This is a genomic window from Halosimplex rubrum (assembly GCF_013415885.1).
Taxonomy (GTDB): Archaea; Halobacteriota; Halobacteria; order Halobacteriales; family Haloarculaceae; genus Halosimplex; species Halosimplex rubrum.
Map to the genome: position 1 here is coordinate 4,345,883 of NZ_CP058910.1, position 57,671 is coordinate 4,403,553.

Here is a 57,671-nt window from a genome sequence, read left to right on the forward strand (position 1 = left end):
ACGGTCAGGCAGACCGCCGAGTCGGCACCGGTCTTCCCGGCGAGCGCGTCGAGCTGTCCCAGCTGGGCCGAGTCGACGGCTCGCTCGCCGGCGACCCAGACGATCTCGCCGCGCACCTCGCCGTCGTCCCGCCGTTTCGCGAAGACGAAGACGTGCGAGCCGTGCTCTTTGACGCTCGTCCGGAACCCCGCTTCGGTCCACGCCTCGGCGACGAGGGCCGCGAGGTCCGCGTCGTCGACGCCCGTCAGGTCAGCGGGGTCGACGGGGTACTCATCAGCGAGTCCCTCGCCGGACTCGTCGGGCGGGTCGGGGTCAGCGGCCATTCGTGCTGGCGGCCACTCGTTCGCGGGTCGGTTCGTCGACGACGGTGTAGCTGTTCTCGGCAGCCACGTCGTCGAGTCGCTCGACGAAGTCCTCGAAGTCGGCGGCCAGGCGGTCCTCGGCGAAGTACACCGAGTGTTTCGCGCCGAGCGTGACGAGCAGCTCCGTCGAGGACTCGGCGGCAGAGACCGCGGGCTCGTGGTGGACGACGCCCTCGCCGGGGGGTTCGCCGTCGTGGACCGCCGCCGTCGGCGTGTAGACGGTTCCCTCCTCGATGCAGTACAGTTCGGCCCACTGGCGGGTCCGGCGGACGTAGTCGTAGAGGAAGGCGACCGCACCGACCAGCAACAGCGGCACGCCGGCGACCTGCGGGCCGGTCACGAGGAGCGAGACGCCGACGGCGACCAGCGACAGGCTGGCCGTCGTGAGGTTGAGGACCTCTGCCATCGGCGAGTCGTCGGGCAGCGGACTCAGCGACGACTCGAACGGTCGCTTGCGGACCTTGAAGCCGCCCTTCGAGAGGTACACTTCCTCGTCGAAGGCGGCCGCGGAGCCGCCCCGGCCGGGCGAGGTGTCGCTGGTCGGAACGTAGCCGAGGTCCTCCGTGATCTGTCGGAGGTGAACGTGAAAGGAGTGCAGCGAGAAGAGATCGGGGATCCGGACCGACACGCGGTGGGTGTAGTCGGCGGCGACCTCCTCGCCGTCGGTCCGCGAGGTCACCACGACCGCCAGCCCCAGCAGGATCGCACCGAACCACAGCAGCGACATCGCGCCGCCGGGGATCCCGCCGGTCTCCTCGGAGTTACCGGCCGTCAGCGAGACGAGCAGCGCGACCGTCCCGGCGACGGTCAGCGCGACGCCCAGCGACCGGCGCAGTCGGATCCAGTTGAGCCGTTTCCAGTTGGTCGCTTCGATGATCTCGTAGCGGTTCAGCGGGACGGTCCGCGACCCGCCCAGCACGCCGCCGACGCCGTCGCCGCGCCCGCCGAGCAGCCGCCCGACCGTCCCGCGGTCGATCAGGTAGAGGACGACCGCGAGGACGACCAGCGGGACCGAGAGGTCGATCAGCGCCGTCATCCAGTTCGGCCGCTCGGCGAACCGACTCGGCGGCGGCGGGAGTATCTGTCCCAACAGCCCGAACCCGATGCCCGCGAGCCCCGAGAGCACGGCGCCCGTTCGTGCGAGTCTCATCTCGGGTGGGCCACTCGCCTGTCAGTAGTTATAGCTGTCCGCGCAGATTTCAGATGTGATAGCTGTCCGCCGCGGGCGAACGCCCCGAGTTCGGCCGGGCGAACCCCCGGGCTCAGTCGTCGTCGGCGCGCGGGGCCTGCTCGGCCTCGCCGTCGGCGTCGGCGGTGACCACGCGGTCGCCCCGCGGCCCCTCTAGGTCCACGTCCGGGAGCAGGTCGCGGAGGTATTTCCCGGTGTAGGAGCCCTCGGTGCGGGCCACCTCCTCGGGAGTGCCCTCCGCGACGAGCTGGCCGCCCGCTTCGCCGCCCTCCGGCCCGAGGTCGACGATGTGGTCGGCGTTTTTGACGAGGTCGAGTTCGTGCTCGATGACGACCACGGTGTTGCCGTCGTCGGTCAGCCGGTGGAGCACGTCGATGAGCTTGCGCTCGTCGTGGGGGTGCAGTCCCGTAGTGGGCTCGTCGAGCAGGTAGAGCGTCTCGCCCGAGTCCTTCTTGCCGAGTTCCTCGGCGAGCTTGACGCGCTGGGCCTCCCCGCCCGACAGCGTCGTCGAGGGCTGTCCCAGTTGCATGTAATCCAGCCCCACGTCCGTCAGCAGTTTCAGCCGGCGGCGGATCTGGCTGTGGCCCTCGAAGAAGTCGTAGGCCTCGTCGATGCTCATGTCGAGCACGTCGGCGATGGTGGCGTCTTTGTAGGTCACGTCCAGCGTCTCGCGGTTGTAGCGGGCGCCGCCACACTCCTCACAGGGCACCTGCACGTCCGAGAGGAAGTTCATCTCGATCGTCACCGTTCCCTGGCCGCCGCACTCCTCGCAGCGGCCGCCCTTGACGTTGAACGAGAACCGTCCCTTCTCGTAGCCGCGCTGTTTGGCGAGGTTCGTCTCGGCGAACAGCTCGCGGATGTGGTCGAAGACGTTGGTGTAGGTCGCGGGATTGGAGCGCGGGGTCCGGCCGATGGGCGACTGGTCGATCAGCCGCACCGTTTCGATGGCGTCGAGGCCCGAGAGCCCGTCGTGCTCGCCGGGGTTCACGTCGGAGTTGCCGTGCATCTCGCGGGCGAGCGCCTTGTAGAGCACGTCGTGCATCAGCGTCGACTTGCCCGACCCGGAGACGCCGGTGATGGCGGTGAAGTTGCCCACCGGCAGGTCCACGTCGAGGTCTTTCAGGTTGTGCTGGCGGGCGCCCTCGATGGTGATGGCGCCGTCGGGGTCGCGGCGCTCCTCGGGAACCGGGATGGCGCGCTCGCCGGAGAGGTAGTCGCCGGTGATGCTCTCGTCGGTGTCGATAACCTCGTCGAAGTCGCCGTTGACGACGATCTCGCCGCCGCGCTTGCCGGGGCCGGGTCCCATGTCGATGATGGTGTCCGCGCGGCGCATCGTCTCGGTGTCGTGCTCGACGACGAGGAGGGTGTTGCCCAGGTCGCGCAGTTCGGCGAGGGTGTTCAGCAGGCGGTCGTTGTCGCGCTGGTGGAGGCCGATCGAGGGCTCGTCGAGGACGTACAACACGCCGACGAGGCCGCTCCCGATCTGCGTCGCCAGGCGGATGCGCTGGCTCTCCCCGCCCGAGAGCGTGGCGGCCTCCCGGTCGAGAGTGAGGTAGTCCAGCCCGACCTCGCACATGAACCCGAGGCGGGCGCGGATCTCCTTGAGGATCTCCTCGGCGATCTTGGTGTCGCGGGGGCCGAGGTCGCGTTCGAGGTTCTCGAAGTGCTCCAAGGCGTCGCCGATCGACAGCTCGTTGACCTCGGTGATGGCGGTGCCGTCGACGAGGACGGCCCTCGATTCGGCCTTCAGGCGGGTGCCCTCGCAGGCGGGGCAGGTGGTCGTCGCCATGTACTCCTCGATGTGCTCGCGGGCGCGGTCGGAGTCGGTCTCGACGTGGCGGCGCTCCAGATTGGGGATGACCCCCTCGAAGCGCTCGGTCTTCTCGCGGGTGCCGTTCTTGGTGCGCCACTCGAAGTGGACCCGCGAGTCCGTCCCGTAGAGGAACTGGCGCCGGATCGACTCGTCCAGCTCCTCGAACGGCGTCGACAGCGAGACGCCGAAGTGCTCGGCGACGTTGTCCAGTTGCCGGGAGTAGTAGGTGCGGTCGTAGCTCCACGGCTCGAAGACGTGTTTCAGGGGTTTCGAGGGGTCCTGGATCACCAGGTCCTCGCTGACCTCCTTGGTCTCGCCGAGGCCCTCGCACTCGGGGCAGGCGCCGTAGGGGCTGTTGAAGGAGAACGACCGCGTCTCGATCTCGCTGATGTCGACGTTGCAGTGGGTGCAGGCCAGATCCTCGGAGAACTCGACGACGAGTCGGTCGTCCGCGACGGGGTCGCCGTCCTCGTCCGAATCGCCGTCCTCGTCGCCGAGGTCGCCGACGGAGCGGGTGGTCGAGCCGCCGAGTTCGACGCCCTCGGGCGGTTCGGGGACGGCGACCTTGATGATCCCGTCGCTCTCGTCGAGCGCCGTCTCGACGGAGTCGGTGATCCGCGAGCGCGAGTCGGGACTCGCCGTGATCCGGTCGACGACCACGTCGATGGTGTGGTCGTAGTTCTCGTCCAGGTCGGGGCGGTCCAGCGAGAGGTCGTGCTGTTCGCCGTCGACCTCGACGCGGGCGTACCCCTCGGCGACGAGTTCGTCGAAGAGATCCTCGAAGGCGCCCTTCTGGTCGCGGACGACCGGCGCGAGGATCTTCGCGCGGGTACCCTCCGGGAGTTCGAGCACGCGGTCGACCATGTGCTGGGCGGACTGCTCGCCGACCTCGCGTCCACACTCCGGGCAGTGAGGGACCCCGACACGGGCGTACAGCAGGCGGAGGTAGTCGTGGAGTTCCGTCACGGTGCCGACGGTCGAGCGGGGGTTGTTGGCGGCGTTCTTCTGGTCGATGGAGATCGCCGGCGACAGCCCCTCGACGTTCTCGACTTTCGGTTTGTCCATCTGGCCGAGGAAGTTCCGGGCGTAGGCCGACAGCGACTCGATGTATCGCCGTTGCCCCTCGGCGTAGACGGTGTCGAACGCGAGCGAGGACTTCCCCGACCCCGACAGCCCCGTGACGACCGTCAGCTCCTCCCGTGGGATCGTTACGTCGACGTCCTTGAGGTTGTGTTCCTCTGCCCCGCGGACCTCGATGACGTCTTTGCTCATCTATCCTTCGTCACGGCTCGGTGGTGTGAAACACTGTCGGTTTCCCGGTCGACCCGAACGGGGTCGTCAGTCCCCGGACTCGTCGCCCAGGTTCGCCCGGATCCGCGCGACGACGTGGTCGGCCTCGTCGTCGGTGAGACACATCGGACTCACAGTGAAGGTCCCTCGATCGACCCCGTCGGCGCCCACGAACACCCGAGGGTCCTCCCGTCTGAGTGCCAAGACGAGGTCGGCCGCCGAGGTGCCCGCTCCCTCGGGGTCCACGGCGACGGCGACCGTCGGCGCGACGGACTTCGCGCCGTCCTCGATCGTCGTCGAGAGGCCGTCGACGCCGCCGATGTCTCCGGCGATCCGCTCGGCGCGCTCGCGCCACTCCCGAGCGATCGCCTCGTGGTCCTCCGCCAGGAAGGCGTCCAGCGCGGCCAGCAGGCCGACGAGTTCCTCCTTGCCGACCTTGAGCGGGCGGCCGACGCCCTGCCGGGGGACGCCGTCGAACCGCTCCGTATCGAGCAGGCGCTCGGGCGGGTCCCAGACCGACGCGGTGGCGTGGGTGTCGAGGTGCTGAGCGGCGACCGACTCGACCAGGTCCGCGCGGCCGGCGAGGATACCCGTCGTCTGGGGGCCCCGGATCCCCTTGCCGCCGCTGAAGGCGACCAGATCGGCGCCCTGATCGGTGAACCACGAGAGGTTGGCGGCAGGCGGAAGTTCGGCCGCGGCGTCGACGATCACGGGCACATCGTGTTCGTGTGCGACATCGCAGACCTCGGCGAGCGGCGGCCCCTCGTAGGACTTGTAGACGTGGGCGACGGCGGCGGTGTCCTCGCCGATAGCGTCGGCGTACTCCCAGGGCTCGACGTTGCGGGCGCCGGTGCCGAGGGTCGCGTCGTTGGTCCCCACGTCGACGATCGTCGCGCCCGCCGTCCGGAGCGCGTGATCGTAGCCGGTGCGGTGGGTGCGAGGCATCACGATCTCGTCGGCGACGCCGTCGGTGTCGGGGAGACGGGCCATCGTTCCGGGCTCCGTGCCGGCGATACTGGCGGCCGCGGCCAGCAGCAGCGCGCCCGCCGCGCCGTTGGTGACGTAGCCGGCCTCGGCGCCCGTGACCTCGGCGATACGGTCGCTCGCAGCGGCCTGGAGGTCCGAGAGCCGGACGAACGACTCGGCGGCTCGGTCCATCGCCTCGCGCGCTTCGGGACGGATGCGGCTGCCGCCGATGCGCGTCTTCGTCCCCGCGGCGTTGACGACCGTCGGGACGCCCAGTTCCGCGTAGACGCCGTCCGATGACATGGCCCCACGTTGTGCGCTTCGGGGCATAAAGTGGCGGTATCGCGGACGTGGGGGCGCCGGAGCGGCCGGTCGATCAGTCGCCGCGTTCCCTGGCAGCCTGGACCTCGTCGAGGTACGCTCGCCACACCCGTTCGGGCTCCGCGCAGGCGATACTGGAGATGGACGCGCAGCCGTCGTATCCCCACGTGAACACGCTGTCGACGCCGCGGTCGACGGCTGTCCGCGTCGCCGTCCGGACCGCCTCGTCCGCGTCCGGCCCCAGGCGGAACCCCTGGATCCAGATCTGGCTCCGCAGCCCGTGGCGGCCGGCGAGGTCGACCACCTTCTCGGCGAAGTAGCCGACGAACGACGCCGGCGAGTCGGCGCCCTCGAAGACGCCCCAGTAGGGGTCGGTGGCGAGCACGTCGAGGTCGTCGCAGACGGCCAGGGTCTCCCAGTCGGTCAGGCCGTGTTCCGCGTCCTCGCTCGGGAGGAGACAGACGGCGTTCTCCGCGCCAGCCTCGGCGGTGATCGCCATCATCTCACGGAGAAAGTCCAGGAGCGAGTCGGCCTTGAACGCCCGCACGTCGTCGGTCTCCTCGGAGGGCATCTCGCGGCCGTATTCGGCCTCGAACGCCGCGCGACAGCGCTCGCAGCGACAGCCCCACGCGCCGTCCGGGAATTCGCGGTCGAACCACTCGGGGATGAACCAGTGTGGCTCGTCCCAGAACAGCACGTCCGCGCCGAGCCCCGCCGCCGAGCGCGTCCACTCGCGCATGTACTCCCGGAAATCGGGGTGGTTGAAACACGCCGCGGCGATCCGCTCGCCGTCGCTCGTGACCTGGCAGGCGTCGGGGTTCCGCCCGACGAACTCCGAGAGCGCCTCGCCGCCGAAGACGCGGCCGACGCTCCAGGGGTTGACGTAGGTCCGGAAGCCCCGGTCCGCGCTGGCGGCGACGATGTCGGCCATCGTCTCCTCGTAGTACATGCGGTCGCGCTCGCTGTAGGTGTGCAACACGGCGTTCAGTCCCTCGTCCGCGAAGCGGTCGAGGTCCCGCACCGCGTGGTCCCGGTTCCGCACACCGAAGTAGCTCGTTCCGTATTCCATGGTGGGGTCCCGACGCGCCAGAACGGTCGCCGTCGGATACGCGACGTAGGTCCTCCGCCACAAAAAACGCGAGTCCCCCGGTAGTTCTCTCCCCCTGGCGCGGCGACCGGTGGTCGAGACGGGGCGCAACGGTTTCGGTCGTCCGGGTCAGAGACGGGAGCGTGACCGACCCCAGCCTCCTCGTCGTCGGCGCCCACCCGGACGACTGCGCGATCAAGGCCGGCGGCATCGCCGCGGAGTACGTCGACGCCGGCCGCGACGTGACCTTCCTCTCGGTGACCGACGGGAGCGCGGGCCACCACGAGGACGACCGCGAGACCGTCGCCGCCCGCCGCAAGCGCGAGACCGAGGCCGTCGCCGAGACGCTCGGGATCGACTACGAGGTGTTCGACATCCCCGACGGCGAACTCGAACCGTCGCTCGAACACCGCCACCGGCTGACCCGGTTCGTCCGCGAGGTCGAACCCGACCTCGTCCTGGGCCCGCGACCGAACGACTACCACCCCGACCACCGCTACACCGCCGAACTACTGCGAGACACCGCATACATGCTGATCGTCCCGAACGTCTGTCCCGACACGCCGCCGCTGGACGACGACCCCGTCTTCGGCTACGTCGCCGACGGCTTCGGCAAGCCCGCGCCGTTCGAGCCCGACGTCGTGTTGGACGTATCCGACGCCGCCGAGCGGAAATTCGACGCGCTGGACTGCCACGAGTCGCAGATGTACGAGTGGCTCCCCTACACCTTCGGCGCCCTCGACGAGGTGCCCGACGGCGACGACGAACGCCGCGAGTGGCTCGCGACGGCGGGGATCGACCACTTCTCGGCGAACACCGAGGTGAACGTCGCCGACCGCTTCCGGACCGAACTGAGAGAGCGCTACGGCGACGACCGCGGTGCGGCCGTCGACCACGCCGAGGCGGTCGAAATCTCGGAGTACGGCGCGCCGCTGACCGACGACCGGCGCGAGGAACTGTTCTTCTTCTGACCGGCGCCGGGGGCGGCGGCCGCCGAGACGGGCCGAGACCGGTCTACTGACGCCGAGATTTAAATACCAGGGGTGGAACAGTTAGGGCGTACATGGCTGGGAGTTACGATATCACGGGGATCGAGCTGGGAGACGACAGCTACACCGTCGAACAGTCGCTGATACGGAACAAGTACAAGGCGATGGACGCGGCGGGCAACGTCGTCCTCCGGGGCAAACAGAAGATGCTGAAGATGAAAGAGGAGTTCCCGTTCACGGACGGGAACGACAACGAGGTGTTCACCGTCAAGGCCGGCGGCATCATCGACGTGGCCGGCAACTACGTCCTCTCGGACGCCCAGACGGGCGAGGACCTGGTCGTCCTCGACAACGACTACTCGCTGCTGCAGGACACCTGGAAGATCCGCGACGCCCGCGACGAGTCGAAACTCGCGGAGATCAACTCCCGCGGCGCGCTGGTGACGATGGCACGGAACCTCGTCCCCTTCGGCGGCTGGATCCCCCACAAGTACGAGATCACCGACCTCGACGGCAACCACGTCGGCTCAATCGACGGGCAGTTCTCGCTGAAGGACCGCTACGAGATCACCATCGACGACGCCAGCAGCGTCCCGAAAGAGCCCATCGTCGCCGCCGCGATGGTCATCGACGCGATCCAGGGGAACTGACGCCGCTCCCGTCGGGTTCGGGGTCCGCCGCGACCGGCCGGGCACGGCGGACGATGCCGTCGAGCGGCGCGACCGGCCGGGCACGGCGGACGATGCCGTCGAGCGGCGCGACCGGCCGGGCACGGCGGACGATGCCGTCGAGCGGCGCGACCGGACGACCGCTCGCCGATCCGCTTCCGTCGGGACTCACTCCGGGTCGGCGTCGTGCTTCCACTCGCGCTTCTGGCGGCGCTCGGCGACGTGGTGGCGGCCGTCGGCCAGGTCACCCCGGGCGCGGTCGGCCACCCCGCTCACGTCGGCCATGAAGTCCCGTTCGAACGACGCCAGCACGTCGTACGACCAGCGGTCCTCGTCGACGACGCCGCGGGGGAGATGACTGTCACGGATCTCGTCGGCGAGGTCCGTGTGGCCGCTCTCGCGGAGCAACGCCTCGGCCGATTCGAGGTGCTCCATCGCGTGGCCGGTGTTGTGGTGGAACGCGACGAGTTTCCCGTGTGCTCGCCGGAGCCACTCGACACCGAGTTCGACCTCGTGGAGCGCCTCGACTTCCCGTTCGGTCAGGTCGTCGCCCGGCCGTTCGTCGTCGGAGTCCATGCGAACGTCTAGCAACCGGGCGGAGAAAGGGCTGTCGCCGCCGTTCTCAGGCGTAGGCGGCGAACTCCTCGCCGAAGACGAGGAAGTACGCGACCCCGGCGATGCCCACGACGGTCGCGACGGAGAAGGCCAGTTCCGGACCGGCGGTCAGCGTCGCCAGCGGACCTGCGGGCAGGTCGACCGTCCAGGCGCTGTCGTAGAGATACCCCCCCAGGGCGGCGCTGGGGATCACGATGGCGTTCCGGAGGAGGTAGTACGCCCCGGTCACGCGGCCGCCGGCGTCGCGCTCGGCGGGCCCGACGATGAGCGCCTTGTGCGAGGGGAGCCCGGCGAACCGCAGTCCCGAAAAGGCGAACAGGACGGTGACGACCAGCGGGTCGGCCGGGGCGAAGATGAGCAGGGCCGGGAAGACGGCGTAGACGGCGAACCCGAGCGCGACGACGGGCTTGAGGCCGACGCGCTCGGCGGCGAGCGCCGCCGGTGCCATCGAGACGAGCGCGACGACCATCTCGACGCCCAGCAGGACGCCGAAGAACACGGCCGGACTGAGATAGAAGCCGGCGACGGTCGCGTCGAGTTCCCAGATGCGGGTGATCACGAGGATGAAGAAGCCGTACACCATGCCGTTGGCGAACCGCACCAGCGTGTCGGCGACCAGCAGCGGCCGGAGCGGGTCGGGCAACTCGGCGAGGTCGCTCCGGATCTGGGAGAGGCCTTCGAACTCCGTGCCGAACGAGTCGGCGTCGGCCTCGTAGCTGACGTGCTGGATCGCCGTGGCGACGACGCCGAAGACGACCGCGACGCCGAGGACGTACAGGAAACCGGGGAGGATGCTCGACTCGCTCCCCCCGCCGACGAGAAAGAGGAGGCCGGCGGCCAGCAGCGGACCGACCAGGAAAGCCGTCCGGCGGAACGTCTCCGTGCTGGCGAACCCGCGGGCCAGCCGGTCGTCGGGCACGCTCTGTTTGACGATAGCGAACGTCGCGCCCAGCCCGAACGACTTCCAGGCCTGGGCGAGCACGAGGCCGACGAAGATCCAGAGCCAGGGTTCGAGGACGACCGCGCCGAGGTCGATGGGACCGACGAGCGGCGCGACCAGCCAGAACAGGAACCCCAGCGTCGAGAGCAGGCCGAACAGCGTCAGGGCGTAGCGCGACCCGACGCGGTCGGAGAAGACGCCGCCGGCGTAGGGGTAGACCGCGCTGATGACGTTACCGAACGAGCCGTAGAGCCCGACGACGAAGGGGGAGGCGCCGAGGACGACCAGGTACTCCGAGAGGTAGCGGCCGGTCATCTGGAAGCCGAGGCTGAAGGCGAACATCGCCAGCGAGAGGACGAGCACGTCCCGCTCCAGCGAGACGAACTGCCGCACCGTCGACCGGACGCTCGGCGACTCCGTTGCCATGGTCGGGAGTTCACTCCCCCCGACCTAAACCTCGGCGACGCGGCGACGATTTCCGGTTTCACGCTCCCCTGCGGGACGGTCTCGACCGCTCGGCGATACAGTCGGCCGGGGGGCTTCGGTGGCGGTCCGGTGCCGGTCGCCGCGCCGTCCGGGTCCGACGGTCACTCGCCGCGGCGCCGTGCGGCCAGAGCGCCGACGAGGAGCGCGACGAGCGCGCCCGCGACGCCGAAGCCCGGCCCCAGTCCGCCGGCGGTTTCGGCCGGCGTTCCAGTGACCGTGGGCGAGGCGGTCGCCGTTCCCGTCGCGGTCGCGGTCGCCGCGCCGCCCGACCCGACGCCCTCGACGGTGACCGTCGCTTCGCGGCCGTCGGCTTCGGCCGCGATCGTGACGTTCCCGGGGCTCTCGACCGGGACGCTGATGACGCCGTCGCCGTCGGTCTCGCCGACGGTCGTGCCCGCTCGGTCCACCGATGCGTTGGGGACGGGGTTGCCGTACTCGTCGGTGACGGTCACCCGGACCGACTCGCCGACGACGACCCGATCGTTGTCGGCGCGGAGGCTGATAGCGGAGGTCCGCTGGATGGTCGCGTTCAGCGTGGTCTCGGACTCGCGGACGCGGAGCCGCTCGGTGACCGAGTCGTACCCGGGCTTGGTGACCGTGACCTCGTAGGCGCCGTTGACGGGGACGCTCACGCTGACGGTTCCGGTCCCCTGGGTGGTCACGTCGGCGACGCCCGGGACGGTGACGTTCGCGTTCGTCACCGCCCGCGGCGGGTCGAAGTGGTCGTCGCTGACCGCGAACGTGACCAGCACCGACTCCTGGCGGATCCCCATCCGTTCGCTGACCTCCCCGTCGACGGTCAGCGTCGTCCGGTTGCGCAGGTACCCCTCCTTGAACGTGACGAGCGTGTAGTTGCCCTGCTCGATCTCGGGCGTCGTGAGCCGGCCGTCCGCGGCCGTCCGCTCGTTGAGGACCGGCTGGCCGTCGTGGAACATGCGGACGATGGCGTTCCCGACCGGACCGCTCGCCCCCTCGACGGTGACCGTCGCCCGGCCGGCCTGGGCGACTTCGATCGTCACGTCGCCCTCGCTGGCGTTCTCGACGACGTAGGGCTGGTTTCGGACGTAGTGCGGGTGGTCGACCCGGATGGTCACGTCGGCGCCCTCGTCCACGTCGACGAACGCCTTGCCGTTGCCGGCGGTAGTGCGGTTGACCGGCCCCCCGTCGTCCCACGTGGCAATCAGCTCCGCGTCGCTCAGCGGGTTCCCCCCCTCGTCGACGACGGTGACGGTGAGTGTGACGCTGTCCGACGACTGCGCGCCGACTCCCCCGACGAACGACGCGCTGGCGACGAACACCGCGAACGCGATCGTAACTACCTTCGTGCGTCCCCGTGACATAGCTGGACCCTCGACTGGCCACCTCATATCTCTGTCGGCATTTCACCGTCGCCCCGTCCCGCGCATCCGCGGGCTCCCGACCCCCGGGCCGTCCAGCCCGCCGCGCCCGTTGGGCGGCGAAGCCGCGGTCGGCGACCGCCCTCGAAGTCCTCGGTCAGCGACCGCCGTCGAGGTCCTCGGTCAGCGACCGCCCTCGAAGTCCTCGGTCAGCGACCGCCGTCGAGGTCCTCGGTCAGCGACCGCCGTCGAGGTCCTCGGCCAGCGACTCGACCTCTTCGCGGCTCGCGGTCGTCATCGCGCCGGGGATCGTCCGCGCCAGCGTCGCGCTCGCCACGCCGTAGGTGAGCGCCTCGCTCGCGCCCGCACCCGAGAGCACCCGTTCGAGGAAGGCGCCGGTGAAGGCCTCGTGCTGGCCCGTCGGGTCGACCGCGTCGACCTCGATGCCGTCCTGCTCGTGGATCACGCCGTCGCTGCAGACCAGCGCCCCGCGTTCGCTCCGCGTGATCACGACCGTGTCGAACGACCGCTTGGAGGCGATGGCGTGGGCGAACTTCCGGGGTTCGTCGGTCCGGTCGAATATCGTCCGGGCCTGGTCTTCGTTGGCGATCAGCACGTCGACGGCGTCGAACACCCCGTCCATCGTCTCGCGGGCCGCCTCGACCGACCAGAGACCGGGCTGGAAGTCGAGATCCATCGCGACGAGGCCGTTGCCCGCCGCCCGGAGGACCGCCTCGGCGGTCTCGACGATATCGCCCGATAGCGAGAGCGTGCTCCCGGCGACGAAGGTGGCGTCGGCCCGCTGGATCCGGTCCATCGGCAACTCGCCGGGCGTCACCGAGGCCGCGGCGGCCCGGTCGCGGTCCTGCAACAGCCGGTCCGTCCGCGGGGTCGGCCCCTGTTCGGCGAACTGGAGTCCCTGCCGGCCCGCCTCGGCCCACGCGATCTCCGTGTCGACGCCGTGGGCGTGCAGCGTCCGCTCGACCCGCCGACCCAGCGGCGAGTCCGGCAGTTTCGACAGCCACGTCGCGTCGGTCCCCATCGCGCTCGCCGCCACCGCGACGTTGCTCTCCGTGCCCGATACCCGCATCCGCACGTCCTCGGCCGTCTCGAGTCGCTCCTCGCCGACCGGCGACAGCCGCAACGAGGTCTCACCGAACGTAACCAGCTCTGTCATACCCCTCCGATCGGTAGCATCCGGTTTAGTTCATTTGGCGTTCGATAGTCGCGGCCAGGTGTTCGTCCGAGGGGGGCCGCCCTCGCCACTGGTTCCCCCGGAGACGCGCTCTCAGTGCCGTCTGCCGCCGTGGCCGGGGTAATCCCGTTCGAAGCGGGCCTCGATCTCGTCGCGGTCGAACTCGACGACGACGGGGCGGCCGTGGGGGCAGGCCCACGGGTTCTCGCAGTCGTCGAGCCGAGCGAGGAGATCCGTCACCGACCCCTCCGTCAGCGAGGTGTTACCCGTGATCGAGGGGTAGCAGGCGAGGTCCGACAGCAGCTCGTCGGCGGCGGCCTCGACGGTCTCGGCGGCCGACCCCTCGCCGTCGACGAACGCTGCCAGCGCGTCGCGCAACAGGTCGGGATCGGCCGTGTCGGCCACCAGCGAGGGGACGGTTCGCACTTCGACCGCACGGTCGCCGACCCGTTCGGCGCGAAAGCCCAGCGTCGACAGCGCCTCGCCGTAGGTCTCGAACAGCTCGGCCTCGCGAGCCGTCAGCGAGAGTTCGACCGGCCGTGCGAGCGCCTGCGTCGTCGTCTCGCCGGCGAACTGCTCGCGCAGCCGCTCGTAGTTGATCCGCTCGTCGGCGGCGTGCTGGTCGACCATGACCAGCCCGTCGTCGGTCTCGGCGAGGACGTACGTCCCGTGGAGCTGGCCCAGCACCCGCATCGAGGGCAGGGCGTCGAACGCCCGCGACTCCGCCGCGGCGTCCTCGACCGGCTCGCCGTCGCCGAGCCGGGCCTGGTCGTGGCCGCCGCCGAACTTTCGAGCGCGGCCGTCCCGGTCGCCCGGCGCCGTCGCGTCGGCCGACGCCTCGCCACGGGTGGTCGGCTCCGGGGTCGATTCGGCGTCGGTGACCGGCCCCGGAGTCGAAGCGGCGTCGTCCGAGTCCGCGGCCGCTCCCCCGTTGTCCGGCCCAGCCCCCGCGCTCGCACCCGCGTCCGCAGTGGTCGTGCCCCCGCCGGTCGAGCCCTCGCCGTCTTGGGCGCCGGATTCCTTCGACGGGTCCCGGTCCGACGCCGGTGTCGAGCGGGGCGACGGCGCCGACGGGTCCGAGGAGAACGTCGGCCCCGTCGTCGAGGCGGTCGTCGAATCGACCGTCTCGTCGGAGCCCGGTTCGCGCGATCCGGCGGCCGTTCGGCCGTCGTCCGTCGATCCCGTCGCGTCCGACGATCCGGTCCCGGGAAGGGACTCGTCGGGGACCGCCGGCTCGTCTGTGGGGTCGCCGTCCGGTCCCTCGTCGGTTTCACCGCGTTCGGGCGCGATCTCGGCCTGTTCGGGCGCGGACTTGCCGCGGGGGGCACCGCTGCGGAGCAGCCCCTCGTCGAGCAGCGCCGACTCGACGGCAGTCTCGATCTGTTCGCGGACGCCTTCCTCGTCGGCGAAGCGGACCTCCAGTTTCCGGGGGTGGACGTTCACGTCCACGTCGCCGGCGGGCACGTCGAGAAAGAGGACGGCGAAGGGGAACCGATCCGGCGCGAGTTGGTGGCCGTAGGCGGAGACGACGGCGTCGCGGACGGCGCTCGCCGTCACGTACCGACCGTTGACGTACGTCGAGCAGTACTCGCGGGTGCTCCGGGTGGTCTCGGGGTGGCTCACCAGCCCGGACACGCCGTCGAGCGGGCCGTCGGGGAGGGTGCCGTCCTCGTCGCCGCCGTCCGCCTCGTACCCCGCCGAGACTTCGACCATCGACTCGGCCACGTCGCGGCCGTAGACGGCCATGACGGCCGCGCGGCGGTCGCCCTGGCCCGTCGTGGCGAACGTCTCGCGGCCGTCGTGCGTCAGCGAGACGGCGATCGACGGGTTGGCGAGCGCGTAGCTCGTGACGACCGTGTTGACGTGGGCGAACTCCGTGCCGTCCTGCTTGAGGTACTTCCGGCGGGCCGGGACGTTGAAAAAGAGGTCGTCGACCTCGATGGTGGTGCCCTCCGGGCAGCCGACGGGTTCGACGCTCGTCACCTCGCCGCCCTCGACGGTGAGTTTCGTGCCGCGGTGGCTGTCCACGTCGCGGTCGCTCCGGGGCCGGGTCGTGATCGTGAGCCGGGAGACGGCGCCGACGGCGTGCAGCGCCTCGCCGCGGAAGCCCAGGGTGCCGACGCCCGACTCGAGGTCGTCGATGTCGCGGATCTTCGAGGTAGTGTGTTCCTCGACGGCGCGGGTGACCTCCGCCTCGGTCATGCCGATCCCGTCGTCGGCGACGGTGACGCCGTCTTTGCCGCCGCGCTCGACGGTCACGTCGACGCGGGTGGCGTCGGCGTCGAGGCTGTTCTCGACGAGTTCCTTCACGACCGACGAGGGGCGTTCGACCACCTCGCCCGCGGCGATGCGCTCGACGGTCGCATCGTCGAGGCGGCGTATATCGACCATCACCACCCCGTCCGGGCGGCGTCCTCAAAACACTCCCGGAGCGGCGGCCGTGGGTGCGCCATCCGGGGTCGCACCGACTACCGACCCGGCAACCGAATCACTCCCCGTCGGGGCCTTCGGTCTCGGCGGTCCACTCGGCGGCCTGATGGTTCGCTACCGCGCGTTCGACGGCCGTCTCCAGGGACTTGAAGTGCATCTCCTCGACGGCGCCGTCGGGCGTGTACCAGCAGAAGTCGTCGTGTTCCTCGCCCAGGTCCACGTCGCGGCTGCGGGCCTGCACGCGGTACAGCACCGCGTACACCGGCTCGTCGCCGCTGCCCCAGATGTCGGTCACCGTCTTGACCGGCTCCTCGACGGTCGTGTGGAGTCCCACCCGCTCGTAGAGCGTCCGCCGGAGCGCCGCTTCCGGGTCCGCCTCCGCCTCGATCCGTCCCCCCGGAAACGTCCACGGACGCAGACCACTCGTCACGAGCAACACGTCACCGCGCGGGCCGAAGACGATCCCCCGCTGAGTCACGTGCCCCCTGAAGTACGACTCGCCCATGGTAGTGGGAATCTGGTCGTATCACCGTCAACGTTTCCCTCCGGACTATCGCCGCCACGAACCGTCTGCCGCGCTCACTGCCGTCGTCGGTACCGGACGGGCCCCCTTCGAAATACGATTACTATTCTTATATTTACGGGGAAAGATACCCGAACAGATAGTATCGTCGGTGGGTGGCCTCGCGGTGGCTGGGCGGTGACCAAAACCCATACGTCGGTCGGCCCGGAGAGTCGGCTATGGACGACGACGCCCCCCGGATGGACATCGGACTCGTCGGGCTCGGCGAGCACGGGGAGACCCACGCGGAGTTTCTGGAGGAGCTGAACCACACGGTCCACGCGGTGGACCTGGACCCGCGGGCGAAAGAGCGCTTTCGCGACCGCTACGACGCGACGATGTACGAGGGGCTGGACGAGCTGTACGCGGCGGGCATCGACGCCGCGATCATCTCGACGCCGAACAAGTTCCACGAGACGGCGGCGCTGAAGGCCTTCGAGGCCGGACTGGACGTGCTGATCGAGAAACCGCTGGCCCACGACCTGTCGAGCGCCGAGCGCATCGTCGAGCGCGCCGCGGAGACCGACAGCATCTGCATGTGCGGCTACTTCCACCGCTTTCGAAACCGCTGCCGGCTGGCGAAGGCCTACGTCGAGAGCGGGCGGCTGGGCGAGGTCACGCACGTCGACGCCCGCTACATGCGCAGGCGCGGCGTCCCCGGAATGGGCACGTGGTACACCTCTCGCGAGATCGCGGGCGGCGGCGCGCTCATCGACGTGGGGTCGTTCGTCGTCGACCTCGTGCTGGACTTCTACGACTGGCCGGAGCTGGAGGAGGTGATCGCGACCACCCGGTCGGACTTCGGCGACCGCGAGGACTACGCCTACCTCGAGATGTGGGGCGAGGACGACGAGGCGAAGATGTACGACGTCGAGGACTCGGTGACCGCCTTCTGCGAGTTCGAGGGCGGTCGAACCGCCCACCTCGAGGTCGCGTGGGCCGCAAACGCCCGTCGCCGGCACGAGTACAACATCCGCGGCACCGAGGCCGGGGTCTCGCTGGACATCACGACGCCCCTGGAGTCGGTCGACCCGTCGGGTCGCAACCACCGCGACTTCCGGCTGTACGAGGCCCGCAGCGACGTGGTCGACCACTACGTCGACAGCGAGCTCGTCCCGCCCGCGAACGACCCGTTTCGGGACGAACTCGCGACCTTCCTCGCGGCCGTCGAGACCGGCGAGTCGCCCGACCGCTGCACCGCCGAGGAGGCGCTGGCCGTCCAGCGCGTCGTCGACCGGATCTACGAGGCCGCCGACCGCGGGCGGGTCTGACCCGTCGGGCGGTCGGTCGTCCCGCAGCGACGACCGACCGCCAGCGGGACACGGTTAAGTGTCGACCGGGACAGTGAGGGACATGAACGACGGTGACACCGGGCGGGGCGGGGACCGGATCGCCTCGGTCGGGACGGCCTTTCGAATCCTCGAAGCGGTGCGGGAACGCGACAGCGTCGGCGTGACGGAACTCGCCGAGGCGCTCGACCTCCCGAAGAGCACCGTCCACCACTACCTCGCCACGCTGGCCGACGACGGCTACCTCGCCGCCGAGGACGGCCGCTACCGGCTCGGACTCGGGCTGTTCACGCTCGGCGCGACCGCGCGGACGGGCGAGCGGCTCTTCCACGTGGCCAAGCCGAACGTCGACCGACTGGCCGAGGCGACGGGCGAGCAGGCGCGGCTGATCGTCGTCCGCGACGGCCGCGCGATCACCCTCTACCAGGCGACCGGCGAGGCGGTCGACGACCCGCCGACCTACGCCGGCACCGTCGAAGACCTCCACTGCACGGCCGCGGGGAAGGCCTACCTCGCCGAACTGCCCGACGAGCGCCTCGAGGAGTTCCTCGCGGACGAGCCGCTGCCCCGACGGACCGCGAACACCATCACCGACCCCGACGAGCTGCGGGCCGCTCTCTCGACCATCCGCGACCGCGGCGTCGCGTTCGACGACGAGGAGCGCGACGAGGGCGTCCGCTGCGTCGCCTCGGCCGTCTCCGACCGCTCGGGCGAGTTGCTCGGCGCGATCAGCGTCTCCGCCCCCCTCGACCGCATGCCCGACGACCGGTTCCGCTCGGAGATCCCCTCGCGGCTCCACAACGTCGTCGGCGTCGTCGAGTTCAACACCACCTACTCCGAGTGGTCCGACGCCCTGTAGCCGCCCGCCTTCCGCCCGCGGCGGCCGACGGCCGACCGACGTCCGTATCCCAGATCCATCATATCTACAGGTATCACTGAGAAGTGTTAATTCTGCCCGAATCGAGCCGGCGACACCGCTCCGGGCCGAGCCGCCGCGGCGGCCTCGAAAGAGGGGAGAGACGCAAGTGTGGCAGGCGATCCGTGACGCATGGTTGTGCTTCCGAGCGACGTGTGGGGATGTCGTCCTACGGGAGACGTAGGAGTCGTTCGGTCTGACAGTGGTCGACTACGCGCCTGCCGTCGGATAGTCGAACCGGCCAGTACTTATATTTTTCCTAGGTTAGATTATATTTGGGCCGCACGCGGGATCGGGACCGGACATAGATAAGATATATTCCATAATTGTTTTGTATAGTGTTTACTATGTGCGTGGCGTATGGGTAGCGATCCCGAAGCCCGCGGGCGAGCGAGTAGCAACGGCAGCGAATCGAGCGGACTGTCGCGACGGCGATTCATGGCGCTACAGGCGGCGGTGGTGGCCGGTGCCGGAGCCGGGTCGGTCGCGAGCGCGTCCCCGACGGACGGCGAGGGAACCGACGCGAGCGTCGGCAACACCGTCTCCGTCGACCTCGACGACCGAACGGACGAGCCCGTCTCGGATGGGCTGTTCGGTCGGCTCTCCGAGCACTACGAGTCGGGGACCATCTACCCGGGAGTGTACTCCGAGCACGTCAAGAACCCGGCGTTCTACCCGCGGTCGTGGTCCGAGGACGACTACTTCGGCCCGCGAACCTTCTATCCGGCCGCGGACATCGAGCGCGCCGACGGCGTCCCGTTCCCCTGGGAGCCTGTCGGCGGCGACGGCGTCACCTTCGAACAACGCTCGGGCGGCGTCGCGGCCGTCGACACCACCGACTACCAGCGGGTCGCCCTCGACGGCGCGCGCGGTGGTATCTCGCAGAAGATCGTCCTGCCGGACTTCCGGACCCACGGCTACGACCTCTCGGTGTCGGTCCGCGGTGCCGGCCCCGAGACCGTCAGAGCCGCCCTCACCGCGCTCGACGGCGAGCAACTGGCCGCGACCGAGCTGGACGTGACCGAGGAGTGGACGCGCCACGAGGTCCACCTCGAACTGGACGACGACAGCGGCGACCAGTACGTCGCCGGCGGCACCGACGTGGACACCCCGTACGGCAAGTACGTCCTGGAGTTCACCGCGGAGGGCGAGGGTCGCGTCGACCTCGACTGGGTGAACCTCGCGGCCGACGACGCGGTCCGCGGGAAGTTCAACCCCAGCACGGTCGAGCTGATGCGCGAGCAGGACACGACCTGGCTGAAGTGGCCCGGCGGCAACTTCACCAGCCAGTACAACTGGCGCGACGGGGTCGGCCCGAAGTCGGAGCGGCCGGTCCGGTTCAACCACGCCTGGGGCGGCATCAACCCGAACTACTTCGGGACCGCCGAGTATCTCGAACTCTGCGAGGTGGCCGGCCTCACGCCGCGTCTCACGATCGGCTGGTGGGACAACCCGCCCGAGTGGGCCTCGGAGCGCCAGATCCTCCCCGAGGACGCCGCCGACTGGGTCGAGTACGTCAACGGCTCGACGGACACCGAGATGGGCGCCCTGCGGGCCGAACACGGCTACGAGGAACCCTGGGACGTGACCCACTGGGAGGTCGGCAACGAGGTGTGGGGGCCCTGGCAGCGCGGCTCGACCCAGAACCCCTCGGAGTACGCCAGCGGCTCCGACGCGCGCGTCGGGTTCACCACCTACTACGACGCGATGACCGACGTCGACGACGACATCGTGGTCTACGCCGACGCGATGGACCCGGGCTACGACGAGGCGAACACCCCCGACCCCGACGCGTGGAACGAGACCCTGTTCACCGAGGCGGGCGACCGCCTCGACGGCGTCGACCTGCACCGCTACAACTGGGGCATCGAGAACCAGGCGGACCGGGACGCCTGGTACGACCGCAACGGCGCCGACCCCATCGACTACAACGAGGTGCTCGTGATGTTCCCCACGCAGTTCGACCGGCTGATGGCGAATCTGAGCGACCGGGCGAGCGACGCGGGCATCGACGACTTCCGGGTCAACGTCGGCGAATACGGCCTGTTCCCGACCGTCGACGCGGGAGCGCCGTACCCCGGACCGGAGACGATGCCCGGCGGGTCGTACATCGCGGGGATGCTCAACGCCTTCATCCGCCGCAGCGACACGGTCAAGGAGGCCTCACAGACGTGGTGGCCGGTGCGGATGTTCCCGCCGGCCGACGAGGAGGCCCCGCCGGACCCGAACCCGCTCGCGCCCGCGGGCACGGTCACCGCCCTCTACGGGGCCGTGTTCGACGGACACTCGGAGTGGCACGCCGTCGACGTTGGGGTCGACGGCGACTCGCGGACCATCCCCGAGACCGGCCCGCGCGTCGACCGCATGGAGGACGTACACTACGTCGACGCCGCGGCGATGCAGAACAAGCGGGGCGAGGAACTGGCCGTGTTCCTCACGAACCGCAACCTCCGCGAGTCCGCCGAGGCGACCGTCGAAGTCGGCGAACGCTACGCCGGCAGTTCCGTCGAGGTGGTCGCGGTGGTCCCGACCGCCGAGGAGCGACCGCTCCCCCACGCCTTTACCACCTCGTGGTCGACGCCGGACAACTACGTCGCCGAGACGACCGTCGAGACCGTCGGCGACGACGGGACGCTCTCGCTCGACCTGCCCCCGGCGGCGGTCGTCCGCTGCTACGTGGACAACGACCGCGGCCGACCGGACAGGGTCGGCGACAACGGCGTCTGGCACGGCATCGAGGTCGCGCCCGACGGCGAACCCTACCACGAGGACTTCTGCGGCGGCGGCCACGAGCGCGGCGGTCCCGGAAACGGCCGCGGTAACGGAAACGGGAATAACGGCAACGGCAACGGGAATAACGGCAACGGCAATGGCAACGGGAATAACGGCAACGGCAACGGGAATAACGGCAACGGCAACGGGAATAACGGCAACGGTGGAGACGACGAAAGCGGCGAAAACGGAGACGGCGACGACTGATCGCTCGACCGCCGCCGGATCACCCGCGTCCGCGGTCCCGGGGCGCGGGTCAGGTCCGGCGGTGCCAGACCGCCATCGCGCCTGACTCGCGGTTGTCCCAGGCGTAGTACGGGACCAGTTCGAGGTCCGATTCTTCCCGCTCGGTCTCGCCGACCGGGCGATACAGTTCTCCGTCCCAGCCGTCGAGGGCCGGCACCGTCGCGTCGGCTTCGAGGACGGTCACGCCGTCGAGCGCGTCCGCCTCGCCGGCCGCGCGGACGGTCGCGTCGTCGTCGACGGCGTACTGGTGCAGCGGTCGCTCGTTGTCGACCGCCTCGGCGCAGTAGACCAGCGGGCCCCGCTCGACGGCCACCCGGCCGGCGTCGGCCTCGACCGACGGATGGGCCGCGACCAGTTCGGGCTCCATGCCGAACGTCAGTTCGACCCGCTCGCCGTCCCACTCGCGCTCGACGCGGACGAAGCCGCTCCCGTCGTGGCTCACGTCCTCGCCGTCGACGGCGACCGTCGCCTCGGTGGCCCACTCGGGGATCCGGAAGTTGACCGCGACGGGACCGTCGGCGTCGACATCGACGGCCACCTCGCCGTCCCACGGCAGGTCGCTCTCCTGGTCGAGTTCGACGCTCGTCCCGTCGACCGTCGTCGAGAGGCTGCCCCCGACGTACTGGGCGACGTACAGCTCGCCGCCGGTCGTCGAGTAGCAGTACTGGCCGAGCGAGGCGAACAGCCGGGCGGCGTTGGGCGGACAGCAGGCACAGGTGAACCAGCCGCTGCGGTGGTGGTCGCCGTCGCTGGCGAGGGGGTTGACGTAGAAGAACGCCTCGCCGTCCATCCCGACGCCGGCGAGGAAGCCGTTGTACAGCGTCCGCTCGATCAGGTCGGCGTAGGCGGGGTCGGGCTCTAACTCGAACAGCCGCTGGTTCCAGAAGACGCTCCCGACGGCCGCGCAGGTCTCGGCGTAGGCCGATTCGTTGGGAAGGTCGTAGTCGTCGGTGAACCCCTCGTGTTCGTGGGCGGAGCCGATCCCGCCGGTGACGTACATCCGCTTCTCCGTCATGTTGGTCCACAGGCGGTCCAGCGCCGCGCGCAGTTCCTCGTCGCCGCGCTCGGCGACCAGGTCGGTGACGCCGGCGTAGAGGTACATCGCCCGCACGGAGTGGCCCTCGACGGCCTCCTGTTCGCGGACGGGCGCCTGCGCCTGTGCGTACGTGCCGACGTACTCGCCTTCGTCGTCGAGAAAGAGGCTCCCGCCGCCCTCCGCGGGGACGAGCGCCCCGTCGTCCCACGAGGCGCCGCCGATCTCCTCGGAGTTGTCGAGCTCCCACGCCAGGCGGTCGTCGTGGCCCCGGAGGTCGACGAAGTAGGCGGCCAGGTCGAGATAGCGCTCCTCGTCGGTGACGCGGTACAGCCGTACGAGCGCGAGTTCGATCCCCTCGTGACCGGGGACGCCGTCGATCTCGTCGCCGAAGATATCGTCGACGTGGTCGGCGAAGGCGACGGCCACGTCGAGCAGCGACCGCTCGCCGGTGGCCTCGTGGTGGGCGACCGCGGCCTCGATCAGGTGGCCGGCGCAGTACAGCTCGTGCATGATGTTGAGGTTCGTCCACCGATTCTCGGGCTCGACGAGCTGGAAGTACGTGTCGAGGTAGCCCGACTCCTCCTGGGCGCGGGCGACCAGATCGATCACCTCGTCGACCCGCTCGCGCAGGTCGGGGTCGTCGGCCTTCGCCAGCTCGTAACTCGCCGCCTCGATCCACTTGTAGGCGTCCGTGTCCTGGAACCACATCCCCTGGAACCCGCCCGACTTCCCGTCGATGGCCCGGCGGAAGTTCTCCAGGGTCCCCGACTCCTCGAGTTGCTCGTACTGGTACTCGACGGTCACGTCGCGGTTGCGGTCGATCCACGGCGACCAGAACGCGTCGTCGACGGTCACCTCGTCGACGCCGACGGTGTACTGACTGGGCATGCGAGTACTCGGGGTTGCGCTACCGGGAGAATAATTCTATTGGTCGGGCCGACAGCGATGTCCGCGATCACGACCGGGTCGCGGTCTGCGACCGGTAGTTCACATCGTGAAACGCAGCCCGCCGAGTCGGCGGCTCGTCGGTCACTCCTCGACGATCGAGGCCAGCGGGTCCCACCCGAAGTAGAGTCCGGCCGCGCCGAGCAGCACCATCACGACCTGGGCGGCCAGCGAGACGACGGTGACGGCGTACCCGCCGGTGCCGGGTTCCTGAAGCGTGAACAGGCCGGCCGTGAGCACCAACAGCGCCAGGCCGATGGCGAGCAGCGCGCGGAAGGCCCCTTCGCTCGCGTTCATGGACTGTTCGTTGCCGGTTGGACGGTAAAGAACTACTGGACGCGCGCTTCGCGGGAGGCGACCGGCGAGGCCGAGCCGACTCCCGACGGCCGTGTCAGTCCGCCGCGGACTCGCCGGCCCCGACCCGGTCGTCGTCCTCGTCGGTGAGTTCGGGACTGGACCAGTAGTCGTGGTCGTCGTACGCGCGGTAGCAGGCGACCTCGTGGCCGTCCCCGAGGTCGGCGGGGTCGGGCATCTCGCCGGTGCAGGCCTCCCGTGCCTCCGGACAGCGGGTGTGGAACTTGCACCCCGCCGGCGGGTTGCGCGGGTCGGGCACGTCGATCTTCCGCAGCGGCGAGGCGCCGCGGTCGGCGGCCTTCGGGTTCAGGTTCGGCGTCGCCCACATCAGCGCCTTCGTGTAGGGGTGTTGGGGGTCGTTCAGCACCTCGTCGATGGGGCCGATCTCGACGAGTTCGCCGAGGTACATGATGCCGATGCGGCCGTCGGCCTTGCCGGCGATGTAGCTGGCGTTCGAGAGGTTGTGGCTGATGAACAGGAAGGAGGTGTCGAAGGTGTCCTGCAGGTCGAGCATCAGGTCCATCATGTCGATCCGCAGGGACACGTCCAGCGCGCTGACGGCCTCGTCGGCGAGGATGAGGTCGGGGTTCATCAGCAGCGCGCGGATCAGCGCGACGCGCTGTTGCTCGCCGCCCGACAGCTGGTGGGGGAACCGCTTGGCGTAGTCCTCCGGCGGCTCCATGCCGACCCGCGAGAGCATCTCGTGGATGCGCTCGCGGCGCTCGAACGTGTCCATCTCGCTGTGGCGCAGTTTCAGCGGCGCCTCCAGAGAGTGCTGGACCGTCTTGTTCGGGTTGAGCGACGCGCCGGGGTCCTGGTGGATGATCTGCAGGGACTGGCGGATCTCCTCGAAGGGAATCTCGACGTTCCCCTCGCCGTCGTTGGCCTTCCAGACGTCCTGACCCTTGTACTTCACCGCCCCGCCGGTGGGCCGCTGGGTGCCGATGGCCGTCTTGCCCAGCGTGGTCTTGCCACAGCCGGACTCGCCGACCAGCGCGACCACGTCGTTCTCCGGGATCTCCAGCGAGACGCCGTCGACGGCCTGGACGACCTCGGGGTCGTCACCGAACGGGAGGATCGAGCCCTCCGACTCGAAGTGGACCTCCACGTCCTCCAGGGAGACGACCGGTTCCTCACTCATCGATGGTCACCTCCTGGAGCGTCAGGGGCACCTCCTCCGGCACGCGGTCGACGTGGTGGCAGGCGGCCGCGTGGCCGTCGGCGTCGTCGGTCAGCGGCGGGTCCTCGCGGAGGCAGGTGTCGTCGGCCAGCGGACACCGCGGGTGGTACGAACACCCCTCGGGGACGTTCACCGGGTCCGGCGCCGACCCCTCGATCGGCCGCATCTCCTCGCGGGGCGTGTCGAGGTTCGGCGTCGCGTTCAACAACGCTCTGGTGTAGGGGTGTTTCGCCCCGGTCAGGATGTCATCGGCCGGACCGACCTCGACGAACTCGAAGGCGTACAGCACCGCGAGCCGGTCGGCGAGGTTCGCGACCAGCGGCAGGTCGTGCGTGATGAACACGATGGTGAGGTCGCGCTCGTCGGCGATCTCCCGGATGAGTTCGATGATCGACCGCTGCATCAGCAGGTCGAGGGCGGCGGTCGGCTCGTCCATCACGAGCGCCTCGGGTTCGAGCACGAGCGCCAGCGCGATCAGCGCCCGCTGGCTCATCCCGCCCGACAGCTCGTGGGGGTACGACCCCAGCACCTGGTCGGCCTCCAGATACAGGTCCGAGAGGAGCTGCCGGGCGCGTTCCATCCCCTCCTCGACGTCGTAGTCGTGGACCGAGAGCGTCTCCCGGAAGTGGTCCTCGACGCTCATAGTGGGGTTGAACGAGCTCATCGCGCCCTGGAACACCATGGAGATCTGCCGCCAGCGGATGTCCTTGATGTCGACCCCGTCGCGGTCGAGCAGGTCGATCGGCGGGCCGTCCTCCGGATTGAATCGGATGTCGCCGGTCAGCACGCCCGGGTCGACGACGGCGTCGAGCAGCGCGGAGGCGAACATCGACTTGCCCGAGCCGCTCTCCCCGACGACGCCGAGGATCTCGCCGCGCTCGATGTCCATGTCCACCTCGTCGAGCACGCGCGATTCCCCGCGGTCCATGTCGAAGGAGACGGAGATGTCTCGCACTTCGAAGATCGGGTCGCTGACTGCGGCGGTGTGTGTCTGTTGCATCGTCATTGTTGGTGGGGTGCGGTGTCGTCTTCGACGGTCTCGGCGTGGCGCGCCCGGATGCGCGGGTTGAACAGCTTCTCGGTCCCCTGGGCGAACAGGACGAACCCGAAGGAGATGCCGATGATGGCGATCATCGGGACGAACAGCCAGTGGACCACCTGCAGCGAGTAGATGGCGCCGCCGTTGTAGGCGCCGTCGAGCATGATCCCCCAGTTCTCGTGGGTGCCGCCGAGCAGGCCGAGGTAGTACAGCCCGACGGACCCGAAGATCACGTTGCGGGCGGAGTTGACGAAGTTGATCAGGACGTACGGCATGATGTTCGGGATGATGTCGTCGACGAGGATGCGCCGCGTCGGCGCGCCCATGATGCGCGAGGCCTCCACGTAGGAGTGGTCGCGCAGCGACAGCACCTGCGAACGGATCGACCGGGCGAGGCCCGCCCACGCGTTGATCGTGATGAGGATCCCGATCACCGCCGGGTTGGTCGGCTCGAACAGCGCGGCCAGCAGGATGATCAGCGGCAGCCCCGGGATCGTCATCGCGATGTCGGTGAGCGTCGTCAGGACCCGGTCGGTGAGCCCGCCCTTGTAGCCGGAGACGGTGCCGATGACCGTGGCGAGGGCCGTCGAGAACACCGCCCCGGCGGCGATCATCTGGAGCATCGGCGGCGTCGCGTGGACGGTCGCCGACAGGATACTCTCTCCGATGTCGTTCGTCCCCAGCGGCACCGACCAGTCCTGGAACGCGGGGGTCAGCCGCGGCCCCTGGCCCTGGTTGGGCGGGTCGACCAACACGACGCCGACGGAACCCATCAACAGGTAGAACGCGATGATGATCGACCCGACCTGGGTGCGCCAGTCGTCCCAGGCGACGCGGATCGGCGTGAGCACGGCCATGTCGAGCCACTCGCGGTAGAGGTCGGTGCGGGTGGCGCCCTGTCCGCCGGCCGACCCGTCGGACTGGCTGAACGAGGAGTTCTTCTCGGCCATGTCAGTACGCCTCCCGGGAGCCCTGGTCGCTGATGCGCGGGTCGATCTTGCTGTAGGTCAGGTCGGCGATCAGGATGCAGATCAGCACCGCCAGCGAGATGATGAGGAACGTCCCCATCATCAGCGGGTAGTCACGGGCCTCGATCGCCTGCAGGAGATACAGTCCGAGCCCCTCGTAGGCGAAGATCTCCTCCAGGATGACCGACCCGCCGAACATGAAGCCGACGGCGATCATGAAGTTCGTGTACATCGGGAGGACGGCGTTGCGGCCGACGTAGCGGGTCGCGATCCGCTTGCCGGGGACGCCCCGCAGGTGGGCCACGCGGATGTAGTCCTCGCCGATCTCCTGGACCGCGTTGCCCCGCATCGTGATGGCGACGCCGCCGAAGCCCGTGGCGACCAGCGACACGATGGGGAGGATCGCGTGGCGGAACACGCTGACGATGAACTCGACGTTCAGTCCGGGGTCGAGCCCGGACGCGAACCGCCCGGACTGTGGGAGCATCCCCAGCTGGATCGAGACGACGTACACCAGGAAGATCGCGGCGATGTAGTACGGCACCGAGTTCAGGAACATCGAGACGACCGTCGAGCTGCTGTCGAAGCGGGTCCCCTCGAGATAGGCCATGACCGCCCCGAGGACGATCCCGATCGCGAAGGTGAGCAGGATCGAGATGGTCAACAGGAATATGGTCCACGGCGCGGCGTCCGCGATGATGTCCGCCACCGGTCTGCTGTACCAGACCGACGTCCCGAGGTCCCCCTGGAGGACGCTGGTGAGGTAGTTGAAGTACTGGACGTGCAGCGGCGTCGACGGGTCGATGTTCGTGTACGACTCGACCAGCGAGTTGATCTCGCTCATGCTGACCTCGCTGGAGCCGCCGGCCTGCATCACCTGTGCCCTGATGAAGTCGGCGGGCCCACCCGGGATCGCCCGCACCAGCGCGAACGTGATGGTGACGACAGACACGAACGTGACGAACGCCTGTGCCACTCGTTTGACTACGTACATCGATTATCGAAAATGGTGGTATGAGATATCATAACTGTTTCGCTCGATGCGTCGTGTGGGAACGGGGCGGGGTGGCCTCAGGCGGACTTGGCCTGCAGTTCACCCATCCGTGGGAGCCACCAGAGCGGGAACTTGGCCTGGTAGGCCTGGTCGTCCATCGGCGGGATCTCCCAGTTGTCGGTGCGGAACCAGGCGGCGTCGTTGATCTCGTGGATCTGCAGCATCGGCAGCGTCTGGTTGGTGATCCACGCGAGCTGGTCGGTCAGCTCCTGGTAGCGGTCGCCGCGGGCGGTCAGCAGCTCCGAGTGGATCTGGGTGACGTCGTGTTCCTGGAGCTCGCCGTCGGGCTCGCCGACCGGCGGCGCCATCACGCTCGTCGGGTCGATCCCGAGGAAGTTCACGTCGACGTTGTAGTACTGGTCCCAGACGTAGTAGGGGCTCGAACGCTGGAGCGTCCAGCCGGTGGCGGCGACCTGGTACTCGTTGGCGAGGTAGTGGTCCGACCAGTAGGTCGTCGTCTCGATGGTCTGCATCTGGGATTCGATGCCCTCGCTGGAGAGGTTGTCGGCGATGGTCTGGTACAGCGGGTGCCAGTCGTTGTGGGTGGGCACCTTGATCGTGAGCTCGAAGGGGTCGCCGTTGGGCTTGTACCACGTGCCGTCGTCCTTCTGGTAGTCCTGATCGCGGAGCAGCTGCCGACCGCGCTCGGGGTCGCGGTAGCGGTGGAGCGTGTCGGCCATCTCGTCGGAGACCTTGTTCCGCCAGCGGTCGGTCTGCTCGTTCTGGCCGTTGATGTTGCCCACGAGTCCGCTGGGCGCCTCGACCGGCTGGCCCCAGCGACCGTAGTTGTTCGCCGCGGCCTCGCGGTCGATGAACTCCGTGACCGCCTGCCGGACGCGGACGTTCTGGAAGTCCTCGTCGTTGTGGTTGAACGGGAGCGACTGACCCCACAGCGCGGGCAGCGCCGCCGCCTCCATCTGGTCGGGGACGTTCTCGAAGACGGACTGGGGCGGGTTGTAGTTGCGGAAGGCGTCGACCTCCATCCCGACCAGGACGCTCGCGGTGTCGGTCGACACGCGCTCGAGGTCCCAGTAGTCCCAGTTGATGTTGTCCGCGTCCGGGTGGTGGTCGTACTTCTCCATCCGGATGCGGCTGCCGGAGATATCCGTGACCTGGAACGGGCCGTTGCCGTGGGGCTCGTCGAAGGCGTCGCCCCGGAGGTCGGTCCGGACGTCGTCGGTCTCGGACGCGGTCGTCGCGTCCTCCCAGCGCTCGACGTAGCTCTTGTACTTGCGCCAGGGCGTGTCGATCTGGTAGTAGTTCAGGCCGTCGTCGAACAGCTCCCTGGCGACGGTCCCGTCGAGCGTGAGTTCGATGGACCTGTCGCCGGCGCGGCTGACATCGGACCACAGCTTCCCGAGCGTACCGTTCGTGACGGTGTCGGTCACGAACTTCGCGTAGAGGTCGTCGGCGTTCACCGGGTCACCGGGGTCACCGTTGTGCCAGGTGAGTCCCTCGCGGACCTGCAGGGTCGCCGACTCGCCCTCGAAGTCCGTGACTTCCAGCGCGTACGGCTCGATCTCCTCGCTGGCGATGTTGTAGCGCTGGAACCAGTCGACCTGCATGTCGTGGCTGAACGGCTGGGTCAGGTTGAGCGGGTTGAACTGGTAGTTGGTCGGGTTGACGGTGACCCCTTCGGTCATGGCGTTGTCGGCCGGCTCGAAGTCGCCGCCGGCGGTCCCGTCGCCGCCGGCGGTCCCGTCGCCGCCGTCGCCGTCGCCGCCGTCGCCGTCGCCACCGTCGCCACCGTCGCCGTTGTTCGAACACCCCGCAAGTGCGAGGGCACCACCCATCGCACCCGCTCGAAGCAGATGCCGTCGCGACACCCGTCGACGCTTCGCTGCACTTTCCGTTGGCTTGCCATCAGATGGCATGGGCTACCGTTCTGAATTAATGGTATATAAATCATGTGGTACAGAGGGGTGCAGGGCACCCTCTCGGCCGCCGATCCGGGTCAACGTGTCGGACTACCGTCAAACGTCCGATCGGTCGTCACGAAATGACGTACTGGCGTTTCGAATGGCGTAACTCGCGTTCACCTAGCGAGGAACTCGGTTTCGAAATACCGTTCGGCCGGACCGGCGGTCGCTCCCGCGCGGTCACCGATCGGATCGTTGATCGACTCGCTCGACGGTGGCGAAACCATGGTTTCGATCAGCGGTCCCGATGGGGAGATATCCGCGGCGATCGACCCGGCCGGACGGGTGACCGTCGAGCGGTGCGGCGAGCGCGTCATCGACCCCTCACCGTTCGGGCTGGAGACGCCCGACAGCCAATTCCCCGAGGCGTTCGACCTAGTCGACACCGAGACGTGGACGGTCGCGTTTCTCGACGGCGACGCGACGGCGACGGTCACCACCGACGCCGACGGCGGGGCCGCGCTCACCGAGTACGAGGTGGCGGTCGCACCGGGTGAGACGCTCTCCGTCGACATCGCCGAGAACGGCGGCTTCGTCGTCAGGTTCTGACCGCGGACGGTTCTCGCGACCGGTAGCGACTCCGGACGCTCATCGGAGAGCGACCGCTGTCGGGCGTTCGAGTCCTCCGAGAAGAATGGTCGCCGGGGACGGCGACCAGGGACAGACACGTCCGGAGGCCGGCGGTGGCCTTACTCGACGGCGATACCGGCGACCGTCGCGGGGGCCAGCTCCGCGGTCACGGTGCCGTCGCCGTCGACGCTCACGTCGAGGTCGTCGGCGGCGAACGCGTCGGCGTTGTCGGCGTCGACTTCCAGGTCGGGCTCCTGACCCTCGAAGAGGACCTGTGCATCGACGTCGTCACCCGTCGCGTCCTCGACGGTGAACTCGACGGTGTGGCTCGCGCGGGTGTCGAGGTTCGTCGCGGTGACGTACACCTCGCCGTCGTCGTCGACCGACGCGGAGGCGCCGACCAGCGGCAGCTCCTCGTCGTCGACCTCGCGGGTCGGCGTCTCGATGGAGGTGGTGACGGCCTCGTTGCCCTTGTGGGGGGCGTACAGATCGTAGACGCGGTAGGTCGGGCGCGCGAAGGCGTCGTCGCCCTGAGTCTCGATCAGACACTGGAGGACGTTGACCGTCTGGGCGATGTTGGACATCGTCATCACGTCGGCGTGGTCGTTGAAGATGTCGAGCACCGCGGCGGCCGACAGGGCGTCGAGGACGGTGCCGGGCTGTTCGAGGCCGCTCCCGCCCTGGGCCTCGGGGTGCCACGACCCCCACTCGTCGATGATGACGCCGATGTCGCGGGTCGTCGAGAAGGCGTTGATGGCGGAGGCCAGGCGCTCGATGTGGTGGTCCATCTCCAGCGCCTCGACGAGGAACTGGTCGTAATCGTCCTCGTCGGACTCCGAGACGGTCATCGTCCGGCCGTAGTAGTGGTGCAGGGTCAGGTGGTCCAGCGGGAACTCGACGCCCCACTTGGGGTCGGAGACCTCCTCCATGAAGCGGTGGTTCCACTCGTGGTTCTCGAACCCGCAGGCGATCAGATCCAGGTCGTAGTCGAGCATGTGGGCGCTCTGGGTGCCGACGTAGGTGGCGAACCGCCGGTACTCGCGAGCGTACTGCTCGGGGGACATCTGGCCGCCACAGCCCCAGTTCTCGTTGCCCAGACCCCAGTATTTCACGTCGTAAGGCTCCTCGCGACCGTTCTCGCGACGGCGGTCGGCGAGTTCGGTGTCGCCGTCGTAGTTGACGTACTCGACCCAGTTGGCGGCCTCCTGCGGGTCGCCCGAGCCGACGTTGGCGGCGAGGTACGGCTCGGTACCGATGCGCTCGCAGAGTTCGAGGAACTCGTCGGTGCCGAAGGCGTTGGACTCCTCGGGGATCATCTCGCGACCCTGCCCCCAGAAGAGGTTCCGGCGTCGCGGGCGGTCCTCACGCGGACCGACGCCGTCCTCCCAGTGGTAGTCGTCGGCGAAACAGCCGCCGGGCCAGCGCAGCACCGGCAGCTCCAGGTCGGCGAGCAGTTCGACGACGCCTTCGCGGAACCCCTCCTCGTCGACGCTGTCGTCGGTCCAGACCCCGTCGTAGATACAGCGACCGAGGTGTTCGGCGAAGTGCCCGTGGACCTCGGGCTCGATACGGTCGATTCCGGCTTCTGTGTGTACTGTAACGCGAGCGTCCGTCATGCAGTCGTATGGTATTCGATAGCGGTATTATAAAACGATCGGTCGGTAGGGCCGGCGGGACGGCCGCGGCGGCCGGCGATGCGTCTCTCCTCGGGCCAAAGCGTCTCTGTCAGGGTCGATGGGCGCTCTCTCGGCCGCCGTGTGTCTCCCGAGTAGCGGGTGAAACCGGGCTTAGAGCTGTTCGACGGTGTTGGTGAGGACGCCGATGTCCTCGATCTCGATGTGGATCACGTCGTCTTCCTCGAGAGAGACGTCGTCCGGGACCATGATCGAGGTGCCGGTCAGCAGGACGCTCGCCTCGGGGACCTCGTTGTAGCGAGTGTAGTAGTCGACCAGTTCCTCGCAGGTCCGGACCAGCTCGGCGGTCGAGGTCCCCTCCTCGAAGACCGTCTCGCCGTCGCGCTCGATCGACATGTGCATCTCCAGGTCGAGCGGGTCGCCGACCGTCTCGCTGGTGGCGATACAGGGGCCGATGGCGCAGTTCTTGGCGTAGATCTTGCTCTGGGGCAGGTACAGCAGGTTCTCCCGCTCGATCGAGCGGCTACACATGTCGTTGCCGACGGTGAACCCGACGATCTCCTCGTCGTAGAGGACGATCGTCATCTCCGGCTCGGGCGCGTCCCAGTCGGAGTCGCCGCGGATCCCGACGCGGTCGTTCGGGCCGACGGTCCGACTCGGGGTCGCCTTGAAGTACACCTCCGGGCGGTCGCCCTCGTAGGCCTCCAGGTAGGACTCGGCGAGCCCGCCTTCCTCCTGACGGGCCTCCTGGCTGATGGAGTAGGTGACCCCGGCCGCCCAGATCTCGTCGGGGTCGAACGGGCGAACGAGGTCGTCCTCGATCGAGGCGAGTTCGACCGTCGGCGCCTCCTCTAGCAGGCCGCGAGCCACGTCGTCGACGGTCTTGTCGGTCAGCGACGCGGCCGACGCGAGTTCGAGAAACGAAGTCGGCTCGGCCTCCGTCTCCGAGAGATCGTACGCGGCCGAGTCGTCCGCTGCGATCAGTGAGATGGATCCGTTCCCGTCACTGCGATAGTAACGCATACTGCCCCATCGTGAGTTAGACAATATAAACTTTGTTATCGAATCGATTTCACGTTCACGGACCGACGGATCGACGCGCCGTCCCGCAGATCTCCTCGTCGTCCGACTATCCCGGATTGGCGTGTGAGGAGTCCGCACGCGGCGGCCGTGCGGGTCGCTCAGGCGTGCTGGAGGTTGACTTCGATGATGTTCGCGGTGGAGAGCACCTCGGAGGGGATCTCCTCCTCGAAGCGCTGGCCGTTCATCCGGCTCTTGGGGGCGGAGACGCTGAGGGCGCCGACCACTCCGTCGTCGGTCGTGACGGGGGCGGCGACACAGCGGACGCCGTCGACGCGCTCCTCGTCGTCGATCGCGTAGCCCCGCTCGCGGATCTCAGACAGCTCCGCTTCGAGCGTGTCGCGGTCGGTGATCGTCTCGGAGGTCACCGGTTCGAGACCGTGTTCGTCCACGATGGCGTCCCGCTTCTCCGGCGACAGTTCCGCGAGGATCGCCTTGCCCATCGCCGTGGTGTGCAGGTCGACCTCCATCCCCTCGTAGGTGTCCAGATACACCGACTGGGAGCCTTTGACCTTGTAGAGGAAGATGCCGCGGCCGTTCTCCTCGACCATCAGGTTCGCGTGCTCGCCGGTGTCGCTCGCCAGCTCCCGCATCTCGGCCTCCGCGACCTGAAACAGTTGTGACCGCGCGCGTGCGCGACCCCCGAGATTGAGAAAGCGGACGCTCACGCGGAACTCGCGACCGTCCTTGACCAGATACCCCGAGTCCGCGAGCGTCTTCAGGTGGTCGTGGACCGTGCTCTGGGGCTTCTCGAACTGCTCGACGACCTCCGAGAGTGTCGCGCCGCCCATCCCGTGGACCGCCTCGATGATATCGAGACTCATCGCGGTCGATTTGATGGGCGGGTCGCGTTCGGCGTGCATACCGATCGTACGGAACTGGGACCACATTAATCGTCCGGCATCGTCGGACGGACCGCGAGCCGTAGTAACGCGTCCCGGACCGATGGATTTAATATATTGCTCGGGAGCAACCGAAGTATGTCGGACGTAGAAATCACCGGCGTCGAGACGTACCTGGTAGCCAACCCGTGGAAGCCGTGGGTCTTCGTCCAGCTGGAGACCGACGCGGGCGTGACGGGCCTCGCGGAGGCGACCACACACGACAAACCCCGCACCGTCGCGGCGGCCATCGAGGAGATGTCGGACTTCTTCATCGGCCGGGACCCCTTCGACACGGAGTCGCTCTGGCTGGAGATGTACCGCGACGAGTGGTTCTCGAAGAACGTCATCAACACGACGGTCGTCTCGGCGGTCGACATGGCCTGCTGGGACATCAAGGGCAAGGTGCTCGACCAGCCGGTCTACGACCTGCTGGGCGGCCCGGTCCACGGCAAAGAGCTGCGCGCGTACGCCAACGGCTGGTACACCGACGCCGACGGCGAACCGGAGGGCTTCGCCCGCGCCGCCGAGCGCGTCGTCGACGACGGCTACGAGGCGATGAAGTTCGACCCGTTCGGGACCGCCTGGCAGTCGATGACCACCGAGGAGAAAAATCACGCCGTCGACATCGTCGGCGCCGTCCGCGAGGCCGTCGGCCCGGACGTCGAACTCCTGATCGAGTGTCACGGCCGCTTCTCGGCGGCGCAGGCCGTCGACATCGCGAAGAAGCTCGACCAGTTCGACCCGGCCTGGTACGAGGAGCCGTGCCCGCCGGACTCGATCAACAGCCTCGCCGAGGTCGCCCGGAAGTCGCCCATCCCGGTCGTCACCGGCGAGCGCCACATGACCAAGTACGACTTCTTCGAGCTGGTCACCCGCACCGACATCGACGTGTTCCAGCCCGACCTGATGAACACGGGCGGGATCACCGAGGGCAAGAAGATCGCCGGCCTCGCCGAGGCCGACCACGTCGACATCGCGCCGCACAACCCGCAGGGCCCGGTCGCCGGCGCCATCTACTCGCACTTCTGCACTTCCATCCCGAACTTCCGCATCCAGGAGATGTTCCAGACCTACGACGAGCCGTGGGTCGACGAGCTCCTGACCGACCCGCTGACGGTCGAGGACGGCTACGTGCAGGTCCCCGAGGGCCCCGGCTTCGGTATCGAGCTCGACATGGACGTCGTCCGCGAGCACGAGTACACCGAGGACGCGGTCCACACCATCGACCTCTGGGAAGAGGACTGGGAGAAGCGCGCCGACGAACTGCGGTAACTCGCGGCACGCGCTTTCGACCCCGGATACATCGTCGGTCCGTTTCCGAACCGTAGAAAACCGCGACGGCCGCTTTTTTACTCGATATCGACCGTCTCGCCCGATTCGGCAGCCTCGTGGATCGCGGCGATCGCCTTCATGTCCGCGAGCCCGTGCTCGCCGTCGGCGTGTACGGGCTCGTCCGCGAGCACGCGCTGGGCGAAGTACTCGAACTCCTCGGCCATCTGGTCGACGCCCTCGGTGTCGAACGCGACCGTCTCGCCGTCGCGCTCGACGGTCAGCTGCGTCTCCATGTGGAAGGCCGGCTCGAGTTCGAGACGGCCCTCGGTGCCGACGACCTCCAGACGCGTGTGGTCGGCGGCGTGCTGTGACGAGGAACAGGCCGCGTGAGTGCCGTCGTCGAAGACGACCGAGAACGTCGCAACCTGGTCGGGCACCTCGTCGAACGCCTCGTGGGTGGAGTCCATCGTCGACTGGACGCGGACGGGGTCGGCGTCGAGGACGAACCGCGCGGTGTTGAGCGGGTAAATCCCCAGGTCCATCACGGACGTGCCGTAGCCGGTCAGGTCGGGGTTCAGCCGCCACTGGTCGGGGTCGTCGATCATCTCCAGGAGCGGCTGGGAGTTCTCGCCGTGGACGAGAACGGGCTCGCCGATGACGCCGTCGCGGATCAGCGCACGCGCCCGGCGGACCGCCGGCTCCGTGTGCATCCGGTAGGCGACCATCAGTGGCACGTCGGCCTCTCCGCAGGCGTCGACGAGACGCTCGGCGCGCTCGACGGTCGCCTCCATGGGCTTCTCGCAGAGGACGGCCTTCCCGAGGGCCGCCGCGGCCTCGACGTGTTCGAGGTGGGTCGCGTTCGGCGTGCAGACGTAGACGGCGTCGTAGGCGTCGGCCGCTTCGCCGTCGGCGAACTCGTCGTAGGTCACCCCCCGCTCGACGGTCTCGTACTCGGCGCGGACGCGGTCGGTCTTCTCGGTCGAGCTACTGACGACGGTCGTCGCCACGCAGCCGTCGGTCGTCTCGATCGCGGGCAGGACGAACTCCGTCGTCCACCACCCGACGCCGACGAGCGCGAACCGAAGGCGCCCGTCCGTGTTCGTTCGCCAGTCTCTCGGCTCGTAGTCGAACAGCGAACTCGACATGACGTGCGAGCATCGCCCGCGAGCCGACATAACTGTATCCCTCCTCGCTCGTCCTTCCGCGTCCCCCGTTCCCACGACAGTCCACAATTATCCGGTAATACCGGAGTTACTGGACCCGCCCGTTCCGTCGGCCACGTGATTACACCGATAGAACTGTAATTACAGCGCCGATCCGGAGCAGTACGGCCGGTCGAGGGCGCGAATCACCCCGTTCCGAGCCACCGCTCCGGCGCCGTTCTTCGGCGGTCGGGCGCCGTCACCTCGACGCCGGTCACCCCACGCGGTGGTTCCCACCGGACCGACCGACTCCCCGAAACGGCCGATACATGGACCGTAGAGCCCCGAAACCCGTGTTCCGACAATCTCGGACGAATCTGCTTCCGTCGGAGTTCGCCCGGAGCGTCGGCGACCCGCGCCGGACGTTCCATACTATGAAATACACCGCGCCGCGGTCGGCGAACGTGCGCGGTCCGTCCGCGTCGAAATTACAGATATACTATCGGAATTTCAGGCCGCCGATCGCGTTCAGGAACGCGCGTTCGGTCCGGTTGGACTGGATCGATGCGGTCAGCTCCCCGTATTCGTTTCTCAATTTGAAACTCGATGGGGCGAACCGGCCGTGCTTTCGGTGGACCGGACCGACCGTTCCACAGTGCCGGGAGCAGTCACGTGCAAAAGTTTATGTACTATCCGTGGAACCCTGGGACGTATGCGGGATAGTACCAGTCTGCGTGACCAGCTGTCACGTCGTCAGTACGCACAGTTGTTGGCCGGAGTGGGCGCGGTGGGCCTGGCCGGGTGTCCGTCGGGGAGCGGCGGAGACTCGACGGACGAACCGGAGGAGACGGACGACCCCGCGGCGACACCGACCGCGACGCCGACCGACGAGGCGGACGGGTCGGAGACCGACTCGGGCACCGAGAGTCCGACGCCGCTGGGCGAGCCCGCGACCGACGTGGTTCGGGTGTTCCAGGCCAACTCGCCGGACGTCTTCGACGGGAACGTCTGGGCGCCCCAGGACAACACGACCGGGATCGCGTTCATGACGGATCTCCAGGCGGTGCGGAACGTCCACACGCGCCAGATGGCCTACAGCGGCGTCGAGTTCGAGACGCCGTGGAAGCCCCGAACCGACAGCGTCTCCGTCATGACCTGGTACAGCGGGTACGAGGTCGACGCGCCCTACGACGTCTACGAGACCCACGACGACCGGGCGACGTACTGGAACGGCGACCCGCTCGACGCCGAGGCCCGCGAGACGCACTTCCACGTCGACTACTTCCAGGCGGGCAACAAGTTCACCGAGGACACCGCCTTCACGCAGGAGGCGGCCAGCCAGTGGGAGTACCACTGGTGGAACACCGACGGGAGCGACGGGCTCCCGGACGACGCGCAGGCGGAACACGTTCTGGCGTCGCAGGCGGCGCCCAACGACGGGGACATGCCGATCCACCCGGACTTCACGCAGCCCTATCTCGAACAGTATCAGGACGCCAGCAGCACGGACGAGGTCTCGTCGGTGACGGACGAGCTGGTGAGCGACCGCATCTCGCTGCAGCGGCTGATGGAGAACGGCTGGGGGAGCGGCCCCTACGAGATCCGCTCGGAAGACGGCATCGGGTCGGCGGAGCTCACGCTGCGTCTGCGCGACGAGGCCGCCGCCGAGGCGGGCGACACGGCGACCGCGCACCCCAACGCCGCCAACACGAACGTCCCGAAGCTGGCGATCCAGTGGGGCGACGGCGAACGCCGACAGACGCTGGCGAGCAACGGCGCACTCGACCTCAACGGCAACATCGTCGCGCCGAACGGCCTCTACTCGCGCGAGACGCTCCCCGACCACATGCAGGAGCTGACTCGCTGGCTGCGCTCGGAGGGCGGTGACAAGTGGCGGCTCAACTGGAACAACCCGCACCTCCAGAACCTCTGGGTGCGCCGCGCGCTGGTCGCCGCGGTCGACTGGAACGCGGCCGGGGCCAACGGCTGGGGCGACGCCCGGTCGGTCCCCATCGAGAACCACACCTACATGCTCGACGCCCAGTCGCAGTCGGTGTTCTCCGGGGAGTTCCTCGACAGCCTCCACGCGTGGCCGATGGAGTCCGACACCGAGGCGGCCGCCGAGTACCTCCGACGGGGCGGCTACAGCAAGCAGGGCGGCCAGTGGGTCGACGCCACCGGCAACCCCGCGACGATCGACGTCATCTTCCCCTCCTCCATCGCCGACTACGCCGGCGCCGCCCAGACGATCCGGGCGAACCTCTCGAACTTCGGCTTCGGCGTCAACTTCTCCAGTCAGGGGTGGTCGACCTGGTCGAACAACCTCAGGGCCGACAACGGTCTCAACTACGATTCGTCCGTCTTCTGGCACGGCTACGGCGAACCGTTCAACTACTACAACTCCAGCGCCGGCTGGGTCTCCGGCTCCCTCGTGATGGGCAAGGCCGACGCCCCGACCCAGCGGGTCGACCCCGACACCGAGACGGACGCCCAGGGCAAGCCCCTGCAGGTCGAGATCCCCTCGGAGGTCGGCTCCATCGAGGCGCCCGACGAGGCGGGGATCGACCCCGACCTCTCGGACGGCGAGGAGATCAACCTCGCCAGCATCGTCCACGAGATCCGCGAGCCCGGCGCCACCGAGGAGGAGATCCAGGAGCTGTACCGCAAGTGCGCCCGGTACTACAACTACTACCTCCCGCACTTCGTGTTCCACCAGTACAACTGGGGCGCCTGGGGCAACGTCCGGGACTTCGAGTGGCCGGACCCCGGCCACCGCGGGTTCGACTTCGAGCGCGGCTTCGGCATCAGCACCGCCCTGATCCTCGGCGGCCTCGTCGAAGCCAGCTACGACACGGAGTTCCAGCTGCCGGAGTGAACGCGACCGCCCGGCACGCCCGGGCGGCCGCCGCCGGACCCATCGGTCCCGAAACCGGCGTCCTCCGGGAAGGGGCCGCCCACACCGCCTGATGCCCACCGGCTCGACGCCCCGCCGACGCATCGGATCGTCACCCGGACCCGTCCGGCCGCACTCCGCCACCGCGGAACCGGGTCCCGAACCACTCCTTGTCACCACCACCGACCGTCGAAAATACAAATAAGAATTGCATTATATTCAAGTTCCTCCCAGATGAGTTTCGATATCGGTCGGATCTGGAGTCGAACCGCGAAAGTGCCCTGATAGACCAGTATCGACAGTTTCACGACTGTTTTCTAATTTTCCAGTCAGAATCGCTCGCCGATCGATTCGGAGCTGTTTTCGTCGCGTTAATCGCGGAAGGACACCGCTACGGCCGATTCCTTCGATCCGGCGTCTATCTTCGGTCGATCACAGCTTCAGACAAACAATATGTGTTCGAGATCGATAGGATTCGACTTTCGAGGTGATCAACCGCCGTAGTCGCGGCCGGCGGCGGCGGTGTCGAGGTCGCGTTCTTCGGCGTCGATCCCGAGGTCGTCGAGAGCGGCGCGCACGTGCTTCGAGGCGACGAACTCGGCGCCGTCGTCAACGCGGCGTGCGTGGGCGCGGGCGAGCACCTCGCCGCGGCGGTCGTCGGGGATCGCGAACTTGTCGGCGACGAGTTCGACGGTGAGGCCGTTGTTGTCCTCGGTGTACAGCGCGTGGAAGGCGCCGCGGTCGTACTCGTCGACGGGGTAGCCCGCCTCGCGGAGGTCGTCGCGGATCTCCGCGACGCGGCGGTGGTCGATCCGGTAGGCGACGTGGTGGACGTCGCCGCGGTCGGGGTCGTGGTCGTCGGTCGACTCGCGCTCCTCGGAGACGAACGCCGTGAGCAGGCGCCCGTCGCCGGTATCGAAGTAGAGGTGGGTCAGTTCGCTCCGGTCGAGGTTGGGCTGGCGGAGCACGAGCGCCATGCCGAGGATGTCGCGGTAGAACTCGACGGTGTCTTCGACGCTCGTCCCCTCGATCGTGACGTGGTCGGTGCCCTCGACGCCGACGACGCTGTCGGGTCGGTCGGCGCCCACGGGCGGGTCTGTCGGGTCGGACACGACGGCGGTTACTACGGGAGCGCGCGAATATACCTTGCGACCGCGAGCGTCGGCGGACCGCGGCCCGGTGGACTTATGCCTCGATCGGCCGAATTCGCGGGCATGACTCCCGGTGGCGGCGGCTCCGAGCGTCGATTCGTCTTCGACTACGACCCCGGCGAACTCCGGTGTCGCCGGGGTGCGGTCGCGGACCTGGGCGAGGTGCTCGCCGACCGCGAGCGCGGCGACGCGCTCGTGGTCACCGGCTCGAACGTCGGCGCCAACCGCGACGTGATGGCCCCCGTCGAGGCCGGCCTCGGCGACCGCCTCGCCGGCGTCTTCGACGAGACGACGCCCGAGAAGTACCTCCGGACGGGGCTCGACGCGGCCGAGCGCGTCCGCGAGGACGACGTCGACGCCCTCGTCGCCGTCGGGAGCGGCAGCAGCCTCGACGTGGCGAAGGTCGCCAGCGCGCTCTCGACCCACGACGACCTCCGTGCGGCCGCCGAGCGGTCGGTCGAGTCGGGCGCGGTGGCGGTCGCCGAAGACCGCGACCCGACCCCGATCGTCGCCGTGCCGACGACGCTCGCCGGCGCGGATCTGTCGGTCATCGCGGGCGTGAGCCTCTCACTCGACCCCGCGGGCGTCCCCGACCGCGAGATCCCCAACGGGTCGGTCGGCGACCGCCGGCTGATGCCGACGGCGCTGGTCTACGACCTGGCGCTGTTCGAGACGACGCCGAAGGGCGTGCTCTGTGCCTCGGCGATGAACGGCTTCGACAAGGCCGTCGAGTGTCTGTACTCCCCCTATCGCACGCCCGTCACCGACGGCACCGCGACCCGCGCGCTCTCGCTCATGAGGTCCGGCTTCGAGACGCTCCCCGACGCGGAGATGGACGAGGACGACCTCTACGACGCGGTCGCCGGCGTCGTCCTCGCGCAGTACGGCATCTCGACGCCCGACGTGTATCGCGCCTCCGTGATCCACGCCTTCGGCCACGGCTTCTCCCACGACTACGACGCCCACCAGGGGACCGTCCACGGCATCCTCGCGCCGCACGTCCTCCGGTACGTCTTCGGCGAGGTCGACGGCCGCCGGGAGTTACTCGCCGAAGCGTTCGGCGTCGACGACGACGGGGCGACCGACGACGACCTCGCCGAGAACGTGATCGACGCGGTCGCCGCCGTCAGCGACGACCTGGGACTGCCCGACCGACTCCGCGACCTCGACGGCCTCTCCCGCGAGGACTTCCCCGCCATCGCCGCGGAGATCCGCGACGACGGCCTGATGGCGTCCGCGCCGGAGGGGCTGGACCCCACGACCGACGACATCGAGGGCGTCCTCGACGACGCCTGGTGAACGGACCGGACTCGACGAAGCCTGGTGAACAGGTGTAGTGGCGCGCGCTGTCGAGCGTGCCCGCCTCGTGGCGGGCCGCTCGAACTAGTCGTGCGAGGGATGAGAAGCGCAGCTTGCGAGCATCGCAATCGGTTGGGGAGGCTCGTGGCCGTCTTTGGTTGCTGTCGCAGTGCAGTTCCTGGCGGACTGAAAGGGCGAGGCGCGCTCGCGTTCATGTAGTCGCCTGAGCGGGCCCTATCCGCGCGGGCGGTGCGGAGAGCGCGGATATCCCGTCTCAGCGACCGCGAGAGCGAGGGCGACCGGAGGGAGCCCTCGTCAACGCGAACGGGGAGCGAAGTGACCCGTGAGCGAGCGCGACGAGGGCTTTCATCGCTTGCTGTCTCCTGCGGTCGATCCGACAGCTAGCGAGCGCGTCGAGGGCTTTCGACGCTTGCTGGTTCCTGCGGTTTCGACTCCAGCTAGCGAGCTAACCGTGAACGTTCCTCGAACGTCACGATTTACTCCACGAAGGGGCCGCGCTGGACGATCGGCTCGCCGTGCGGTGCGCCGGCGATAGCGGCCAGCCGAACTCCCTCGTCGCTCTCGACGGTGACGCGCGTCTCCTCAGTGATACCGTCCAGCAGCGCGAACTCCTCGGTGCCGAACTCCGCCCCGTCCACGGTCCCCGACCCGTCGACCCCGTAGAGGAAGCCCGACCAGCCAGCCGGCGGGTCCCAGGTCCACGACCCCTCGACGGTCACGTCGAGGTATGTCACGTCGGTCGCCAGCTCGATCGGCGAGCCCTCGCCGACGACGGTCGTCACCGTCGCGTCCCCGGCGTCTTCGGTCGGTAGATCGTCGCCGCTTACGTCCTGAAACACGGGGTCGTCGTCCTTGCGGTCGCGGGGGAGGTTCACCCACAGTTGGAGCCCGTTGCAGGGCGCGCCGTCGGCCGGGAGTTCGGAGTGCTCGATGCCGCTCCCGGTCGTGATCCGCATCGCGTCACCCGGGTAGGCGGTGTGGGATTCGCCCAGCGAGTCCTCGTGGACCATCCCGCCCTCGACCATGTACGAGACGATCTCGAACCCGCGATGGGGGTGGGTCGAAAAGCCCTGGTCGGCCGCGATGAAGAAGCGCTCGAAGACGACGAACGGGTCGAGGTGGTCCCGGACCGGCGTCGGCATCACCCGGTTCCCGCGCATCCCGCCTTGATGCGTGATGTCCGTCGCAGTCTGTACCCCGACGCCCTCGCCCGCCCGCTCGTTCGGTTCCATTTACCGTCTGGTAAAGTCCGGGCGAACTAATACTCCGCGGTCGATGACGGACCCGCGCATTTATATATACTATCTTAATATTGGAAGATCTAGTCTGATTTCTGTCTTATTTCGGTCGTCGTGTGAGCGTGTTTGTTGAGCAGATGTTTCAGCAGATCGATGCACGAATCGAAGTCGAGTGACAGCGGCCACCGGGACTGCGGAGAGTCGAAAGCCCTCGGCGCGCTCGCTCACGGTTCGCTTCGCTCACCGTTCGCGTTGACGAGGGCTTCCTTCGGTCGCCCTCGCTCTCGCGGTTGCTGAGCGGGATATCCTCACTTCGTTCGGATAGTGCCGGCTCAGCAACGCTGTTCACTCCGTTCACCGCGAGCCCGCCTCGCCCTTCAGTCCGCCAGGTGATTCCGCTACCGCATGGCCCAGCACCGCGCCACACACCTCCCCAACCGATTGCGGTGCTCGCTTCGCTGCGCTCCTCATCCACCGACGGAGCGAGCTCCGACGAGCCTTCGCTCGTGAACTCGCGAAGACCTCGCACGGCTCTGTCGCGGCACGGAGGCCGCGACAGCGCGCGCCACCGCAACCGCTAACTGCATCACCTGCACCGTCCATTGGAGGGAAACTAGTCAGAAGTTTTTGTATAAGTGATTTATTATGTGTATCGAAACGGGGCGCGGACTTCCGGGAGTCGCACACTTAACTCGGACGCGCCCGGGCGGGGAGCCATGGACGTGAACGCGAGTTCGCTGCCGCGGTGGCGCGGGTTCAACCTGCAGGCGAAGTTTATGGCGGACGACGAGGAGCGCTTCCGCGAGGAAGACTTCGAGTGGATGGCCGAGTGGGGCTTCGACTTCGCCCGGCTACCGATGGACTACCGCTGCTGGACCGGCGACGACTGGCTCGACTTCGACGAGGACGCCCTCGAAGAGATCGACGAGGCCGTCGAGTACGGTCGGAAACACGGGGTTCACGTCAACCTCAACTTCCACCGCGGGCCGGGCTTTACCGTCGCCGACCCGCCCGAGGAGACGGATCTCTGGACCGACGCCGAGACGCAGGCGGCGTTCGCCGAGCACTGGCGCCGGTTCGCCGAGCGCTACGAGGGAATCCCGAGCGAGGAGCTGAGCTTCGACCTGATCAACGAGCCGGCGGAGACGAGCCACGGCGCCTACGCCGAGGTGGTTCGGGACACCGTCGCGGCGATCCACGCGGTCGACCCCGACCGGCTCGTCGTGGCCGACGGGATGCGCTACGGTCGCGAACCCGTCTTCGAACTCGCCGACGTGGACTGCGTGCAGTCGACCCGCGGCTACGACCCGTTTCCGCTCACCCACCACGAGGCCGAGTGGACAGACGTGGCCCTCGACGAACCGCCGACGTGGCCCTACGTCGACGACGCGGGGAAGGTCCACGACCGCGAGTGGCTGCGAGCGACCCGGATCGCCCAGTGGGAGCGCCTCGAATCGACGGGCGTCGGCGTCCACGTCGGCGAATGGGGCGTCTACAACCACACGCCCCACGACGTGACGCTGGCGTGGATGGAAGACGCCCTCTCGCTGTGGCAGGAAGTCGGCTGGGGCTGGGCGCTGTGGAACTTCCGCGGCCCCTTCGGGATCCTCGACAGCGAGCGGACCGACGTCGACTACGAGGACTGGCACGGCCACGATCTGGACCGGGAGATGCTGGAACTGCTGCAGGAGTACTGAGTCACGGTTCGAATTTCCCCGGTCGGTAGCTATTTTCGGCGGTCCGCCCACTCCCGCCCATGAGCATCGACCGCGTGGCCGTGACCGGCGGCAACGGCACGATCGGCGAGGCGATCCTCCGCGAGTTCGACGACGCCGGCTACGGGACCGTCGATCTGTCCCGCGGGGAGCGCCGCGAGGACGTGGCCGATAGCTACCGCACGACCGACCTCCTCGACGCCGGCGAGACCTACGGCTCGCTCGCCGCGAGCGACGCCGACGCGGTCGTCCACATGGGCACGCTCCCCTCGCCCGTCAGCCACCCCGAACACGTCACCTTCGAGAGCAACGCGATGTCCGCCTACCACGTCCTCGAAGCCGCCACCGAACTCGGGCTGGCGGCCGTCGTCCTCCCCTCCAGCATCAACGTCATGGGCGCCGACTACCAGGACGCGCCGACGGACGTGCGCTATCTCCCCGTCGACGAGGACCACCCGCTCACGCCGCGGGACCCCTACGCGCTCGGCAAACGCACTACCGAGGTCCTCGGCGACGGGTTCGGCCGCCGCTCGGATGCCCCACAGATCGCCTCGCTCCGGTACCCCTGGGTCGCGACCGACGAGCGGCTCCGCGAGCGGTTCGGCGAGGCCGACCGCTCGCTGGCCGCCGTGCGCGACAGCGGTCGCTCGACGCTGTTCTCCTATCTCCACGTCGCCGACGCGGCGTCCGTCGCCCGCCGGGCCGCCGAGGCCGACTTCGACGGCCACGAGGCGTTCTGGGCCGTCGCCGCCGACACGAACGTCGACGCGCCCTCCGAGCGGGTCGCCGCCGAGTGCTACCCCGACGCCGAACGTCGCGGCTCGCTCGACGGCCACGAGTCGCTCGTCTCGACGGCGAAAGCCCGCGAACTGCTCGGCTGGGAACCCCGACACAGCTGGCGGGACGACTGAGTCCCGTCGAGAGCCGGGGCGACCGGCGCAGTGCGAGTCCGTCCGGCGAACGAAGCGATCGCTGCGAGGAGTGGGGTGGGACCGCGAAAATCGAACCGCGGGGGTTACTGCCGCTCGTTACCGGTCGGCGGCGGCCGCGGCGGTTCCGGATTCGCTGCCGGAATCGCTCGAATCGCCGCCGGAGCCGCTCGCGGAGCCGCCCGCGGAACTCCCGCCGGAGTCGCCGTCGGAGCCGCTCGACTCGTCGCCGTCACCGCCGACGACGCCGCCCTCGTCGGGTTCGCCGGAGTCGTCGGTCGCGTTCGTCGACTCGACGACCTCGACGGGCACGGTGATCGGGTCGGGGACGGTGTAAGGGGTGCCGTCCTCGCCGACGACCCAGTCGACGCGGAACGTGACGGTGTTGTTGCCGGTCGCGACCGACTCGTCGCCGAAGCGCTCGGTCCCAACTTCGAGGATGCCGACCTCGACCGACCCGTTGCCGGTGCTCGCATCGAACGCGCTCGTTTCGGTGGTCGCCTCGCCGCCGCCGATACCGGCACCGGCGGAGATCCGCGAGGCGTTGACCTGCAGGTTCAGACGCGGGCGAACGGCGGGCTCGCCCGTGCGGTTGGCCGACAGCGACAGCGCGGTGATGGCGTCGTCGACGCCGGTGAGCGTGACGTTCGCCGCGTCCGTCCCGTCGACGGGGACGGTCAGCGAACTCCGGTTGAGCGAGACGCCGATCTCGCGGCCGGCGTCCTGGGCGACGACGAGCCGTCCGGTGGTGGCGGCGCCCGCCTCGCGGGTGTCGGGGCTCGCGACGGTGACCTCGTAGAGGCCCGCGTCGAGGGCCGCCGCGGAGACGTTCAGGCGGAGTTCGTCGACGGTCCCGACCTCGATGCGGGCGACCTGGCGTCCGTCGACCGTCTCGACGCCGTCGAACCCGTCGACGGTCTCGAAGGCGTTCCGGAGCTCGCCGGCCGAGACGGACTCGCCGTCGCTGTCGGTCACCGAGGCGTGGAGGACGTAGTTCGAGCGCTCGGAGTACAGCGACATGGAGACGCCGTCCTCGCCGGCGGTCGCGTCGACGAACGTCCGGTTGGTGTCGAGGTGGAAGAAGTCCTGACTGCGCAGGTCGAACGCGGCGGCCTCGCGGTCACCGGTGTCGACGACCTCGCCGTCGTCGAGGACGACCGGCTCGCCGTCGGCGTTCCGGAGGACGTACTCCCCGGCGGGGAGCGTCGCCGATTCGAGGACGGTCTCGCCGTCGTCGAAGGCGAGCCGGCGGACGACGTGTGGCTCGAACTCGTCGTGTTCGCCGGGGAGACGGACGAGCTCGTGCGTGTCGCCGGCGGCGCTCGCGTCGGCGAACCGGAGGTTCTGCCCGCGGTAGGCCGTCTCGTTGGAGGTCGGTCCGCCGTCGGCCTCGAAGGCGTACTCGCCGTCGTCGCCCCGGGGCACGTCGACGGACGCCGTGTTCACCGTGTAGTTGCCGACGAGGGCGTTCTCGACGCCGGCCAGCGTGACGGTGTCGGCGCCGAGGTGGGTCGCGGTCACCGAACCGGTGAACTCGGCGGGCTCGACGAACTGCTGGGCGCCGTCGGCGTCGACGCCGCGGAGGCGCAGGGTCGTCGCGCCGTCGAGCGAGTACTCCCCCCGTTCGAGCAGGAGGACGCCGCCGTCGCGGGCGACGGCCTGCTGGACGTTCGCGCGGGCGTCGGTGCCGTAGACGCGGCTCCAGCGCGTGACGCCGTCGTCGTCGAGGCGGCTGACCCAGGCGTTCGAACTGGACGCGCCGCCGAAGGTGGACTGGGTGCCCGCGAGGAGGACGCCGCCGTCGTCGGTCGGGACCGCGCCGACGACGCGCTGGTCGACGCTCCCCCGGACGGTCCGGTTGAGTTCGACCGCGCCCGAGGCGCTGGTCTGCAACACCCAGGGGTTCGAGTAGCCGGTCGTCCCGGCGACGAGGAACCCGTCGTCGGTCGCTCGGAGCGTCGAGGGCTCGGCGGCGATCCCGTAGGTCTCGGACCAGATGGCGTCGCCGCCGGTCAGTTCGGCCAAGCGGACGCCGTCGCCGCCGGGCAGTGCGTGGGTGACCGCGACGCCCTGGTCGGTCGCGCGGAGCGTCTCACCGGTCGCTCCGACGCCCGCGTAGCCGCTCGCGTTGATCTCGTGTCGCCAGGTCAGGTCGCCGTCCGCGGTGAGGTGGACGACCTCGGTGGTCGTCTCCGGCGGATACGACTCGACCTCCGACGGCTGCGTCGAGACGAGCGCGTACACGTCGCCGTCGTCGTCGACTTCGATCTCGGCGATCTGGGTCGTCGCGTTCACGGTCGAGAACGTCCGCTGCCAGACGGTGCGGTCGTCCTCGACGCGCACGACCGACCCGTTCACCGTCCGGGGCACGTCGCGGACGCTGTAGTTCTCGGGCAGCACCGTGCCGCCGGCGACCGTCGCGTCGTCGGTCTTCTCGATCGCCGTCGGGACGACGTCTCCGTACGGACTGTTCGACTGGGCGTCGGCCGCGAGCGCGTCCGATCCGGCGGGCGCGTCAGCCGCTGCCGACGAGTTGGAGGGCCCTGCGGCGAGCGCACCGGCCGGTACCACGGCGACGAGGGTACCGACGACGACCAGTGCGGCCAGCCAGCAGGCTGTCGCTGTCTGTTCGCGAGGCATGTACACCGACCGACACCGCCACGTACCGAGTAGGTACCGCTTGCTCAAAGAGAGCCTTTAGTCACGGGTTCGCACGCCCGCGCGGTCGCACGCCAGCGGGGGCGACCGAGCCCGCTCGCCCGACCGAGGCGCCGCCGAGCGGTCCGCCGGCGACCCTCGCGCCCGACGTTTTTATCGGTCGGGGGCGTAGGTGGACGCGTGCCAGTTGGATTCGAGCCCTCCGAGATTCCGTGTTACGAGGACGCGGCCGAGCGCGACGCCGCCTACGAGCGCGCCGAGCGCGAAGGGACGCCCTTCTTCGCCGTCGAGCGCTACGACGAGGGGTACGCCGTGACGTACGACCTGCTGCCCGCGGGGTGGGAGCTCTCGAAGCCCGCGCGGAAGGAACTCGACGAACGGCTCACGCGCGAACTGGAGGACCTCGTCGGCGACGAGTCGGTCCCGACGGGGGAGGTGAGCAAGAGCGTCGGCGACTCGCTGGGGAGCGTCTCGCTGTTCGAGCGCGAGCGGACGGCCCGACGGGTCGCCGCCGTCGCCGCGCGGATCGCACTCGACGAGAGCAACTGGGTCGAGGCCTCGCCGCCCGAGGACGCGACCGGCACCGAGTTCCGCCGGAACTGAGCGCCCGACGGTTCTCCCCCGATCTGCTCCGCCCCGCTCCGGACGCCGCTAGGTCGCCTCGTCGAGCGCGTCCTCGGCCCACGCCGCGGGGACGACGAGCAGCTGATCGTCGGCCGACAGGGCGTCGCTCGTCGCGAAGACGACGCCGTCGCCGCTCTCGACGGCCATCGGACCGCCGGAAGCGTCGTCCCAGTGGTCGGTCACCTCGTCGGGGACGGTCAGGACCCGGTCGTCGTCGACAGTCGTGCTGGCGACGTAGTCGACACCGTCACCGCCCTGAACCGGGTCGAACCGCCCCGAGACGACCACCGTCCCGTCCTCGCGGACCCCCCAGTGGGCCTCCCCGCCGAGCGTGAGAAACTCCCGATTGAACGCCACCTGGGGGACCGGGATCTCGTTGCTGTGCTCGTCGAACGCGGCCTCGCCCAGCCGGTCGTAGTCGATCGGTTCGCCGGACTCGGCGTCGGCGACAGTTTCGCCCTCGTCGACCTCAGCGTCGTCGGCCGCGCCACCGGCCGCTCTCTCTCCGGGCGCCGCGTCGGTATCCGGGCTCGCTTCGTCGCTCGCGGGGGTCGCCCCGTCGATGTCGGGGGCGGTGTCGACCACGTCCGACGCCGCCTCGCCGCCGGCGTGGTCGGTCCCGTTTCCCGACTCACCCACGGCGTCGAGGTCGGGACCGGTGTCGACGACCTCCGACTCGTCGATGTCGATGGGCTCGCCGCTCGGTTCGCGGCCGGCGCGCCGCTGGACGGCCGCCACTGCCAGCAGGGCGCCGCCGACGGCCATCCGACTGAGCCCGCGCGCCCGCTCTCCGGCGCGCAGCGATCGGATCCCCCGAAGGACGGCGGCGCCGCCGAGGACGCCGGCCAGCGTTCCCGACTGCGCGTATCCGCGAAGCCGCGTGGACAGCGCCGACGGGACGCCGCTCTCCTCGTCGCCCTCGCCGGACCGTTCCGCGTCTTCGGTCGCGGCCGTGCCGTAGCTGGTGTCTCCCGGAGTCATGTCTCGCAGTTGGAACGGCGGACGTAAATCCGTGCGGCCGGCCATCGCTCCCGCCCCACCCGTCGCCGCCTCAGTCCGACGCCGCCGGGTCCGGACCGCTCCGGTCGCCGACTTCGACGGCGCCGTTCCGAACGACGGGCGGGTGACGGAACAGCGCGGTCGACCCCGCGTCGAGCGGCCGGCGCATCCGGACGGCGCCCATGCGACGGCCGCCCTCGAAGGAGGCCTCGGACTCCGTCTCGAAGCCGAGTTCGTCGTAGACGTGCCGGGCGGCGCGATTGGTCGGTTCGACGACCAGCGTGAGCGCGTCGCGGTCGGCGACGGCCGCCGCCGCGAGGACGTGTTTGCTCACCTCCGTCCCGATGCCCCGACCCTGGTAGTCCTGGTGGACGAAGACGGCGAACTCCGGTTCGGCCGCGTCGGTCGGCGTGTACAGCGCGTGGCCGACCGGGCCGTCCTCGCCGGTCACGACGAAGTTACAGCCGTCTTCGAGACAGTCGTCGACCCACTCTTCGAGCCGCGGGCGGTGGCGCGGCGGCAACCCCTGGGCCTGCTCGCCCGGCGCGAAGTCGTCGTACATCTCGACCAGCGCCGCCCGGTCGGCGGCCGTCGCCGGCCGAACCACCCACGCCTCGCCCGCCGCGTCGACGAACCGCGGACACCGCGGCGGGCAGTGAGCCGTCCCCTCGCACTCCTCGGGCGCCCAGTACGTACACGTCCCGTCGGCGTCGGTCATACCCGAACGTCTCTCCCCGACGGGGTTAAGGGGGGAACCGCGCTCTCAGTCTCCGGGAACGGTCGGACGACCGCAGGTCAGTGACCGCCTTCGGTCTTCAGCGCTCCTTTGATCCTTCAGAAGGCCCTTTCCGGTACCGGATGTGGGTCCGCACATGCCGACTCGACGCCGGACCCTCGCGCTCGCCGCGGGGCTGGTCGCCACAGCCGGCTGTCTCGGCGACGGTGACGCCGCGACCGGAACCGATCCGCCGAGCGACGACGCGACGCCGACGGACCGCCCGACGACCGGACAGACGGACGACGTCGCTCCCTCCGAGACGCCCACGCCGGCGCCCGACGGCACGCCCACCGTCGCCGGGACCGACGAGCCGCGGAAGACGGCCGACCGGGCCACGCCCGCACCGCCGGCCACAGTCACCCGCGTCTCGGGCGAGCTCCCCGACTGGACCGCCGACCGCTGGATCGACACCGACTACGCGCAGGTCCTCGGCCTCGACGCCGGTGACCGACGGCTCTACGTCACGATGAGCAACGACGGCGGCCGGTCGGCGGTCGCGGCACTGTCGCCCGACTCCGCCGCATTCGACTGGGTCCAGTCGTTCGCCGGCGAGGCCGAAGCGGGCTCGCACCACGAACCGACCGACGCCACCGACACCTGGGGCGTGACCGTCGGCGACGGCACCGTCTACAGCGTCCACGGCCGCGGCGAGTCCTACGAGTGGACCGCACTCCACGCCCTCGACGCGGCGACCGGCACCGAACGCTGGTCGTTCGAGCGCGAGCGCCGCCTCGGCATCGCCGGGTTCCTCGACGGCGCGGTCGTCGTCCGCGCGACGGAGTTCTTCGAACCCGAACACAGCCACGACACGCCCGAAGAGCCCCTGGAGACGACGGTCCACGCGGTCGACACCGCCGGCGGCGACTCGCGGTGGTCGGCGTCGGTCGCCGGGCTGTCGGGGCTCGCGGTGGGGTCCGACGCCGTCTACGCCGCGGGCGGTCGGTCGCTGTCGGCCTACGATGCCGGCGGCGACAGGTTGTGGGAGCGGGGCCTCGCTGCCCCCGTTCGGTTGGCCACCGTTCTCGGCGACACGCTCGTCTGCTCGGTCGGCGAGTCGGACGACGACGCCTCGCTCGTCGGGGTCTCGACCGACGGCGAACGACTGTGGGCGCGCCCGCTGTCGGCGCGGTGGTTCGTGCCGACCGACGACCGGCTGTACGTCGGAAACGACTCGGTCGCCGCCGTCGCAGCCGACGGCACCGTCGCCTGGCGCGAGCGCGCCTACGCTCACGACCCGTTGCTCGACGCCGACGAGAATCGGCTGTACACGCGGACCAACCCCCGGATGAACGCCGTCGACGCCTACGACCTGCCCGGCGGCGACCGCCCGTATCGGTTCGTCACTCCCTCGAACAACGGGTGGCCGGTCGCCGCGACGGCCGGGACGCTCGTCGCCGAGGCGATAACCCCGGAGGAGGCCGACTTCACGAGCCTGTTCGCCGTCGACGCCGCGACCGGCGAACCGCGTGCGGTCTACCGCCCGAGCGACTCGGTGTTCAGCGTGACGGGCTTCGAGGGTGCCGTCTACGCCGGCTTCGGAAACGGCAAGCTCGGCGTGTTCCCGAACGTTCGGTAGCGTGCGGTGTCCGCGTCGAAGGCCGCGGCCGTCGACCGCCCCGCTCACTCCTCGTCCAACTCGGCCTGCCAGTCCTGCACTTTCGCCATCAACTCGACCGGGGGCGTCTCGTTCACGTCCAGATCCCGCAGTTCGTCCAGCACCGCCTCGGTCTCGGGGTCAAGGGCGGGTGTGGCGTCCCCCGCCGGCTCGTCGACCGCGTGACTGCCGTCGGTCGCCAGTTGTTCGCCGGAGTCCGACCCGACGGCCGACTCGGTGCCGTCTGCGCCGGCGTCGCCCGTCGTGAACTGCCCGCTGTTCAGGTCGAAGACGGCTTGCGTGGTGCCCGACCCCGAGTCGCTGCCGCGGACCTCGATGGCCTCCTCCTCGCGCAGCCGGTCGAGCACCTCCCGCGAGCGGTCGACGACCGGATCGGGCACGCCCGCCAGGTCGGCGACGTGGATCCCGTAGGAGCGGTCGGTCGGCCCGTCTTCGACCGTCCGCAGGAAGGTCACGTCGCCGTCGCGCTCGTCCGCGGCGACGTGGACGTTCTGGACGCTCGGTAACTCCTCGCCCAGCACCGTCAGTTCGTGGTAGTGCGTGGCGAAGAGCGTCTTCGCTCGCACCCTCGTTTCAACTCGACAGGGGCACAGTTCGCCTGACTAGCTGACAGGCCATTTCGGGACCGAAAACCGATTCTTCGGCCTGCGATTTATTTTCACGATCGGATTTTTTAGCCGGTATAAACAGTCTCTGAGCGGATCTACCAATCGTGTGTGACTGCCCTGCCTGCCGTGGCTCACACCCGCTTTCAGGGGCCGTGGCCCACAGTGCGGTCAGTCGCGACCGAACGGGGATTGGCGGCGGCGAGCGACGGCGGGGAGACACGACTCGGGAGTGTTCATCGGTGCGCCGAGCGTGCGGTTTGTTGGGGGACAATCGTGGGCTGCTGGCGCTCGACTTCGCTCGGCGGGCTGGCCGGTTGGCACACGACCGTCAAGGAAGGGTTGGTGCCGCGGACCGCTGCATACGTCTGGGACGGACGTTGAATGGTCCATCGAGAGGACTGCGAGCGGCACTGGTGTGCCGACCGTTGCAGCCCCCTGGGGCACACAGTTATATCGGGGGCTCCATTTGCTGAGAAGCGGCGCTATCAGGCCCGCATTTTCGAGGCACTGCCGTCGCCGATCTGTCTGCTATCCGATCGAATCTGGTACGACCTCGACACCGTCCTGTGATGGTCCACGAACCGGCAATCCGCGTGGGTAATCGTTTATTACCCGCTCGGCCGACGGGACAGGTACGAGGCGATCACCGCCGGACCGCGGTGACCGACACGACCAATGACACGTACAGACACGCCAGCGAGTGGCGACACTCGCTCACGCCTGACTCTGGCCGCACATCTCGCCACGATCAGTTCCGCTATCGTCGTGACGGCGACGTCGATCACGACGATCGCCACCCGATCAGTCGCGGCCATCGCGTTGTTCGTGTCGCTGTCGGTTGCGATCGGCGGTGGGCTCTATCTCATTACGGAGCACCTGTGGGACACGTAGACCAGTCTCACCCGTGGCGGCTGTGTCCTGCGGGCCGTACATCGACGCCGATTGGCCGGACCACCGCTGGGTACCCAGTGCTGGTGCGTCCGTCTCGTCGTCGCTGTCCCTGTGAGTTCGACGGGGTGGATCGATCAGTGCCCAGCCATCCGAGTAGCCGACTTCCGAAGGCCCCGATTGCGGTGAGTTTCCGAGGCGTCCACCCGCTCCGATCGTGACTCCCCCACGGATTCGATCCAGTCGTCGATCGTCACATCCGGTCCCCGTCTTGCGATTTTGGTGCCCCGGCTCTGAGTCCGACCGGGTGAGCGGATAGATCTGGGGAGCCGCGCTGGGACTCGCCGCCGAATCCTGGCCAGGACACGGCTCTTCGAGGCGATCCTCGCAGGGAGCCATGGCCGACCCATCCAGTGTGTGCGGGCTCACACGCATCCCCCAAACAGCTATGAGACAGTCTTTACCGGTGGATATCGTCGATCGTGAACGCGGTGGCACGGATCGAGCCCGGCCGACTGCGTCGCTCGTCGGCTACGACTGTGTTTCGCTCACTGTGAGGTGACGAGACTCCCTCGTACGTGTCCGCCCCAGATCAGCTAGCGACGTCCCCAGTCTGGTTCACGGGCTTAGTTACACTCCGATTTAGCAGTTACAACACACCCTGACTTGGTCGTTCAGTAGACGTGCGTAAATAGTATGGAAGTTAGAATGTCGGTAAGCCGCCGAGATTGTCCTCCTCTGTATTGTTTTGATCTGTGCGGATAAACTTCTGACCGTGGACCTCCAGCACGTGTATCTCGTCACCGAGAGACCATTTTCCCGTCTCCTCGTTTTTGATTGCCGTGGTGTAATCGTCCCCCGTTTCGATACCACCTACGACAGTTGAGCGGTCAACCGTCTCAGTATTTGCGAGAACGTCGGGTTTCACTTCTTTCCGCTTCACCTGTTTAATCCGACTATCGTCGTAGTTGTATTGAACGGCTGTAATGGCATAGTCGCCCCATTCCGTCATAGAACGTTATTAATAATGCACATTGTTTAAACTAGGGAATGCGGGGTGAAAGTAAACACCCAATCCTGAGTCCATAAAATCGATCATTTTTGAGAGCTTGGCACCTATGGTCACAGGCAACCAGTCAGCCTGGCCGGTACTGAAAACCGTCCGATAACGAACGTCATTTGCTTACTGACTCAATTCCCTAGATCTATCACTTCAAGCCCTACAAGAAGTATTCTCTGACACGCTGATTGTGAGTTCGCACCCGCCCGCGTCAAAATACGAGAGCTATCCTCAGATCGACTACCCGACGACACCAATCGCTGTGAGGAATTGCAAAGTGCCAAGCAGAACAAGAATCACTGAGAGAAGAATCGTCGCACTTGTCATGTACAACGACCGTTTCTTGTAGCTCTCAAGCGAAGATTCGAGCTCTCGAATTTCCGTGATAAGCCGTCGATTCACTATGATTTGGGCTTTCGGCGTATCCACTAACGGCTTGTAACTGGTATTCCGCTGTGCATCTACTTCGACCTCTTCATCTAAAGCGCGTTGCACCAGTTCGTCAATCCTGTCATCGTCTAAGTCGTCCATACAGTGATTCACGGAAGTATAGAATAAATTGTGTTTGTCTTGTTGGCAATACGCGAAGTGTGACCGGTACTTACCCTGTACTGAGCGAATCGTGAATGCGAGTATATGAACCGCTATATGACTCCCTCCTATCGTGGTTCCTTCGAGTCCTCCCTTTGGCACCCCAATATCTTTGTCAGAGGGGCGCAACTACAGAATATCGGATGCCGTGCGAGAATTGCGGTTGTCTCCGCTGTGTCGATGATGATCGGAGTCTCTTCTGTCCTCGATGTACTGGCAAGGAGATCGAAACAAAATTCGCGATCCGCGCTGAGGCAAACTGGTTCCTCGAGGACTATTTTTCGGGCGAGAACCTGATCGGCGTCCTCAAAGAATACGAGAAGACGTCGCTGATCACAACAATTCTGACCCGCCTCGATCACATTGCCTACAATTTCAAGGAGAAGAACGGGTTGCCAGTCGACGACTTTCGCTATCTTCCGTATTTCATCAAGCTAATCTACGAGAACAACGGCTTTGGCGACAAGCGTGTTGCTTCGCCCGTCGATCTCAATGAGGAACTCAATACACTGCTTGAAGGGTACACAACAGTCGTCGAAACAGTGCGCAAAACACGGGACCAGCTCAATGTGGCCATTCGTCGTGATGCGCGCACGGTCGACTGGAGCGATCTCCCGTCAAAGTACGAATTCTACACCTCAGAGCGAAGTCTCTGTGCCCGCCGGTGTATCGAGAGTATGTTGTGTGGGGATTTCGGGCAGTATCCGGATTTTTCATTCGTCGTTGACACCATCAGAGCAGTCCAGAAGACGCCTGTCGACGAGATCGACACGCCATGGGAGTTCGGTGATGGATGGTATCAGCTGATCATTCAGCTTATCGCGATGGCGGCGATGGACGAATTCGCGGGTGAGGTTTTCTATACGGACTTCCCAGAGACGGTCAGCATTCTGGAGCTGCGCGAGTTTCTCGACAACCTGGACGCCTGTTTGCCTCCCGGCTTTGAGCACCTCGCAGCAGAGTCGACGGGTGTGCCTATACTCAGTGCGCCGCAAGTCGAAGCCAGCGGCAGACTCGCCTTTGGCGAGAAGTGGGAGGACGTCAAGCCAACGGTAATTATGAGCGAGACCACTCCGGATGCCCATCCACTGCTGTTCGAAATATCGGGACACCAGCAGATCTATAGTCCACTACTCGAATGTAGTCTCGAGCGGGACGTACCGCGATATCTCTATCCACGATTTTTCGCGTTCCTGTTGCAGTTTCAAGCGTTCCCGCTGCTGCAAAACGGTTCGACAGCGAAGTCAGGGCATGCTCTCTTGACTGATCTCACGGCAAAGCGAGGGAAGGCGGCCGAGAGCAATCTTTTCAGTATCCTCTCGAAACGAGGTATCGAGTGCTATCATAGCGCCCAACTCCCTCGGAGCGATCCGCACGAGATCGATCTCATCTGTGAGTTGGACGATGGCCTCACCTTCATTGAGATGAAGTATTTCCGGCCACCGATTCGGCTGCAATCGGCAGAGGGGCTTCGGATCCTCGCGGAAAAATTCGACGAGAAGATCTTCAAAATCGAGAGCGACCGGGCACCCGGTAGCCCCAGCGGGAAGCCCTTCCCCGAGAAGGTCGACACGTGGGTGGACCAGCCAGCACACTCGACATTTACGTCACTGTCGATGGCTGGTGACCGCGTCGATCAGTCGTTGGATCCTGAGTGGACTGAGACAGATCCGCAGCTGTACGTCGTCTCGAATGTGGTGCCGCCATATTTCACGAAGCGTAATGTTCGCTTCCTGACGGACGTTGAGTTCTTCAAACTCGTGGCCCATGGTGCAGATGATGTGCTAATTTAGCGATCGTGGATTCCACTCTGGGAGATCGATTTGCCGGCGAGGCTGCGGAGCTCCGATCCAGCTAGCCGCAAGCGATCTCATTTTTATCGGTTCCGTGTCTGGCTCTCATCGAGATGGGCCGACTGCGCAGCGGAAGGTGGATCTTCACGCTCCTCTTGCTCCTCGATTCGCTGCTCTCCGTCTCGGACGAATTCCTCACGGCAACGGTCCTGGGTTCAAAGGCCGTGCTCTCACTCTCCGGGAATCTTGTTGGCGAGCTCG

Annotated in this window: 45 protein-coding genes and 1 pseudogene (2 of these 46 running past the window's edge); 16 read left to right on the forward strand and 30 right to left on the reverse strand. The window is 68.1% G+C overall.

The window, feature by feature from the left end:
- The 5 genes from HZS55_RS21800 to HZS55_RS21820 all read right to left on the reverse strand — a co-directional run.
- Window positions 1-323 carry the beginning of a hypothetical protein gene (locus tag HZS55_RS21800; protein WP_179909630.1) on the reverse strand. The gene continues 571 nt to the left of window position 1, outside the view, so 323 of the gene's 894 nt are visible here — the first part of the coding sequence; the start codon lies at window positions 321-323; its stop codon lies off the left edge, out of view.
- Complete coding sequence (locus tag HZS55_RS21805; protein WP_179909631.1) at window positions 313-1,512, reverse strand: hypothetical protein; 1,200 nt, start codon at window positions 1,510-1,512, stop codon at window positions 313-315. The genes HZS55_RS21800 and HZS55_RS21805 overlap by 11 nt, the downstream gene beginning before the upstream one ends.
- 112 nt (window positions 1,513-1,624) lie before the next feature.
- A complete protein-coding gene (gene uvrA, locus HZS55_RS21810) occupies window positions 1,625-4,636 on the reverse strand; it encodes an excinuclease ABC subunit UvrA (RefSeq protein ID WP_179909632.1) in 3,012 nt (1,003 codons plus the stop codon).
- A gap of 66 nt (window positions 4,637-4,702) precedes the next feature.
- Complete coding sequence (locus tag HZS55_RS21815) at window positions 4,703-5,923, reverse strand: aminotransferase class V-fold PLP-dependent enzyme (RefSeq protein WP_179909633.1); 1,221 nt, start codon at window positions 5,921-5,923, stop codon at window positions 4,703-4,705.
- Between the two features lie 73 nt (window positions 5,924-5,996).
- Window positions 5,997-7,010 carry an alpha-amylase family protein gene (locus HZS55_RS21820; RefSeq protein WP_179909634.1) on the reverse strand — a complete coding sequence of 338 codons (1,014 nt, stop codon included), beginning with the start codon at window positions 7,008-7,010 and terminating at the stop codon, window positions 5,997-5,999.
- A 161-nt stretch (window positions 7,011-7,171) separates the two neighbouring features.
- Between HZS55_RS21820 and HZS55_RS21825 the strand changes: the two genes are divergently transcribed.
- Window positions 7,172-7,999, forward strand: coding sequence for a PIG-L deacetylase family protein (locus tag HZS55_RS21825; protein WP_179909635.1), 828 nt, complete (start codon window positions 7,172-7,174; stop codon window positions 7,997-7,999).
- A gap of 92 nt (window positions 8,000-8,091) precedes the next feature.
- On the forward strand, window positions 8,092-8,667 hold the full coding sequence (locus tag HZS55_RS21830) for an LURP-one-related/scramblase family protein (RefSeq protein WP_179909636.1): 576 nt from the start codon (window positions 8,092-8,094) through the stop codon (window positions 8,665-8,667).
- A gap of 186 nt (window positions 8,668-8,853) precedes the next feature.
- Here the strand turns inward: HZS55_RS21830 and HZS55_RS21835 are convergent, their stop codons facing one another.
- The 6 genes from HZS55_RS21835 to HZS55_RS21860 all read right to left on the reverse strand — a co-directional run bounded on the left by HZS55_RS21835 (window position 8,854) and on the right by HZS55_RS21860 (window position 16,193).
- Window positions 8,854-9,261, reverse strand: coding sequence for a hypothetical protein (locus tag HZS55_RS21835; protein WP_179909637.1), 408 nt, complete (start codon window positions 9,259-9,261; stop codon window positions 8,854-8,856).
- A 46-nt stretch (window positions 9,262-9,307) separates the two neighbouring features.
- Window positions 9,308-10,666 (reverse strand): MFS transporter, encoded by a 1,359-nt coding sequence (locus HZS55_RS21840; RefSeq protein ID WP_179909638.1) that lies wholly within the window; start codon window positions 10,664-10,666, stop codon window positions 9,308-9,310.
- A gap of 161 nt (window positions 10,667-10,827) precedes the next feature.
- Window positions 10,828-12,066 carry a PGF-CTERM sorting domain-containing protein gene (locus tag HZS55_RS21845; RefSeq protein WP_179909639.1) on the reverse strand — a complete coding sequence of 413 codons (1,239 nt, stop codon included), beginning with the start codon at window positions 12,064-12,066 and terminating at the stop codon, window positions 10,828-10,830.
- A gap of 232 nt (window positions 12,067-12,298) precedes the next feature.
- Window positions 12,299-13,240 (reverse strand): sugar kinase, encoded by a 942-nt coding sequence (locus HZS55_RS21850; protein ID WP_179909640.1) that lies wholly within the window; start codon window positions 13,238-13,240, stop codon window positions 12,299-12,301.
- Window positions 13,241-13,351: 111 nt separating this feature from the next.
- Window positions 13,352-15,649, reverse strand: a complete 2,298-nt coding sequence (gene mutL / locus HZS55_RS21855) for a DNA mismatch repair endonuclease MutL (RefSeq protein ID WP_179909641.1) — start codon at window positions 15,647-15,649, stop codon at window positions 13,352-13,354.
- A 97-nt stretch (window positions 15,650-15,746) separates the two neighbouring features.
- Window positions 15,747-16,193, reverse strand: a complete 447-nt coding sequence (locus HZS55_RS21860; protein ID WP_179909642.1) for an NUDIX hydrolase — start codon at window positions 16,191-16,193, stop codon at window positions 15,747-15,749.
- Window positions 16,194-16,429: 236 nt separating this feature from the next.
- Between HZS55_RS21860 and HZS55_RS21865 the strand changes: the two genes are divergently transcribed.
- From HZS55_RS21865 to HZS55_RS21875, 3 genes are all read left to right on the forward strand, one after another.
- Window positions 16,430-17,521 (forward strand): Gfo/Idh/MocA family protein, encoded by a 1,092-nt coding sequence (locus HZS55_RS21865; RefSeq protein WP_179909643.1) that lies wholly within the window; start codon window positions 16,430-16,432, stop codon window positions 17,519-17,521.
- A gap of 82 nt (window positions 17,522-17,603) precedes the next feature.
- A complete protein-coding gene (locus HZS55_RS21870; protein ID WP_179909644.1) occupies window positions 17,604-18,398 on the forward strand; it encodes an IclR family transcriptional regulator in 795 nt (264 codons plus the stop codon).
- Between the two features lie 417 nt (window positions 18,399-18,815).
- Window positions 18,816-21,434, forward strand: coding sequence for an alpha-L-arabinofuranosidase (locus HZS55_RS21875; protein WP_218927254.1), 2,619 nt, complete (start codon window positions 18,816-18,818; stop codon window positions 21,432-21,434).
- A 49-nt stretch (window positions 21,435-21,483) separates the two neighbouring features.
- Here HZS55_RS21875 and HZS55_RS21880 read toward each other — a convergent pair whose 3' ends face one another.
- The 7 genes from HZS55_RS21880 to HZS55_RS21910 form a co-directional block, all read right to left on the reverse strand.
- Complete coding sequence (locus HZS55_RS21880) at window positions 21,484-23,397, reverse strand: glycoside hydrolase family 127 protein (protein WP_179909645.1); 1,914 nt, start codon at window positions 23,395-23,397, stop codon at window positions 21,484-21,486.
- A 141-nt stretch (window positions 23,398-23,538) separates the two neighbouring features.
- Window positions 23,539-23,751 (reverse strand): hypothetical protein, encoded by a 213-nt coding sequence (locus HZS55_RS21885; RefSeq protein WP_179909646.1) that lies wholly within the window; start codon window positions 23,749-23,751, stop codon window positions 23,539-23,541.
- Between the two features lie 94 nt (window positions 23,752-23,845).
- Window positions 23,846-24,949, reverse strand: coding sequence for an ABC transporter ATP-binding protein (locus tag HZS55_RS21890; protein WP_179909647.1), 1,104 nt, complete (start codon window positions 24,947-24,949; stop codon window positions 23,846-23,848).
- A complete protein-coding gene (locus HZS55_RS21895; RefSeq protein ID WP_179909648.1) occupies window positions 24,942-25,988 on the reverse strand; it encodes an ABC transporter ATP-binding protein in 1,047 nt (348 codons plus the stop codon). The genes HZS55_RS21890 and HZS55_RS21895 overlap by 8 nt, the downstream gene beginning before the upstream one ends.
- 2 nt (window positions 25,989-25,990) lie before the next feature.
- Window positions 25,991-26,977, reverse strand: coding sequence for an ABC transporter permease (locus tag HZS55_RS21900; protein WP_179909649.1), 987 nt, complete (start codon window positions 26,975-26,977; stop codon window positions 25,991-25,993).
- Window position 26,978: 1 nt separating this feature from the next.
- Window positions 26,979-27,989, reverse strand: a complete 1,011-nt coding sequence (locus tag HZS55_RS21905; protein WP_179909650.1) for an ABC transporter permease — start codon at window positions 27,987-27,989, stop codon at window positions 26,979-26,981.
- 77 nt (window positions 27,990-28,066) lie between these two features.
- Entirely contained in the window at window positions 28,067-29,842 is a 1,776-nt protein-coding gene (locus HZS55_RS21910) for an ABC transporter substrate-binding protein (protein WP_179909651.1), read from the reverse strand.
- Window positions 29,843-30,193: 351 nt separating this feature from the next.
- Here HZS55_RS21910 and HZS55_RS21915 point away from each other — a divergent pair, with 351 nt between their 5' ends.
- On the forward strand, window positions 30,194-30,517 hold the full coding sequence (locus HZS55_RS21915; protein ID WP_179909652.1) for a hypothetical protein: 324 nt from the start codon (window positions 30,194-30,196) through the stop codon (window positions 30,515-30,517).
- A gap of 140 nt (window positions 30,518-30,657) precedes the next feature.
- Here HZS55_RS21915 and HZS55_RS21920 read toward each other — a convergent pair whose 3' ends face one another.
- The 3 genes from HZS55_RS21920 to HZS55_RS21930 form a co-directional block, all read right to left on the reverse strand.
- The gene (locus tag HZS55_RS21920; RefSeq protein WP_179909653.1) at window positions 30,658-32,154 is read right to left on the reverse strand and encodes an alpha-N-arabinofuranosidase; all 1,497 of its coding nucleotides are present in this window, start codon (window positions 32,152-32,154) and stop codon (window positions 30,658-30,660) included.
- A 171-nt stretch (window positions 32,155-32,325) separates the two neighbouring features.
- The gene (locus HZS55_RS21925) at window positions 32,326-33,195 is read right to left on the reverse strand and encodes a fumarylacetoacetate hydrolase family protein (protein WP_179909654.1); all 870 of its coding nucleotides are present in this window, start codon (window positions 33,193-33,195) and stop codon (window positions 32,326-32,328) included.
- Window positions 33,196-33,353: 158 nt separating this feature from the next.
- Window positions 33,354-34,115 carry an IclR family transcriptional regulator gene (locus HZS55_RS21930; protein ID WP_179909655.1) on the reverse strand — a complete coding sequence of 254 codons (762 nt, stop codon included), beginning with the start codon at window positions 34,113-34,115 and terminating at the stop codon, window positions 33,354-33,356.
- A gap of 117 nt (window positions 34,116-34,232) precedes the next feature.
- On the opposite strand from HZS55_RS21930, the gene HZS55_RS21935 reads away from it, so the two are divergent.
- Window positions 34,233-35,408 carry a mandelate racemase/muconate lactonizing enzyme family protein gene (locus HZS55_RS21935; protein ID WP_179909656.1) on the forward strand — a complete coding sequence of 392 codons (1,176 nt, stop codon included), beginning with the start codon at window positions 34,233-34,235 and terminating at the stop codon, window positions 35,406-35,408.
- Window positions 35,409-35,485: 77 nt separating this feature from the next.
- On the opposite strand, the gene gfo6 is transcribed toward HZS55_RS21935, so the two are convergent.
- Window positions 35,486-36,553, reverse strand: coding sequence for a D-xylose 1-dehydrogenase Gfo6 (gene gfo6 / locus HZS55_RS21940; RefSeq protein WP_179909657.1), 1,068 nt, complete (start codon window positions 36,551-36,553; stop codon window positions 35,486-35,488).
- Between the two features lie 709 nt (window positions 36,554-37,262).
- Here gfo6 and HZS55_RS21945 point away from each other — a divergent pair.
- Window positions 37,263-39,425, forward strand: a complete 2,163-nt coding sequence (locus HZS55_RS21945) for a periplasmic substrate-binding domain-containing protein (protein ID WP_246308323.1) — start codon at window positions 37,263-37,265, stop codon at window positions 39,423-39,425.
- Between the two features lie 509 nt (window positions 39,426-39,934).
- On the opposite strand, the gene HZS55_RS21950 is transcribed toward HZS55_RS21945, so the two are convergent.
- On the reverse strand, window positions 39,935-40,555 hold the full coding sequence (locus HZS55_RS21950; protein WP_179909658.1) for a VOC family protein: 621 nt from the start codon (window positions 40,553-40,555) through the stop codon (window positions 39,935-39,937).
- Window positions 40,556-40,657: 102 nt separating this feature from the next.
- Here HZS55_RS21950 and HZS55_RS21955 point away from each other — a divergent pair, with 102 nt between their 5' ends.
- Window positions 40,658-41,893, forward strand: a complete 1,236-nt coding sequence (locus HZS55_RS21955) for an iron-containing alcohol dehydrogenase family protein (RefSeq protein ID WP_179909659.1) — start codon at window positions 40,658-40,660, stop codon at window positions 41,891-41,893.
- 497 nt (window positions 41,894-42,390) lie between these two features.
- Here HZS55_RS21955 and HZS55_RS21960 read toward each other — a convergent pair whose 3' ends face one another.
- Complete coding sequence (locus HZS55_RS21960) at window positions 42,391-43,146, reverse strand: pirin family protein (RefSeq protein ID WP_179909660.1); 756 nt, start codon at window positions 43,144-43,146, stop codon at window positions 42,391-42,393.
- A gap of 722 nt (window positions 43,147-43,868) precedes the next feature.
- On the opposite strand from HZS55_RS21960, the gene HZS55_RS21965 reads away from it, so the two are divergent.
- The gene (locus HZS55_RS21965) at window positions 43,869-44,849 is read left to right on the forward strand and encodes a glycoside hydrolase family 5 protein (protein ID WP_179909661.1); all 981 of its coding nucleotides are present in this window, start codon (window positions 43,869-43,871) and stop codon (window positions 44,847-44,849) included.
- Between the two features lie 59 nt (window positions 44,850-44,908).
- Window positions 44,909-45,778 (forward strand): NAD-dependent epimerase/dehydratase family protein, encoded by an 870-nt coding sequence (locus tag HZS55_RS21970; RefSeq protein WP_179909662.1) that lies wholly within the window; start codon window positions 44,909-44,911, stop codon window positions 45,776-45,778.
- Between the two features lie 117 nt (window positions 45,779-45,895).
- Here the strand turns inward: HZS55_RS21970 and HZS55_RS21975 are convergent, their stop codons facing one another.
- Window positions 45,896-48,436 carry a hypothetical protein gene (locus HZS55_RS21975; protein WP_179907699.1) on the reverse strand — a complete coding sequence of 847 codons (2,541 nt, stop codon included), beginning with the start codon at window positions 48,434-48,436 and terminating at the stop codon, window positions 45,896-45,898.
- Window positions 48,437-48,634: 198 nt separating this feature from the next.
- On the opposite strand from HZS55_RS21975, the gene HZS55_RS21980 reads away from it, so the two are divergent.
- Window positions 48,635-49,057 (forward strand): hypothetical protein, encoded by a 423-nt coding sequence (locus HZS55_RS21980; RefSeq protein ID WP_246308324.1) that lies wholly within the window; start codon window positions 48,635-48,637, stop codon window positions 49,055-49,057.
- 48 nt (window positions 49,058-49,105) lie between these two features.
- Here the strand turns inward: HZS55_RS21980 and HZS55_RS21985 are convergent, their stop codons facing one another.
- Together HZS55_RS21985 and HZS55_RS21990 are read right to left on the reverse strand one after the other, a co-directional pair.
- Window positions 49,106-50,059, reverse strand: a complete 954-nt coding sequence (locus tag HZS55_RS21985) for a hypothetical protein (RefSeq protein WP_179909663.1) — start codon at window positions 50,057-50,059, stop codon at window positions 49,106-49,108.
- Window positions 50,060-50,129: 70 nt separating this feature from the next.
- Window positions 50,130-50,795, reverse strand: coding sequence for a GNAT family N-acetyltransferase (locus HZS55_RS21990; RefSeq protein ID WP_179909664.1), 666 nt, complete (start codon window positions 50,793-50,795; stop codon window positions 50,130-50,132).
- A gap of 154 nt (window positions 50,796-50,949) precedes the next feature.
- On the opposite strand from HZS55_RS21990, the gene HZS55_RS21995 reads away from it, so the two are divergent.
- On the forward strand, window positions 50,950-52,431 hold the full coding sequence (locus HZS55_RS21995; protein WP_179909665.1) for an outer membrane protein assembly factor BamB family protein: 1,482 nt from the start codon (window positions 50,950-50,952) through the stop codon (window positions 52,429-52,431).
- A 44-nt stretch (window positions 52,432-52,475) separates the two neighbouring features.
- Here the strand turns inward: HZS55_RS21995 and HZS55_RS22000 are convergent.
- Window positions 52,476-53,036 (reverse strand): annotated as a pseudogene (locus HZS55_RS22000) (MutS-related protein); the annotation flags it as partial.
- A 717-nt stretch (window positions 53,037-53,753) separates the two neighbouring features.
- Here HZS55_RS22000 and HZS55_RS22005 point away from each other — a divergent pair.
- Window positions 53,754-53,969: a hypothetical protein gene (locus tag HZS55_RS22005; protein WP_179909666.1), complete on the forward strand. Its 216-nt coding sequence runs from the start codon at window positions 53,754-53,756 to the stop codon at window positions 53,967-53,969.
- A gap of 700 nt (window positions 53,970-54,669) precedes the next feature.
- On the opposite strand, the gene HZS55_RS22010 is transcribed toward HZS55_RS22005, so the two are convergent.
- Both HZS55_RS22010 and HZS55_RS22015 read right to left on the reverse strand, forming a co-directional pair.
- Window positions 54,670-54,978, reverse strand: a complete 309-nt coding sequence (locus HZS55_RS22010) for a DUF3892 domain-containing protein (RefSeq protein ID WP_179909667.1) — start codon at window positions 54,976-54,978, stop codon at window positions 54,670-54,672.
- Window positions 54,979-55,266: 288 nt separating this feature from the next.
- On the reverse strand, window positions 55,267-55,557 hold the full coding sequence (locus HZS55_RS22015) for a hypothetical protein (RefSeq protein WP_179909668.1): 291 nt from the start codon (window positions 55,555-55,557) through the stop codon (window positions 55,267-55,269).
- Between the two features lie 203 nt (window positions 55,558-55,760).
- Here HZS55_RS22015 and HZS55_RS22020 point away from each other — a divergent pair, with 203 nt between their 5' ends.
- On the forward strand, window positions 55,761-57,410 hold the full coding sequence (locus HZS55_RS22020) for a hypothetical protein (RefSeq protein WP_179909669.1): 1,650 nt from the start codon (window positions 55,761-55,763) through the stop codon (window positions 57,408-57,410).
- 113 nt (window positions 57,411-57,523) lie between these two features.
- Window positions 57,524-57,671 carry the 5' portion of a hypothetical protein gene (locus tag HZS55_RS22025; protein WP_179909670.1) on the forward strand. 1,376 nt of this gene lie beyond the right edge of the window, so the window shows 148 of its 1,524 coding nt (coding positions 1-148); its start codon is at window positions 57,524-57,526; the stop codon falls past the right edge of the window.

Bases quoted from the DNA above. Each gene is read 5' to 3' on its own strand.
- HZS55_RS21805 (WP_179909631.1), bottom strand. From the start codon at position 1,512: ATGAGACTCGCACGAACGGGCGCCGTGCTCTCGGGGCTCGCGGGCATC.
- uvrA (WP_179909632.1), bottom strand. From the start codon at position 4,636: ATGAGCAAAGACGTCATCGAGGTCCGCGGGGCAGAGGAACACAACCTC.
- HZS55_RS21815 (WP_179909633.1), bottom strand. From the start codon at position 5,923: ATGTCATCGGACGGCGTCTACGCGGAACTGGGCGTCCCGACGGTCGTC.
- HZS55_RS21820 (WP_179909634.1), bottom strand. From the start codon at position 7,010: ATGGAATACGGAACGAGCTACTTCGGTGTGCGGAACCGGGACCACGCG.
- HZS55_RS21830 (WP_179909636.1), top strand. From the start codon at position 8,092: ATGGCTGGGAGTTACGATATCACGGGGATCGAGCTGGGAGACGACAGC.
- HZS55_RS21835 (WP_179909637.1), bottom strand. From the start codon at position 9,261: ATGGACTCCGACGACGAACGGCCGGGCGACGACCTGACCGAACGGGAA.
- HZS55_RS21840 (WP_179909638.1), bottom strand. From the start codon at position 10,666: ATGGCAACGGAGTCGCCGAGCGTCCGGTCGACGGTGCGGCAGTTCGTC.
- HZS55_RS21845 (WP_179909639.1), bottom strand. From the start codon at position 12,066: ATGTCACGGGGACGCACGAAGGTAGTTACGATCGCGTTCGCGGTGTTC.
- HZS55_RS21850 (WP_179909640.1), bottom strand. From the start codon at position 13,240: ATGACAGAGCTGGTTACGTTCGGTGAGACCTCGTTGCGGCTGTCGCCG.
- mutL (WP_179909641.1), bottom strand. From the start codon at position 15,649: ATGGTCGATATACGCCGCCTCGACGATGCGACCGTCGAGCGCATCGCC.
- HZS55_RS21860 (WP_179909642.1), bottom strand. From the start codon at position 16,193: ATGGGCGAGTCGTACTTCAGGGGGCACGTGACTCAGCGGGGGATCGTC.
- HZS55_RS21865 (WP_179909643.1), top strand. From the start codon at position 16,430: ATGGACGACGACGCCCCCCGGATGGACATCGGACTCGTCGGGCTCGGC.
- HZS55_RS21870 (WP_179909644.1), top strand. From the start codon at position 17,604: ATGAACGACGGTGACACCGGGCGGGGCGGGGACCGGATCGCCTCGGTC.
- HZS55_RS21875 (WP_218927254.1), top strand. From the start codon at position 18,816: ATGGGTAGCGATCCCGAAGCCCGCGGGCGAGCGAGTAGCAACGGCAGC.
- HZS55_RS21880 (WP_179909645.1), bottom strand. From the start codon at position 23,397: ATGCCCAGTCAGTACACCGTCGGCGTCGACGAGGTGACCGTCGACGAC.
- HZS55_RS21885 (WP_179909646.1), bottom strand. From the start codon at position 23,751: ATGAACGCGAGCGAAGGGGCCTTCCGCGCGCTGCTCGCCATCGGCCTG.
- HZS55_RS21890 (WP_179909647.1), bottom strand. From the start codon at position 24,949: ATGAGTGAGGAACCGGTCGTCTCCCTGGAGGACGTGGAGGTCCACTTC.
- HZS55_RS21895 (WP_179909648.1), bottom strand. From the start codon at position 25,988: ATGCAACAGACACACACCGCCGCAGTCAGCGACCCGATCTTCGAAGTG.
- HZS55_RS21900 (WP_179909649.1), bottom strand. From the start codon at position 26,977: ATGGCCGAGAAGAACTCCTCGTTCAGCCAGTCCGACGGGTCGGCCGGC.
- HZS55_RS21905 (WP_179909650.1), bottom strand. From the start codon at position 27,989: ATGTACGTAGTCAAACGAGTGGCACAGGCGTTCGTCACGTTCGTGTCT.
- HZS55_RS21910 (WP_179909651.1), bottom strand. From the start codon at position 29,842: ATGGGTGGTGCCCTCGCACTTGCGGGGTGTTCGAACAACGGCGACGGT.
- HZS55_RS21915 (WP_179909652.1), top strand. From the start codon at position 30,194: ATGGTTTCGATCAGCGGTCCCGATGGGGAGATATCCGCGGCGATCGAC.
- HZS55_RS21920 (WP_179909653.1), bottom strand. From the start codon at position 32,154: ATGACGGACGCTCGCGTTACAGTACACACAGAAGCCGGAATCGACCGT.
- HZS55_RS21925 (WP_179909654.1), bottom strand. From the start codon at position 33,195: ATGCGTTACTATCGCAGTGACGGGAACGGATCCATCTCACTGATCGCA.
- HZS55_RS21930 (WP_179909655.1), bottom strand. From the start codon at position 34,115: ATGCACGCCGAACGCGACCCGCCCATCAAATCGACCGCGATGAGTCTC.
- HZS55_RS21935 (WP_179909656.1), top strand. From the start codon at position 34,233: ATGTCGGACGTAGAAATCACCGGCGTCGAGACGTACCTGGTAGCCAAC.
- gfo6 (WP_179909657.1), bottom strand. From the start codon at position 36,553: ATGTCGAGTTCGCTGTTCGACTACGAGCCGAGAGACTGGCGAACGAAC.
- HZS55_RS21945 (WP_246308323.1), top strand. From the start codon at position 37,263: ATGCGGGATAGTACCAGTCTGCGTGACCAGCTGTCACGTCGTCAGTAC.
- HZS55_RS21955 (WP_179909659.1), top strand. From the start codon at position 40,658: ATGACTCCCGGTGGCGGCGGCTCCGAGCGTCGATTCGTCTTCGACTAC.
- HZS55_RS21960 (WP_179909660.1), bottom strand. From the start codon at position 43,146: ATGGAACCGAACGAGCGGGCGGGCGAGGGCGTCGGGGTACAGACTGCG.
- HZS55_RS21965 (WP_179909661.1), top strand. From the start codon at position 43,869: ATGGACGTGAACGCGAGTTCGCTGCCGCGGTGGCGCGGGTTCAACCTG.
- HZS55_RS21970 (WP_179909662.1), top strand. From the start codon at position 44,909: ATGAGCATCGACCGCGTGGCCGTGACCGGCGGCAACGGCACGATCGGC.
- HZS55_RS21975 (WP_179907699.1), bottom strand. From the start codon at position 48,436: ATGCCTCGCGAACAGACAGCGACAGCCTGCTGGCTGGCCGCACTGGTC.
- HZS55_RS21985 (WP_179909663.1), bottom strand. From the start codon at position 50,059: ATGACTCCGGGAGACACCAGCTACGGCACGGCCGCGACCGAAGACGCG.
- HZS55_RS21990 (WP_179909664.1), bottom strand. From the start codon at position 50,795: ATGACCGACGCCGACGGGACGTGTACGTACTGGGCGCCCGAGGAGTGC.
- HZS55_RS21995 (WP_179909665.1), top strand. From the start codon at position 50,950: ATGCCGACTCGACGCCGGACCCTCGCGCTCGCCGCGGGGCTGGTCGCC.
- HZS55_RS22005 (WP_179909666.1), top strand. From the start codon at position 53,754: ATGACACGTACAGACACGCCAGCGAGTGGCGACACTCGCTCACGCCTG.
- HZS55_RS22010 (WP_179909667.1), bottom strand. From the start codon at position 54,978: ATGACGGAATGGGGCGACTATGCCATTACAGCCGTTCAATACAACTAC.
- HZS55_RS22015 (WP_179909668.1), bottom strand. From the start codon at position 55,557: ATGGACGACTTAGACGATGACAGGATTGACGAACTGGTGCAACGCGCT.
- HZS55_RS22020 (WP_179909669.1), top strand. From the start codon at position 55,761: ATGCCGTGCGAGAATTGCGGTTGTCTCCGCTGTGTCGATGATGATCGG.